The sequence below is a fragment of the Kribbella sp. NPDC056861 genome, from assembly GCF_040687575.1.
Lineage (GTDB): Bacteria > Actinomycetota > Actinomycetes > Propionibacteriales > Kribbellaceae > Kribbella.
In genome coordinates this window covers 522,864-577,438 of sequence record NZ_JBFBNQ010000005.1, presented here as the reverse complement: position 1 = coordinate 577,438, position 54,575 = coordinate 522,864, and the positions used below count along the sequence as shown (strand labels likewise).

Below are 54,575 nucleotides of genomic sequence, written 5' to 3'. Positions count from 1 at the left end.
GCTGAGATCCGCGAGTTCCTCGCCTCGAGGCGAGCGCGCATCACCCCGGAGCAGGCGGGGCTGCCGGCGTACGGCGGTACCCGCCGGGTCAAGGGACTGCGCCGCGAAGAGGTCTCCCTGCTCGCCGGTGTCAGCATCGACTACTACGTCCGGATGGAACGCGGGAACCTGGCCGGAGCCTCCGACGCAGTACTCGAAGGGTTGGCGCGTGCTTTGCAGCTGGACGACGCCGAGACGGCCCACCTGTTCGACCTTGCTCGCGCCTCGGAGCCGGTGCCTGCGCGGAAGCGCAAGCCGGCTCCCGCGACCGTGCCCGTGCCCGCCAGCGTCCAGCTCGTCCTCGACGCGATCGGCGACTCGCCGGCCTGGATCCGCAACGCCCGCCACGACATGCTCGCCGCCAACCGGATGGCTCGCGCGCTCTACGCTCCGTTGCTCGCCGACTCGCGCCGCCCGGCGAACACCGCCCGCTTCGTCTACCTGGACCCGGCGTCCCAGGACTTTTTCTCCAACTGGGAACGAGCCGCTGACGACATCGCCGCCATGCTCCGCTCCGAGGCCGGCCGCAATCCGCACGACAAGCTGCTGATCGAGCTGATCGGCGAACTGTCGACCCGCAGCGAGGTCTTCCGCACCCGGTGGGCGGCTCACAACGTGCGCTTCCACCGCACCGGCCTGAAGAAGCTCCATCACCCCGTCGTCGGCGACCTCGACCTCACCTTCGAGGCGATGGAGTTCCCCGCCCACCCGGGACTCACACTGCTCGTCTACGCCGCCCCTGAGGGCACGCCTACAGCTGACAGCCTCAAGCTCCTCGCCAGCTGGGCAGCCACCGCCGAAGGCGCCGGAGAACTCGCAACCCAGTAAGTGCTCAGATCCTCGGCTTCGTCTCGTACCTGGTCAGTACCACGCCGCCGGGAAACGTCCGCGTCTCCACCAGGTTGAGGTTCACCCAGCTGTCCAGCGCGGTGTAGAACGGTCTGCCGCCGCCCACCAGCACCGGATGGGTGACGATCTCGTACTCGTCGACCAGCCCGGCCCGCATGGCCGCCCCTGCGAGCGTCGCGCCACCGACCCTCATCGGCTCGCCGTCCTCGGCCTTCAGCCGGGTGATCTCCGTTACGGCGTCGCCGGTGAACAGACGGGTGTTCCAGTCGACCTTGTCGGTCGTCGACGAGAACACCACCTTCGGCGTATCCCGCCAGTTCCGCGCGAACTCGATCTGCGCCGGGGTGGCGTCCGGCTGCTGATCGCCGGTCGGCCAGTGGGAACTCATCGCCTCCCACAGCTTGCGCCCGTACATCAACAGCCCGATCGCCAGCTCCTGATCGAGCCAGTACTGAAACAGCTCGTCGCTCCCCGCACCCCAGCTGATGTCGTCCCCGGGCGCGGCGATGTAGCCGTCCAGGGTGAGGTTCATGCCGTAGACCAGTCTCCGCATGCCGCATTGCCTTTCTGTCGGTCCGTCACCCTTGCTACGAAGAGATCATTGCGGAACCGACAGGCTATTGGCAGAAACTTCGCGCGGGGGAGGCATGGTCAGTGGCGGAGGAGGTCGGCGAGGCCTGAGCGGAGGTCGTAGTCGGGCTTCCAGTGCAGGTCTTCGCGGAGGCGGGCGGATGACGCGGTGATGTGGCGGACGTCGCCCAAGCGGTAGGCGCCGGTGATGATCGGCGCGGGGCCGTCGTACGCGCGGGATAGTTCGGTGGCTAGGTCGCCGATGGTTCGGACGGTTCCGCTGCCTACGTTGTAGGCCGTGAACTGTGTGGGGTTGTTGGCAACAGCCGCGGCCACAGCACCAGCGATGTCTGCGACGTGGATGAAGTCGCGCCGCTGGCCGCCGTCCTCGAAGACCCTCGGCGCTTCGCCGCGCTCAAGCATCGAGCGGAAGATCGCAGCGACACCCGCGTACGGCGTATTGCGGGGCATCCCAGGTCCGTAGACGTTGTGGAAACGAAGCGCCGTCGCCTGACCGCCGGTTTCGCGCGCCCAGGTCGCGGCGAGGTGTTCGCCGTTGAGTTTTGTTGCGGCGTAAGTGTTGCGGGGGTCCGTCGGGGCGGACTCGGTGATCAGGCCGGGGCGCAGCGGCGCGGCGCAGATCGGGCAAGGCGGGTCGAAGACGCCCGACTCCAGGTCGGAGACTCGACGCGGGCCGGGGGCGACGACACCGTGGCGGTCGCATTCGTAGTGGCCTTCGCCGTAGACGACCATCGAGCTGGCGTAGACGAAGCGCTGGATCTGGTGGCGGCCGAGGGCGCGGAGCAGTACTGCGGTGCCGAGGCTGTTGGTGCTGACGTAGTCGTCCATGTCGTCGAGGTCGACGCCCAGGCCGACCTTCGCGGCCAGGTGGACGACGGTGTCCACTCCACGCAGCGCGTCGGAGACCGCCGTGGCGTCGCGGATGTCGGCGACGATCAGGCCGTCGATGGAGGGCGGGGTTTGGTGGACGTCTGGGCGGAGTGAGTCGAGTACGCGGATCTCGTGGCCGTCTGCGAGTAGCTGCCGGTGGACGTGTTGTCCGATGAAACCGGCGCCGCCGGTGAGGAGGATCTTCACCAGAGGTCCTCTCCGGCGGTGCCGTCGAGCGCGTGGCGGCAGGTGCAGTCCTCGTCGGTTTTCGGGAGTTGGGTGATGACCTCGGTGAGCAGGGTTTTCAGGCGCTCGATGCTGCGGCCGAAGACTGCGAAGACCTCGTCCTGGGTGACGCCTTCGCCGGTGGAGATGCCCGCGTCGTGGTCGGTGACGACGGCGACCGAGGTGTAACAGAGGGCTAGTTCGCGGGCGATGGAGGCCTCGGGGGCGCCGGTCATGCCGACCACCGACCAGCCTTGGGTGGCGTGCCAGCGGGACTCGGCGCGGGTGGAGAAGCGGGGGCCGTTGATCACCACCATGGTGCCGTCGGCCACGACCTCGCCGTTGCCTGCAGCAACGACAGCGGATCGGCCCGCAGGGCAGTACGGGTCGGCCACCGACACATGCACCACAGGCGCTTCGTCGTACACGGTGTGTTCGCGCCCCCAAGTGCGATCGACGAACTGGTCCGGCACGACAATCGTCCCCGGCGTCAGCTCAGCGCGCAGCGAGCCGACAGCACAAGGCCCGAGCACCTGCCGCACCCCGAGTGAGCGCAGCGCCCACAGGTTCGCGCGATAGTTGACCCGGTGCGGCGCGAACCGGTGGTCCGCGCCGTGCCGCGGGATGAACGCGACCTCGCGGCCGCCCACCGTCCCGACCAGCGGCGGCTCGCTCGGCGGCCCGAACGGCGTATCGACCTCGACAGGCCGCGCGCCGGACAGGAACGAGTAGAAGCCGGACCCACCGAGTACACCGATTTCTGCCATGGGATCGACCCTAGGAGCCCGCGACCCGCCGGCTACCCGATCCGCCCGGACCGTCAGCGCTCCGTAATGAGTGGTCGAATGGCCCCGTGACGGTCTCGGGCGTGCTGATCCTGGTGGGAGTCCTGCTGCTCCTGCTCGGCGCCTACTGCAGCTGGACGGCCGGTCGACTCGACCGCCTGCACCACCGCGTCGCGACCGCCCGCGCCTCCCTGGAGACCGAGCTGGCCCGCCGCTCCGCTCTGGTCGCCGAGTTGGCCGGCAGCGGCGTACTCGACCCCGCCTCGTCACTACTGTTGCTGGATGCAGCCCACCGAGCCAGTACTGCGACCAGCGACGAGCGCGAGCGAGCCGAGTCGGCGTTGACCCGCGCGATCGGGGCGACGGCGACCGACGTCGAGCCCTGGGGCACAGAGCTCAGTACTGCGATGCGCCGAGTCCAGCTGGCCAGGCGGTTCCACAACGACATCGTGGTCTCGACCAGGGAGCTGCGGCGGCGCCGGATGGTCAGGTGGTTCCGGCTGGCCGGGCACGCGCCGATCCCGGGCACCATCGAACTCGAGGACGGCCGCTGATGACCGTGACCGACGAGACCTTCGCCGAGCAGACCGAACGTTTCCGGCACGAGTTGCGGGTGCACTGCTACCGGATGCTCGGCTCGTACGACGACGCCGAGGACCTGGTCCAGGAGACCTTCCTGCGTGCTTGGCGCAAGCGCGACGACTTCGAGGGCCGGTCCTCCTTCCGCGCCTGGCTCTACAAGATCGCCACCAACGCCTGCATCGACGACGTACGCCGCCCGCAGCGTGTCCTGCCGCACCAACTGGAGCCCGCGTCCTGGCCGACCGGCGAAGCGATAGCTCGCGACGACCTGCCGTGGCTGCAGCCGTTTCCCGACGTGCTGCTCGATCGTGCCCAGGAGCCGGACGCGGAGGTCGTCCGGCGCGAGACGATCGAACTCGCCTTCCTGATCGCGATCCAGCATCTCCCGGCCCGGCAGCGCGCAGTACTGATCTTCCGGGACGTGCTCGGCTGGTCCGCGAAGGAGACGGCTGACCTGCTCGGCTCCAGCGTTGCCTCGGTCAACAGTGCGCTGCAGCGAGCCCGCCCGGTACTACGGGAGCACCTGCCGGCCCGGCGTACCGAGTGGGCGCCGACGGGTGACCCCACAGCCGAGGAGCAGGCGTTGCTGGCGAAGTACCTGGATGCCTTCGAGCGCGCCGATCCCGCCGGACTGGCCGCGCTGATGCACGAGGACATCCGGATCACGATGCCGCCGTACCCGTTCTGGTTCTCGGGTCGCGCCAACGCCGAGCGGATCATGGCCGCCAACCTCGCACCGGACGGCGACGCCAACCGGGGCGACTGGCGCTTCCTGGTCATCGGCGTGAACCGCCAGCCCGCCCTCGCCGCCTATCTCAAGGTCCCCGGCGACACCCGCTATCGCCCGTTCGGCTTCGACGTGTTCCGGATCGAGGACGGCCGGATCGCCGAGCTGACGGCGTTCGAGCTGACCGACTTCGAGCGCTACGGCCTGCCGGCTCACTTGGCGTCGGCGTAGCACTCCACGATCGCGGTGGTGAAGGGAAAACGGGTCGGGGTGTCGCCGAAGGTGATCCGGCCGGCCAGGTTGCCGGCCGCCTGAATCGCCTCGGCAACCTGCTCTGCCTCGTCGGCAGGGCAGTGCACGATCACCTCGTCGTGCTGGAAGAAGACCAGTTCGGCCTTGAGGTCGGTGATCGATTGTCTGAGCGCGGCCATCATCAGCAGCGCCCAGTCGGCAGCGCTGCCCTGGACGACGAAGTTCCGGGTGAAGCGGCCGCGGGCCCGGGCATGCCGGGCGTCGGGTTGTCGCTCCTCCGACGGACCTTCCAGCATGGCGTCGTCCATCGGTGTGCCCGATGGTGGACAGGTGCGGCCGAGCCAGGTGCGCACCAACTTCCCTTCCTCACCGGCCCGCGCCGCGTCGTCGACATACGCGATCGCCTTGGGGAACCGCTTGCGCAGATCGGCCAGGTTCTTCATGCCGTCACCAGACGTCTGCCCGTAGACAGCACCCAGTACTGCGAGCTTCGCCTTCGCGCGATCGCCCGAGAACGCCTTGTCCGAAACGGCTTTGTAGAGGTCGCCCGAGTCGCCCGCGACCTCCATCAACCCGCGGTCGCGAGAGATCGCGGCCAGTACCCGTGGCTCCAGTTGCGAGGCATCGGCGACCACCAGCCGCCAGCCCGGATCGGCGATCACCGCCCGGCGGATCACCTTCGGGATCTGCAGCCCGCCGCCACCGTTCGTGATCCAGCGCCCCGACACCGTGCCGCCCGGGATGAAGCCCGGCCGGAATCGCCCGTCGTGGACCCAGTCGGCCAGCCACGTCCAGCCGTTGGCCGTGTAGATCCGGTAGAGCGTCTTGTACTCCAGCAAAGGCGCGATGGCCGGATGGTCGATGTGTTCGAGCTCCCACTTGCGGGTGGAGGTGACCTGATAGCCGGCCTGTTTGAGCGCCTTCAGGACATCAGCGGGGAGATCCGGCCGGACCCGACGCCCGAACGCCTCCGAGATCTGGTCGGCCAGCTCGGTCAGCCGCCGCGGCTCGCCACCACCCGCGAACCGCTCACCCAGCATCTCGGTCAGCATCGCGCGATGCGTCGGCGCGCTCCAAGGCAGCCCGGCGCGATCCATCTCGGCCGCGACGAGCATCCCGGACGACTCCGACGCGGTCAGCAGCCGCATGCGCTCCGGATGCTCAGCCAGTTGGTGCCTGCGCAGTTGGTCGGCATACACGCGCAGCAGCGCGTCGAACGAGACCGGCTCGTCATGCACCTCGAACAGCGACGACTGCTCACCCGGAATTGTTGACCGCAGCGGCGGATCGGCAGGCACCGGCTTGCCACTCAGCCGTGCCCACGCGGCCGCCGCCGACCGAGGCTCGCCGAGTCGCCCTTCGTGCCCGAGCAGCAGGACCTCAGCAGCCTCGATGTCGTAACACCGCTCCACCCGCACGCCGGAGCTGAGCAGCCGGGCATAGATCTCGGGCGTCGACCGCCACACCCACCGAGTCACCTGCGGCCGCGACCCGACCGCGGCGGCCAGGTCGGGCTCACGCAGTACCGGACCGGCGGGTTGGCCGTCCGGATGCAGGGCGACGAGCAGCGCGCCGTCACCCTCCGCCGGCGCGATCGCCCACCGCTCATCCATGTCCAGATCCTCACACCTCGCACCGACAATTCCGGTCAGTGAGGCCAATGATGGGACACTGGACTTATGTGGCGGGGGAGCGACCTGGATCCGATGGACGGGACCAAGACCGAACAGGTCGAGGCCCTGGTCCTGCGCCGGATCGAGCGGGGCGACCTGTCGATCGGCTCCCGCCTCCCGTCGGAGCGCGTACTCGCCGAGCGCCTCGGGCTCAGCCGGGTGACAGTGGTCCGTGCACTCGACCAGCTGCGAGCGGACGGCGTACTGGAGACCAAGCGCGGCTCCGGGACTCACGTCAGGCCACTGGACCGGCTGCTCGACCCCATCGCCCCAGCGTCGACTGTGTCGGCGGGTGACCAACCCCTGCTGGACCTGCGGTTCGCCACTACCGCAGCACCGCACGACGTGGCCGAGGTTGCCGCGCAGATCATCTCCGACGGACTACCCCAGGCGATGGGCGGCGACGGCCCACCCTCCGGCGGCTCCCTCGACCTCCGTACTGCGCTCGCAGAGCGGCTGACCATCGAGGGTGTCCCGACCGAGCCAGGCCAATTGACCCTGACAGTGGGCGCGGCAGCCGGCCTCAACGCGGCACTGGCTGGCTTGGACCTTGGCCCTGGCATAGCGATCACCGAGTCGCCGACGTACCCGGCAGCCTTCGACCTGCTCCGCCGGCATCGCCTGGACGTGGTCGGCTGGCCTGCAGGCGTCTGGGACACGGATCAGCTCGCCCACCTCTGCAGGCGGCACAAGCCGAAGGTGATCTACCTGCAGGCGGACAACCACAATCCAACCGGCCTCAGCCTCCCGGCGGACCGGCGGACGGCCGTGGTGGAGATCGCCCGGCGCTATGACGCCGCACTGATCAGCGACGAGACCATGCGGCCGCTCTGGTTGGCCAGTGGTGAGCAGGCCGAGCCGCTGAGCCGGTACCCGCGCACTGTCAGCGTCGGGTCGCTCAGCAAGACCGTGTGGGGAGGCCTGCGGGTCGGCTGGGTCAGGACCGGTCGGCAGCTCCGGCGGCGGATCAACACCTCGGCACAGCTCAGTGTGGTGTCGCCCAGCGCCTTGGACGATCTGCTGGCCCAGGCGATCGTCGGGCGGCTCGATCGGGTGATCTCCCGGCGCAAGACGCGGCTCCGGTCCAACCTGGCTGCGCTGGAGACGGGGCTGAGGAGCCTGGACGGGGTGGCTTGGGCTACGCCGACGGGTGGAATGACGCTGTGGCTGGAGCTCACCGACGTACGGGCTAGGCGGGTGTTGGAGGCCTGTCGGGAGCAGGGGTTGCTGTTGGGAGCCGGGGATCTGTTCACGCCGGATGGGACTGATCGGCGGCATATCCGGATCCCGTTCACCGCTCCGCCCGCGACGCTGCGGTTGGTGGTCGCGCGGCTGGGAGAGGCCTTGGCTCAGTCCAGTTGATTTGATGTGGACTGATTGTTGGCAGGCCAATCGTCCTAGGCTGGAGTGGTGTCAGACCGCGACCAGGAGGATGTAGTGACCCAGACCGAGACTCAGCCCCAGAACAGCCCGCAGACCGGTACCGCTCGGGTGAAGCGCGGGATGGCCGAGATGCTCAAGGGCGGCGTGATCATGGACGTCGTCACCGCGGAGCAGGCGAAGATCGCCGAAGACGCCGGCGCCGTCGCGGTGATGGCGCTGGAGCGGGTCCCGGCCGACATCCGTGCCCAGGGCGGCGTCTCCCGGATGAGCGACCCGGACATGATCGAGTCGATCATCAGCACCGTGTCGATCCCGGTGATGGCGAAGGCGCGGATCGGTCACTTCGTCGAGGCGCAGATCCTGCAGAGCCTGGGCGTCGACTACGTCGACGAGTCCGAGGTGCTCACCCCGGCCGACTACGCCAACCACATCGACAAGTGGAACTTCACCGTTCCGTTCGTCTGCGGCGCGACCAACCTGGGCGAGGCGCTGCGCCGGATCACCGAGGGCGCGGCGATGATCCGCTCCAAGGGCGAGGCCGGCACCGGTGACGTCTCCAACGCGACCACCCACATGCGGCAGATCCGCCAGCAGCTCCGCCACCTGCAGAACCTGCCCGAGGACGAGCTGTACGTCGCGGCCAAGGAGCTGCAGGCGCCGTACGAGCTGGTCAAGGAGGTCGCGGAGGCCGGCAAGCTGCCCGTCGTACTGTTCACCGCCGGCGGCATCGCCACCCCGGCCGACGCCGCGATGATGATGCAGCTCGGCGCCGAGGGCGTGTTCGTCGGCTCCGGCATCTTCAAGTCCGGCAACCCGGCCCAGCGCGCCGAGGCGATCGTCAAGGCCACCACCTTCTACGACGACCCGGACGTGCTCGCCAAGGTCTCCCGCGGCCTGGGCGAGGCCATGGTCGGCATCAATGTAGACGAAGTGCCCGTCGCTCATCGACTCGCTGAGCGCGGCTGGTAACCGACCGTAATCCTGGTGCGTTTCGCCTCGGATTCCAGCGCTGAGGCCCGACGCCCTCGAAGGTCGGGGGAGTGTGCTGCGGATCCCGTTGGTGGCCGCGTGTGCACAGGGTCCCACGGCGGGGTGACCGACCGGTTCGGCTCGTGACGCGGGACGGTGTCCTCGAATGCCGGTGTCAACCGCTGGAGGCGGCTAGCGCCGGTAGGGCCACGTCGTCGACGAGGTGGGCGAGGTAGGCCTCGTCCAGCGGGGCGCCGTGCAGGAATCTGCTGAGCAACAGCGCGGTGGCGATCTCATCGGCGAGGTCGGTGGTCGATCCCAGGGGCAACTCTCCCCGCTCGATCGCGTCGTGCGCGACGGTCGGGGTCAGCCGCACCAGGCCCGGGAACTGCTGGTCGAGGGATTCCGCCAGTCCGGGGTCGACCGCCTTCGCCTCGGCGAGCCCGAGGACGAGGCGGCGGTCGAGCCGGGTCAGGTTGTCGGCCAGCCGCCTGCAGTGGACCAGTAGGTCGCCGCGCAATGATCCCGTCGCCGGCGCGGGGCCATCGTGCTCGACGTGCGCCTGCAACGCGGCGACGACCAACTGCTCCTTGCCGTCCCACCGGCGGTAGATGCTCGACTTCGCCGTACCCGAGCGGGCGGCGACGGCTTCGATCGACAACTGCGCATATCCCTTCTCGGAGAGGAGTTCGCGCGTCGCGCCCAGGATTGCCTCGTCGCGTCGAGGGTCCCGCGGTCGTCCGGTGGCCACGGCAGGAGGATAGTCCGGCCCCTAGAGGGCGATCACCGCGCGGTAGTGGGCCTGCCCGGTACGAACGAGGTCTACGGCGGCGTCGGCCTGCTCGGCGGGAAACTCCTGGACGACGGGACGTACACCGTGTCGGGCGGCGTAGTCCAGCATCGCCCGAGTGTCCTCGATGCTGCAGGGAACTCCTCCAGCGACGGTCTTGGCCTGCATCAGCAGGCTCACGGGCGAGAACCGCAGGTCCTCCGGCGGTACGCCAACGATGCTGAGGATCCCCATCGGGCGTAACGCGTTCAGGTAGTCGTCCCACGGCAGTGATGCGGACACGGTGGACAGGACGACGTCGAAGGAGTTCTGGACCGACTCCATGGCGCCGGCCTCTCCGGAGGCCACGAAGTGGGCGGCCCCCAGCCGCCGGGCGTCGGCCTCCTTCTCGCGGGTTCGCGAGATGGCCGTGACCTCGCATCCCCAGGAGGCAAGGAACTGCACGGCGAGGTGGCCCAGACCACCGATCCCGACCACGGCCACCCGGTCCGTCGGGCTCACGCGGTGGCGCAGCAGCGGGGCGAACACGGTCGATCCCGCGCAGAGCAGGGGTGCTGCCTCTGCTGAACTCAGCGCGTCGGGGATCTTGTAGACGTGCTGCCAGTGGCTGGCCCGCACGTGGCTGGCGAATCCACCCCGGTCGCCGCGCATAACGGTGTCGTCCCGGTTCGGGCAGACCTGCATCCGCCCGGTCCGGCACAGCTCGCAGCGCATGCAGGAGCCGGCGATCGGGCCGACCCCCACCCGGTCGCCCACCCGCAGGTGCGCGGGATCGACGTCGGAGCCGAGAGCTTCGACGATCCCGACCGACTCGTGTCCGGCCACGACCGGGAACCGGCTGATGCCGTATTCGTCGTCGATCATCCCCACGTCGGTGTGGCAGACCCCGGCGTGGGTGACCCGCACGTCCACCTCGTCGGCTCCTAGATCTCCAGCCTCGTAACGGTAGGTGGAGAACGGCGCACCGGGGTGCGTCACGGCCAGGGCATTGACTGTCATCGGGGTTCTCGTTTCGTCGGCGATTCGATACGACCCGTAGCGTATCTTATCGGCAACACGGGCTACCAGTTCATGGCTGTCGTGCGTAGTCCCTCGAAGCTCACCTTGAGGTGATGTTCGAGGGGGCGCCGCTGCGGATCGGCCAACCAGGCGGCGGTGGCGAGCCGGTACGCGCCAACCGCTGCTGCTGCCGTCAGGGCGGCCGAGATCCCAGCTCCTCCTCGCTCGCGGAGCGCGCCTGCCAACGCTTCTTCGAGTGCGGCCATCTTGGCCAGTTCCCGCTCCCGCAGTTCTGCGCGGGTGTCGAGGATCGTCCGGCGGCGGCGCGCGGCGTCGTGGCGTTGATCGAACCAGCTGGTGGTGAGCAGGAGGGCCGCGGCGATGCTGTCGAGCGGCGACTGGTCAGCCGGCGCGGCACGGACCGCTTCGGCCAGCTCGGCGACGAACCGCTTCTGGTCCGGGAACAACACCTCCCGCTTGTCGGCGAAATGGTTGTAAAAGGTGCGCTCGGTCAGCCCCGCGGCTTCGGTGATGTGGGCCACCGTCGTGTGCTCGTAACCACGCTCGGAGAACAACTCGATCGCTGCGTCCTGCAGCCGTTCCTGTGAGCCGGTCGGCCATCGTCCCATCCATCGAGCATAGGTGATTACAGAGACTGCAATCAATTGCTACACTCATTGCAGTCCCTGTCATCACTTCGCCCGAAGGAGCCGCTGATGGCGCCAGCTCACACCCGGATCGGCATCTTCCTGGGCGGAACGTTCGCTCACCAGTCCGGCCTGACGAACCTCGTCGATCACACCGTCGAACTGGCGCACGAGGCAGCCCACAACGGCGTGCACACGCTCTGGTTCGGGCAGGGCGTCGATTACGACGCGATCCAGCTGGCCGCACTCGTCGGCCGGGAGGTGCCCACCATCCAGGTCGGTACGTCGACCGTGCCGATGTACCCACGTCACCCACTGCTCGTCGCCGCCGCGGCGAAGACCGCACAAGCCGCCACCGACGGGCGCTTCCGGCTCGGGGTCGGACTCGGCGCTCGCAACCTGCTCGAGCCACAGTTCGGCCTGCCCTACCCGCCGCAGATCCAGCACCTGCGCGAATACCTGGTCGCGTTACGTCGGCTGCTCGACGGCGACGGCTCCAGATTCGAAGGCGAAACCCTCGTGTCCCGGCCGGTCACGCCGGTCACCGTGGCCGGAGCGACAGCACGGATCCCGATTCTCGTCGCCGCCATGGGAGCGAAAGCGCTCGCCGCCGCGGGCACGTTTGCCGACGGTACGGCGACCTACCTTGCGGGGCCGCGCGCGATCGCCGAAAGAATCCGCCCGGTCATCACCGAGGCCGCCGAGGCAGCCGGGCGGCCGGTGCCGCGGATCGTAGCCGGAGTGCCGGCGGTGGTCACCGACGACCCGGACGCGGCCCACGCCCGCGCGCGGGCCGTCCTCGGCTTCTACGACGCCATCCCGTCGTACCAGAAGGTGGTCTCGCACGAGGGCCTGTCCAGGGCGGCCGACCTGCTCCTGGCCGGAGACGAGGACACCGTCCGCGCCGGCCTGCACCGCTATCTCGACGCCGGAAGCACCGAACTCATGCTGAGCCACACCGAGCTGCTCGGCGACGAAGCGCGCGCCCGGACCTGGGCGCTCATCCGGAACCTCTGAATCGGAGTCCTGCCATGACAACACCCCTCTCGTCCCTCGCGGCACCGATCGAGGGCCTGCGCGCCACCGGAACGACGCGCCTGCCCTATCAGCAGAACGTGGTACTGCGGTCGTTCCTGCTCGAGCGGCCCTCCGGCAACGTCCTGGTCTACAACTCCCCGGGCCTGTCCGACGAGGCGGAGGCCATCAACGCCCTCGGCGGAGCGTCACGCCTGCTGATCAATCACGAACACGAGGCCATGTACGGCGATCCCGCTGTCGACGTACCGGTCTTCGTCCATGAGCGCGACCGCCCGGCGACCGCCCGGTCGATGGGCGTCACCGGCACCTTCGATCGCCGGCAACGGCTCGACGACGACCTGGAAGTGATCCCCACCCCCGGGCACACCGAAGGCACCACCTGCTACCTGTGGGACAGCGGCGCCCATCGCTTCCTGTTCACCGGCGACTTCCTCTGGATCGAGGACGCGCAATGGAAGGCGGTCCTGCTGGATCCACGCCTGCGCCAGGACTACCTGGACAGTCTGGCGCTGGTGCGCGACCTCGACTTCGACGTACTCGTGCCCTGGGGCGTCGGGGAACACGACGCCTGCTTCGCCAGGACGACCAAGGACGAGACGCGGGTGCGCATCAGTGCGATCATCGAACGTCTCGAAGCCGGGAAAGACCGCTGACCGGCGTACGCGGGCAGCGGATCACGTTCGTGCCGATCCATGAGGTCCGGATGCACCGCTCACTGCAGCGGCGTCATCGGGCGCTGGACTTTTCGCGTCCGCCTGGGTGTCGATGACGAAAGGCCCAGAAGACAAGGCCGGCGACGAGACCCCAGCCGATCAGCACCAGATACGGAAAGGCTTTTTGGTGGCCTGGGAAGTAGAGCGCGGTGTGATGGGCACTGATTGACGCGCCTGGCGGCAGCCACTGGCCCACGGTGCCGAGCGTTGCCGGGAGGAGCGCGGGCGATACCGTGCCGCCCGATGACGGATTGCCGAGCAGCACCATGATCGCCCAGGTCGGCAGCATGCCCCAGCGGCCGAAGAGCGTGCCGAACATGGTGCAGGCGACCTCGGCCGCGAACATGGTCAGTGACAGGATCGCCCACGACGACAGGAACGGCAGGTCGAGCGCACCGACGACCCGGTCGACCACAGTGGTGATTGCCAACCCGCCTGAGCCGGCAGTGAGGGCGAGGAACGCGAGGCGTTCGCCGGGGTGGAGGCGGCGCGCGTGGACGTCGTACAGCATGGCTCCGATGAAGCCGATGATCACGGCGGCCAGGGTCATGTAGAAGATCGCCAAGCCGCGGGGATCGCGTCTCTGCAGCGGGGTGAGATCGGAGACCTCGATCCGGATTCCGGTCTGTGCCGCGGCTCGGGGAGCCTGCTCGGACAGGAGTTGCGCGACGGAGGGCCCGGAGGCCCCGGACAGTTGCAATCGGGCTGCGTCGTCCCCCCGGTATTCGAGTACGCCGAAGACCCGCTGCTCGAGAACGGCTTCCCGGGCGGCTGCTCGGTCCGGCATGGGAATCCGTTGCAGCGCGCCGCCGAGCAGTGCGTCGAGCGCCTGGTCGAAGGGTCGACCGGTCTCGGCCGGTGCAACGATCGCCAATGGAATGGCATGGGGAACGGGGGCGGCCAGAAAAGTGGTGTAGGAGCCGACGAACAAGGCGGCGGTCGCGGTCAGGATGAGGGCGAGAACTGTCGCCGGAAAGAAGGGCGACGTGACGAACGCTGCCCTCCGGGTGCTGTCCCTGCTCATGGTTCTCCTCGTCAATAAGCCAACAGGGGTGTTGGAGTAGGGTGTCGTCATGGCCTGGGACGTCGAAGGAACCAAGCGCAGGATCCACGCGGCCGCGCTCGCCGAGTTCTCCCAGTTCGGGGCGGCGGGTACGTCGATCGACAAAATCGCCAAGCGCGCCGGGGTCAATCGCGAACGGGTCTACAACTACTACGGCGACAAGGCGGTGCTGTTCTCGAAGGTGATCCGGGACGAGCTCGACAAGCTCGCCGAGAACGTGCCGCTGCGGCAGGTCGACGGCCCCGACGACCTGGCACGGTTCGCCGGGGCCGCGTTCGACTATCAGCAAGACCACCCGGAGGTGGCTCGGTTGCTCCTGTGGGAAGGGCTGGCCGATACGGGCACTGTGCAGGACGAGGGCGAGCGAGCCGCCTTGTATCTGGACAAGGCACGCGCTGTGGCCGCGGCTCAGCGCGCGGGACTGGTGAACTCGTCGATCGAGTCGGCCCACCTCGTGTTTCTGCTGATCGCGCTGGCCAGTCAGTGGTGGGCAACCCCGCAGATGGCGCGCATGCTCGCTGCCGAGCTGGGCGACGACTCGCCAGCTCGGCGTCGAGCAGCTGTTGTTCAGGCGGCACGCCGGATCGCTGCCTGCGAGGGGTGACTCAGCCGAGCAGTTCGTCGACGGCAGCCCAGTGCGGCACCGGGCGCTGGCCGGAGGGAAGGCGCACGGTCTTGCTGTAGCCGAATTCCCGCAGCGTCTCAGCGGCGTGCTCGCGCCCGTAGCCGCTGTGTTTCGTCCCGCCGAACGGCGTGCCGATGACCGCGCGGTTGTAGTTGTTCACGAACACGATGCCCGCTTCGACAGCCCGGCTGACCCGCAGCGCACGGGAACTGTCGGCCGTGAACACGCCCGCGACGAGCCCGAAATCGGTGTTGTTGGCGATGGCAACGGCCTCCGCCTCCTCGTCGAACGGGATCACGCAGACAACCGGGCCGAAGATCTCCTCGCGTGCCACGCGCATGTCCGGGGTGACCGCCGTCAGCAGGGTCGGGGCGACGTAGAAACCGCCGGCCAGCTCGGGATCCACGGGGAGTGCTGCCTGGGCCGCGACGACGGCACCTTCCCCGCGGCCGATCTCGAGGTAGTCGAGAACTCGCCGCTGCTGGGCCGCCGTGACGAGCGGACCGAGATGCGTGGCCGGGTCCACGCCGCGTCCGACCCGCAGACCGGCTACGGCACGGCTCAATCGCTCGACGACCTCGTCGTGCACGGATCGATGGACCAGCAGGCGCGAGGCCGCCGTACAGGCTTCACCCTGATTGAAGTAGCCGCCCTCGAGTGCGGCGGCGACGGCGTCGTCGATGTCTGCGTCGTCGAAGACGATGAGGGGGTTCTTGCCGCCCAGCTCCATCAGAGTGGGGGTCAGGTTTTCCGCGGCGGTCTTCGCGACCGCGGTGCCGGTTGCCGGAGCGCCGGTGAACGAAATCTTGCGGACGAGCGGATGTCCCGCCAGTGCGGCGCCGACCGGCCCCTTGCCCGGGACGACATGTACGACGTCGTCGGGTAGCACCGACTGGATGATCTCGGCCAGCCGGAGCACGGTGAGCGGTGCTTGTTCCGGTGGTTTGAGGACGACCGCGTTGCCTGCCGCGAGGGCGGGAGCCGTCTTGCCTGCGGTGTGGATCGGCGGCCAGTTGAACGGGATGATGGCCCCGATCACTCCGAACGGCTGCAGTGTGGTGACGTCCAGCGCGTAGCCGGTGTCCCGGACGGCGCCGGGCAGCTCGTGGCAGAGACTGCCGAAGAGCTCGAAGATCGCGATACAGGATTCGAGGTCGAAGGCTCGGGCCTGACTTCGGGGTTTGCCATTTTCCCGGGACTCGAGCTCCGCGAGTTCGTCGGCGTGCGCGCGGATCTGCCGCGCGACCTCCGACAGGAGGCGCCCGCGCTCGGCCGGTGGCCGGTTGCTCCAGGCCACGAAGCCTTCCTGGGCGGCGCGCACCGCCGCGTCGACCTCCGAGGTACCGCCGCCCTGGACCGTGGCCAGCACGTGTCCGGTGGCGGGATCGTGGACGTCGAACCGGTCTTCCTCGTGATCGGAGGACCACCGGGTCCGGTGGACGGTCGTTTGCTTCATCATGCTTCCTCCAATTCCAACAACAGTGTTGGTTTTCGGTTCGAGCCTACGCCTGGTCCGGCCTATCTGCAACACTGCTGTTGGAGTTGAGGGGGTGGACGGGGGCCCCGGGGCTGATCGACGTACTGATCTGGCCCAGGCCCTCGACGCGTAGCGTGACCTGGTCACCGATCTCCAGCCAGGGGTACGCCTCGGCACCGTGGACCGCGCCGAGCTCGAGGATGCAGCCGGTTCCCACGGTGCCCGCACCGATGATGTCTCCGGTCCGCAGCGTCGTCCCCCGGGACGCGTAGGACAGCAGATCCGTGAAGGACCAGAACTGATCGGCCCAGTTCCCTTCGCTGTAGACGACGCCGTTGACGGCGGCGGTCATCCTCACGTCGAACCCGCGGCCGCCGCGCCGGCCCTCGAGTTCGTCAGGCGTCACCAGGAAGGGGCCGAGACTGGTAGCGGTGTCTTTGGCCTTCCCCGGACCGATCGACATGGTCATCTCGGCCGCTTGGAGGTCCCGCGCGCTCCAGTCGCACAGGATCGTGTAACCGGCGATATGGGCGGACGCCTCGGCCGGCGTCACGTTGGAGGCCGGCGGACCGACGATGGCCGCCACCTCGAGTTCGTAGTCGAACTGCCGGCTTCCGGGGGCGATCGGTACTGGTTCGGACGGACCCTGGATCGCGACAGGGTTCTGGAAGTAGAAGACGGGCTGCCGGTAGTAGACCGGGTTCGTCGGCAGGCCCAAGGCGTTCATCGAGGTGACGTAGTGGTTCTCGAAGGCCATGAAGTCCCGGACCGAGGGCGGGCGCGGTATCGGCGCCAGCAGGCGGGCAGTGTCGGCCGAGACGACCTCGAGCGGGTCCGCACCGACCTCGCGAGCGGCTTCGGTCAGCGCCTCGGGGGAGCCGATCAGATCGATCAGTTGCCGTTCGCCACGAAGTGCGTGCAGCAGTCCGTCGTCGTACAGGGCGGCGTGCTCCTGACCGTCGACCGCGGAACGATAGGTGGCCCATTTCATGTTTGCTCCTTCTCCTTGAGGTCGAGTAGTTCGGCTGCGGTGGAGCCGGCGATCCGCCGCAGCTCGGCCGGCGGCAGCCCGGTCTCCGCGAGCCGTGCAAGCGGGTCGGTCACCCCCATGTCGAACGGGTAGTCGGTGCCCAGCAGGACCCGATCGGTCCCCAGTTCGCGGGTCAAGGCGACGACTTCCGACGGCCGGTAGACGAGGCTGTCGACATAGAGCTGACGCAAATAGTCACTGGGACGTCTGGCCATCGACCGGCTTTCGGGGCGTACCTCGTACGCGTGGTCGGCCCGGCCGAGGTACACCGGCAGATAGCCGCCCCCGTGTGCGCCGCAGATCCGCAGCCGGGGAAACCGGTCGAGTACGCCAGCGAAAATGAGCCGAGACAGCGCAATCGTGGTTTCGAGCGGTTGCCCGATCACGTTGCCGAGGTAGTACGACGACAGCCGCTGCTCCAGGCTGCAACCCCACGGGTGAACGAAGACCAGGACGCCGAGTGCTTCCGCGGCGGCCCAGAAGACGTCGAGTGCCGGGTCGGAGAACTCCCGGTTTCCGGCCCGGGAAGGGATCTGCACCGATCGCATCCCGTAGTTGCGCACTGCGTCGCGTAGCTGGTCGGCTGCCCGGTCCGGATGCTGCAAAGCCACGTGAGCCATGGCGACTAACCGGCCGCCGGACTTCGCGGCCAGACCCGCCAGGTGCTCGTTGACCAGGTGCGCGAGTTCGTCGCCGAGTTTCTCGTTCGCCCAGGAGAAGTACTGCGTGGGAGCGACGCTGACTGCCTGTACGTCGACCCCTGCTCGGTCCATTGCTCGCAGGCGGGTCTGGAGGTCGGTCAGAGACCGGTGCCACTCGTCGCGGAACAAACGCTGGTTGACCGAGACCGATTCCGGACCGAAGACCGAGAGCTGGAAGGCCTGTTCCCGCGAGTGCTCTTCGCGATGAGCCACCAGTTCATCGACGGGCGCGTGCGCGTGGGCGTGGATGTCCACCACCAACCCGAAGGTGTCCGCTGTCAGCATGTAGCACCGCCAGGGCCGGTGATGCTGTCGTAGAGCGCTCCCGCGTTCTCCGCCTGGATGAAACCCATCAGGTGGTCCAGGCCGACGTCGGTCCGGCACACGTCGGCGAAGGTGACGCGCTGGATCGTCTCCTCCCTGGACCAGCCCTTGGCCACCGCATCGGCCACCGCGCTCTTCCAGCCCAGCAGGACGGCGCGCTGTTCGCGAACGGCCGCGAGGGTCGTGATCGCGCCGTGGCCTGGTACGACGTGGTCGACGTCGAGAGTGGCGATGAGGTCGAGCGAGCGCAGCCACTGGTCGACGTCCGAATTCATCAGCCAGGTCTGGCAGCCGGAGAAGATGGTGTCGCCGGTGAAAACAGTGCGCTCTTCAGGCACGTGGACGGCGATCTGGCCGGGCGTGTGGCCGGGGGTGTGGATCAACTCGAAGGTGTGTTCGCCCAGCCGCAGTGTCAGGTTGCCGGTGAACACGATGTCGCCCTTGTTGGGGTCGCGGTAGTACTCGGCGCGTTCGGGGATCAGGTGCACACCTTCGGGATCGTCGTGCTCGGCGGCCGTGACGGCGAACGCGAACGGATCCAGTTCGTAGACGGTCATGAAGTTGTCGAAGACGCCTTGGTGGTGAACCACCAGTCCGGCCCCGGCGAAGAAGTAGTTGCCGAAGATGTGGTCGACGTGATGCTCGGTGTTCACGATGTACCGGACCGGGCCGTGGCTCTCGGCCTGCTGCCGCATGGCCAGTGCGTGGGTCGGCAGCTGGGGGGTGTCGATGACGACGACACCGTCGGACGTCACGACGAAGCTGGGATCGCATCCACGGGTGCCGGTTTCGACGTACATGTTCGGGGTCAGTCTGCCGAGCGGCCGCGGCCGGCCGTCAGTGCTCTTCATGACGGGTGCACCTCTCTGTTGCTGAGTTTGTCTGCTTCGTGGGTGACCGCCAGCGCACCCAGGCCGATGAGCGCGCAGGCGGAACCCCACAGGCCCGGTGATCCCGCCCATCCCGTCGCGGTGACGAGCCAGGTGGCGATCGCGGGGCCGAATCCCGCGGTGGCGATGGTTCCGAGGTTCAGCCCGATGGAGACGCCGGTAAACCGGGTACGGGTCGGGAAGAGTTCGGCGAAACCGGCGAAGACGGCGCCCGAAACGAAGGGCTCGACGAGCAGGTAGATCAGCAGTGCCGGAGCCACGGCCAGGATGCTGTCTGCCGCGTCGACGGCCAGGAAGAGCGGAACCGGAAGGATCACGGAGGCGCTCAGGCCGATCCACGCGATCGGTCGACGGCCGATGGCGTCGGACTTCATCCCCATGACGGGGAAGATCCAGACCGTTGCCAGCAGCGTCAGGCCGAGCAGAAGGTAGACCTCCTGCGCCGGGAATCCTTTGATCTGCACCAGATGTACGGCGACGTACAGCTTGCCGAGGATCGACGGTCCGAGGACTCCGATCGTCAACGCCGCCACGCTCAGCACATCCCGCGGGTGGCTGCGGATGGTCTCTCGGACCGGTATGCGGCTGACGCCCTCCGCGGTGTGGGCGATGGCCTTGAACTCCGGCGAGTCTTCGAGCTTGTAGCGCAACGCCACGCAGAGCACGGTGAGTGGGATGCAGACCAGGAAGGGAATCCGCCAGCCCCAGGTGCTCATCTCGACGCCGGTCCCGGCGACGAGCGCGACCAGAAGTGCGGCGGACAGAAACCCGATGCCGACGCCCAGCGCGGGCACCGATCCGTACAGGCCACGTCGCCGCGGTGGTGCCATCTCGGTGATGTAGGTCAGCGCTCCTGACCATTCGCCGCCCGCGGAGAAGCCCTGGAGCAATCGCAGGATCAGCAGCAGGACCGGCGCAGCTGCGCCGATGGACGCGTAGGTCGGCAGGATTCCCATGAGCGAGGACGCGACTCCCATGATCAGCAGCGTTGCCATCAGCACCGGACGGCGTCCGTAACGGTCGCCCAAGGCGCCGAACACCACGCCGCCCAGGGGTCTGGCCAAGTAGCCTGCGCCGAACACCGTCAGTGCTGACAGCGTCGCGACGGTCGGCGAGCCGGCCGGGAAGAAGAGTGGGCCGAAGACCACGGCGAGGAAACCGTAGACGGTGAACTCGTAGTACTCGACGATCGTGCCCACCAGCGATGCCCGGACGGCGCGGCGGCGGGTCAGGCTGGGGTCGGGGGGAGGTGACATACGGGCCTCGCTTCGTAGAGCGGAGGATGGATTGGCCCACCATGTGTTGCGTGGGGCGGTCCAGGGAAGATCGATCTGCGAATAGTGCGCATAGATTCGATCTATAGGCGTTGCGTCTTGCCACCGCCGGTTCGGGTGTGCGCTCATGGCCCTCGTGGAGCTGAAGAATCTCAACCTGAACCTGCTCGTGCACCTGGATGCGTTGCTGGCTCAGCGCAGCGTGTCCGGCGCGGCCGAGCAGCTCAGGCTGAGCCAGCCGACGGTATCCTCCGCGCTCGCCAAGCTTCGACGACACTTCGACGACGAACTGCTGACCCGCCAAGGCAACCGATACGTCCTGACCCCGCTGGCCGTCGGCCTGGTACCGCTCGTCACCGGCGCGATCGCCAGTAACGAGCAGCTCTTTCTCGGTGGCTCAGGATTCGACCCGTCACGCACCCGCCGCCAGTTCGTTGTGCTGACCAGCGACTTCTGGCTGGAGGCCGTCGGCCCGGCCATCAGCCGGCTTCTCAGCGAATCGGCCCCGGCCGCGACGATGCGGTTCGACCAATTGCGGATTGCCGATCTCGACGATCCGATGGAGAGCCTGCGCACCCTCGACGGCATCCTGCTACCGCACGGCGCGATGCCGGACGGCCCGCACCTGGACCTGCTCAGCACTGAATGGCGGGCGCTGGTCGACGAGCGCAATCCGCGGGTCGGAGCGGTTCTCGACCGGGAGACAATCGCTGCCCTGCCATGGGTCCTCTACGCCGACCGGTCCACAGCCACCTCGGCCCTGGTGACGTCGACGATCATGCGACAGTTGGTGCTGGCCGGACTCAAGCCCCGGGTGGAGGTCACGGTCGGTACTTTCTCCGCCGTACCGTCCTTCGTCCGGGGCACCGATCGCGTCGCGGTCGTCCACCAGTCCCTGGCTCTGCGTGCGGAACAGACCCTGGGGCTCCGCTCCTTGCCCTTGCCGTTGGCCTTCGACGCGCTGACGGTGGCGTTCTGGTGGCATCCGCGCCACAGTCACGACCAAGCCCACCGATGGTTCCGTGCGCTGACCAGATCCGCGGCTGCACAGGTGGCCGACGACATCCCAGGGTTCGAGCTCGCGACCTGACGAGTGGGTTGCCTGGCCGTGATTGGGGTTCTGGCCTCTGGTCGCAACGGCCGCGGATGCGATCAGAGCGGTCATGAGCGTGGTCTTCATGTCCCGCGGGAAACACTTGCCTCATGCAACGGGCCCCGAAGGCGGCTGAGATGAGCTGGAGTGGCGACTGGGCCTTCGCGACGTCGACGTCGACATCCCCCGCGACGCGATGGTCGCCTTCACCTGGGTCTCCGGATCCGGTAAGTCGTCGCTCGCGTTCGGCACGTTGTACGCCGAGGAGCAGCGCCGGTACTTCGATTCGGTCGCGCCGTACGCCCGGGCGGATCAGCTGGCCGCGGTACCTCGCTCACACTCACTCTCTGGGTCGTCGGTGAGACGAGTTCCATCGTCGGCGCGATGCTTCGAGGTGTCGTGGTACTGGCAGTACCACGACAGCCGGGATTGCCTAAGGCAACAATTGGGGCTGTCCACGAACAAGGGGAGTGAGCATGACCCAGTACTACGTCGTCGAGTACACCTATCTCGCCGACACCACCCTGCAGGACATCCACCGGCCGGCCCACCTGGCCTATATCCAGCAGCGGGTGGAGCAAGGAGAGCTGGTGGTGTCCGGGCCGTTGGCCGCTGACGAGATCCCAGGTGGGATCCTCATCTACCGAGCGGCCGACCGCCGGGCGGTCGAGAAATTCGTCGACGAGGACCCGTTCGTGATCCACGGCGTGGTCCAGGAGCGCCGGATCCATGGCTGGCGACCGCTGACCGGAGACATCAGTTCGTTCCCGGCGGTCAACGGCTGACCAACGGCTGACCAACGGCTCGATCGGCTGGCTCGCTGACGGTACGCCGCTGAATACCGGGTGCCCGTCGAGTTGCAGGTCAGCTCGTGGGTTCGGTGGTCGGTGGGTGTTCCACGAAGTCTTTCGTGACGCTGGTCAGCCGGGCGATGGCGGATTCGACCAGGGCGAGTTCGGTCGCGGTGTAGCCGGCCAGCGCGTCGTTCTGTCGTTGTGCCAGTGGGGCGAAGAACGCTTCGGCAGCGGCATGGATGGCAGGCGTGGAGTGCAGCGTCACAACGCGGCGGTCGCTGTGCCCACGGGTTCGAACGATGTGGCCCGCTTCTTCGAGCCGGTTGAGCAGGATCGACGTGGCTCCGGTGGTCAGCACGATGCGTTCGGCGAGGCGGGCCGGTGTGAGCGGGGCGCCCTCGTCCTCGGCGCTGAGGATCGCCACCATCGCGGCCGCGTCCGTGACGTGCATCTGCTTCGTACGAGCGAACAGCCGTCCCAGCTCGTCTCCGACAGCGGCGAACTCTCGCAGGTGCGGCACGACCCGCTGGTCCGGTACCCGATCCGGGTGGCTCATCAGGTCCCCTTCCTGGTCGGGTTGCAACATATCATTCGGCAAAGTAGCTTTGCGGGAAAGATACTTTGCCGAAGAGGAGATCTGATGTCTGGACAGAGTCGTCCCCGTGTCCTGGTGACCGGTGGGAGCATTGCCGGTCCGGCCCTCGCCTGGGGTCTGCTGCGAGAAGGTTTCGAGCCGGTCGTGCTGGAACGGTCGCCGCGACAGCGCAGTGCCGGGCAGAACATCGACATCCGGGGACTCGGGCACGAGGTCGTACGCCGGATGGGCATCCGGGACGCCGTGCTCGACCGGCTCACCGGTGAGGCGGGCACTCGGTTCATCCGCGCGGACGGGCACGTGTACGCCGAGATTCCGCGCCAGGAGGGGCAGGACGGTCCCACCGCCGAACTGGAGATCCTGCGGGGGCAACTCGCCGAGATCCTGCTCGACCGGATCACCGATCAGGTCGAGGTTCGCTACGGGGATTTCGTCACCGGCGCCGATCAGGACGCCGACGGCATCGACGTACGGTTCGAGTCAGGGCTGCGGGAGCGGTTCGACCTGCTGCTGATCGCCGAGGGGCGCAGCTCCCGGAGTCGCAGACTGCTGATGCCCGAGCAGACCGACTATCGCGACAAGGGCCTCACGGTCGCCTTCGGCACGATCGACCGCCGCCCTGAGGACGACGACTGGTGGTACTTCATGACCACTACCCAGGGACGAGTGGTCAACGCTCGTCCGGACAACCTCGGGACCATCCGGGCCAGTGTGAGCTTCCCCAGCCGGTCGTCGGATTTCGCCACCTTGCCCGTGCCTGCCCAGCTCGCTCAGTTGCGTGACCGCTTTCGCGGAGCCGGCTGGCAGACCGATCGAATCCTCGACGGGTTCGCGTCCCGGCCCGAGGAGTTCTACACCGACCAGTGGGGTCAGGTCGTGATGTCGAGCTGGAGCCACGGCCGGATCGGAGTGGTCGGCGACGCCGCGTGGGGGTCGGGACCGACGGGAATGGGCACCACGCTGGCGCTGGTCGGCGTGCACGTGCTCGCCGGGGAACTCGGTCGCAGCCTGCGCGATCCGGACGACTCCCACCACGGTGCCTTCACCCGCTACGAGCAACTCCTGCGGCGGTACGTCGACAGCGCGCAAGGTCTCGCCCCCGGCATGCCCCGACTGATGCACCCGAAGACCTCGGCCGGGTTGGCCGTCACCCGCACACTCCACCGTGTCGTCACCTCCGGCCTGCTGCGCCCCATCGTCGAGAAGGCCGTGATCACCACCCAGAAACACGAGCCGCAGCTTTCCGAGTACCCGAGGCTGCGGGCAGACGCTTCAGTGCTCTGACCCGGCCGTATCACCGAGTCGACACCGTCCGGCCTACCAGGGCGAGGGTTCGTAGTCCTTCAGGAAGCAGCCGTACAGGTCGTTCCCGGCCTCGCCCTGGACGATCGGGTCGTAGACGCGGGCGGCGCCGTCGACCAGGTCGAGGGGCGCATGCCAGCCCTCGGCGGCGATCCGCAGCTTCTCCTGGTGCGGGCGCTCGTCCGTGATCCAGCCGGTGTCCACCGCGGACATCAGGATCCGGTCCTTCTCGAACATCTCGCCGGCCGACGTCCGGGTCAGCATGTTGAGGGCGGCCTTGGCCATGTTCGTGTGCGGGTGGCCCGGGCCCTTGTAGCGGCGGGAGAACTGCCCCTCCATCGCCGAGACGTTGACCACGTATCCGCGGCGCGCCTTGGTCGTCGCCGTCCGCATCGCGGGCCGCAGCCGGGAGATGAGCAGGAACGGCGCGATCGAGTTGCAGAGCTGGACCTCGAGGAGCTCCAGCGGGTCGACCTCGTCCACGACCTGGGTCCACGAGTTGGTGGTCTGCAGGTCGGGGAGAAGCCCACCGGCGTCGATGGCGGTGCCGGCCAGGTGGGCATCCAGGGAGGCCGAGCCGGCCCGCAGCGACAGTGCCGTCAGGGACGCCGCGGTGTGCATCGCGACGGCGTCGTCCTGCGACTGTCCCTCGTGGTGGGCGACCGACAAGGTGGTCAGCGCTCCCGCGATCGCAGCAGGGTGTGCCTGCGAGACGTGGTCGAACGTGACCATCTCCGGCGGTTCCAGCCCGGCAGGCGGCGGGGCGACCGGCGACGACTCGCCCGTCACGAGCTGCGAGTAGGCCCCCGGGGTCCGGCGGACCGTCTGGCAGGCGTTGTTGACCAAGATGTCGAGCGGACCGGCCGCGGCGACGTCGTCGGCCAGGGCGATCACCTGGGTGGGATCGCGCAGGTCGATCCCGACGATCTTGAGCCGGTGCAGCCAGTCGGCGGCGTCGGGCATCGCCGAGAAGCGGCGTACGGCGTCCCTCGGGAAGCGGGTGGTGATGGTGAGGTGAGCTCCGTCGCGGAGCAGCCGCAACGCGATGTACATGCCGATCTTCGCCCGGCCCCCGGTGAGCAGGGCGCGGCGGCCGGTCAGGTCCGTGCGCTGGTTGCGCCGTTCGTGGCTCTTCGCGGCACAGGTGGGACACAGCCAGTGGTAGAACGAGTCGACCAGCGTGTAGTCCGTCTTGCAGATGTAGCAGCCGCGGGCGGTGCGCAACTCCCCGGCGAACGCACCCGGCGCGCTCGAGACCAGCTGGATGCCGGCGGTCTCGTCGTCGATCCGCGCCGCCGAACCGGTCGCCGTCTGCTCGATGATGCTCCGGTCGTGCGCCTGACGCTCCTCGCGGATCGCGGTCCGGCGGGACTTCTTGACCAGCTTCCACATGTGACCGGTCGCCCGTTTGACCGTCTGGACGTCGGGATGGCTGGGGTCGAGGTCGTGGAGCCGGCCCAGCACCCGCAGGGTGATGGCGAGCTCGTCCGGGTCGATCCCCGCATTCGTCGGCACCGCCGTAGGGTAACCGCCGCCCGCTCCCGGCCGGGTGAGTGGGCTTCGGTTGCGACGGCCGAATCTCTGCAAGGCCTTTCCATGGACGCTGTAAAGCGTTGACAACGCGTGGCCGTCCCGGCACGCTTTGTCAGACCTGTTTGGTGGGGCAGGTGAATCCGGTCGGTCAGAGGTGATGGTGGTCCCTCGACTTGGCCGGTCCTGACGCCTGCCCGGGGGTGAGTTCTCCGTGCCGTGCGTCGCCGCCCCGTCGAACCCACGGAGATCTGATGCGCGTCGCCTTGCTGACCACGACCCAGCACGGTCATCTCAACCCGTACATACCGGTGGTGAAAGCGCTGCAGGCCGCCGGCGCCGAAGTCGAGCTGATGTTGTTGTCCGCGGACGGCGGCACGCTCGACGACCAACGCCGGCAAGCCCTCGGTACGACGAAAGTGCACGCGATCGGCGAGGTCGCGATGCCACCGTGGAGCGGCGATCCGGCGCAGATCGGCCCGATGCTCCGATCGTCACCCGTGGCGTCCCAGACCGCCGAGGCGCTCCGGGAGGTCGCGCCCGACTTCGCGCTGGTCGACTCGCTCCCGGTGACGGCGGCGGCGATGGTCGGCGCCCAGGTGTCCGGCACGCCGTACGGGATGATCTGGGCCAACCTCGGCGGGGTCTGTCCGCGCGAGCACCGGCGGGCCCGCTGGGCGTACGACGAGCAGGTCGGCGACTACCTGACCGAGAACGGCGTGCTGTGGTCGGCCAGGACCCATTCGGCCAGGTCCCCGATCCTGAACCTGATGCCCACGATCCCGTCGCTCGTCGGGGACGACGCGGTCACCGACGACGGCGTCCAGCTGATCGGACTGCCGGGAGCAGCGGGGGAGCGGGGCGACGAAGTCACCTGCCCGGATCTGCAGAAGCTCGACCCCGAAAGGCCGGTGGTGTTCGTCTCCTTCGGCACGATCTTCTACCGGCGGCCGGAGCTGTTGCGCACGGTCATCCTGGGTGCGCTGGCGACCGGTGCGCAGGTGATCGCCGCGGTCGGCGACCTCGCCGACGAACTGAAACTGCCTGACGAGGTGGTCACCGCGCCGTACCTGCCGCAGCGCGAGGTGCTCGAGCGCGCCGACGTGTTCGTCACCCACGGCGGCTACAACTCCGTGGCCGAGTCGATCCGGGCCGCGACGCCGATGCTGGTGGTCCCGCTGGCGGTCGACCAGCCGATCCAAGGGTTCTTCGTCGATCGGGCCGGCTTCGGTACGTCGCTGGACCCGGCCGCGGCCACCGAGCAGTCGGTCACCGACGCCGTTGCCGACCTGCTCGATCCCAGCAAGGACTACCGGGCCCGGCTGCAAGCGGTTCAGCCGGAGTGCGGCAACTCGGCCGCCCGGACCGCCGAGCTGGTCGTCAGCACGGTCGAATCGCTTCAGCGAGAGGGGCAGCAGTGACCATCGAACTGCAACGCACCAGCGACCCGATCGTGGTCGACGACCTCGAGCGCCTCTCGTTCCGGGTCGACCGCCGTGCCTACACCGACGACGAGATCGCCCAGCAGGAGCTGACCAAGATCTTCGACCGCTGCTGGCTGTACGTCGGCCACGAGTCCGAGGTCCCCGAGCCGGGCTCGTACGTCTCCCGCGATGTCGGCGGCCGTCCGGTGGTGATGGCGCGTGGCTCCGACGGAGCGATCCGGGTGTTCGCGAACAGCTGCACCCACCGCGGCGCGCTGATCTGCTCGCAGCCGTCCGGACAGGCCAAGTCGTTCCGCTGCCCGTACCACGACTGGACGTTCTCCAACCAGGGCGACCTGGTCGGCGTACCGATCCCGGACGGGTACGGCCCGGACTTCCGGAAGGCGGACTTCGCGCTGGGCCGGCACACCAGCGACACCTATCGCGGTTTCGTCTTCCTCACCTTCGATCCGGACCAGCCACGCACCCTGGTCGAGTACCTGGCCGGCGCGACCGACTACCTCGACCTGATCGACGACCAGTCCGAGGTCGGGATGGAGGTGATCCAGGGCGCGCAGCTGCACGGCGCCCGGGCGAACTGGAAGCTGATGATGGAGAACAGCGTCGACATCTACCACTTCCGCGCTCTGCACAAGCGGTACGTCGGGTACATGGAATCGCTCGGTTCGACGCCACCCCGGCGGCGCGGCGGTTTCGGCTGCGCGCTCGGGCTCGGGCATGGTGCCAACGAGTTGCCGCCGGCGGCGGCCCGGCCGCTCGCGTACTGGACGCCGATGTTCGGCGAAGAGGTCCGGCCGCGGATGGAGGCGACCGCCGCCCGGTTCGTCGACCGGTTCGGCGCCGAGCGGGCCGAACGGATCACCGGCACCAACCGCGCGGTGCTGATCTTTCCCAACCTGATGATCATCGACGCGATCGCGATCACCATCCGCAAGATCGACCCGGTCGGGGCCGGCCAGATGGCGATCACCTCGGTCGCGCTGGCGCCCAAGGACGAGGACCCGGACATCCGTGAGCTCCGCAAGAGCCACTACCTGACCTTCCTCGGCCCGGCCGGCTTCGCCACTCCGGACGACATCGAGATCGTCGAGTCCTGCCAGCGGGGCTATCTCAACCGCTCGGTCCGGTACTCCGACCTGTCCCGCGGCATGAACAAGGAAGTCCCGGAGACCACCGACGAGCTGCCCGCCCGCGAGTTCTGGCGGCAGTGGGACCGGCTGATGCAGGACGAGGAGGGACCCCGATGACCACCGAGCTGACGGTCGACGTGACAGCCCAGCTGCGGTTGTGGCACAGGGTCAACCAGTTCCTGTACCGGGAGGCGCGGCTGCTCGACGAGTGGCGGCTGACCGAGTGGTACGACGACCTGCTGACCGAGGACGTGCGCTACGCAGTACCGGCGACCGATGTACGAGGTGAGTCGGCCGACGCGCTCGGGCTGATCGAGGACGACGCGGCCCGGCTGCGGCAGCGGATCGAGCAGTTGCTCAACGGCGAGGTGTGGTGCGAGAACCCGCGGTCGCGGACGAACCGGATGATCAGCAACGTCGAGATCCTGACCGATCGCGGCACCCATCTCGACGTCGCGGCCAATGTGGTCGTCTACCGGTTCGGCCACGGGCGGTCCGACACGTATGTCGGCAAGTACCGCTTCGAGCTCGTCGTCGACGGGGAGTCGTTCCGGATCAGGCGGCGCCGGGTCGTGCTCGACCACGAGACGCTGTACGAGCACGGCAAACTCAGCATCATCCTGTGAGCACCCGATGACGGCGGCAGGCTCTGGCGGCGTCCCACCCGTTGCGACCGCGCCGCCGAGTCTTCCGCGTGAGGTGTACGTCCTCAGTGTGGTCGGTGGCTGCGTCATGCTCGGTCTCGGACTGATCCTGCCCGTGCTGCCGGTGTACGCCGCGACCTTCGGCGCCACACCCACCGATATCGGCGTACTCGTTGCCCTGTTCGCGTTTCTGCGGTTGGCGACCAGCCCGTTCTGTGGCCGGCTCGGCCGTCGCTTCGGCGAGCGGCGGGTACTGGTCGCCGGTCTGCTGCTGTGCGCGGTCTCGTCGGGCCTGACGGCGTTCGCCGGCTCTTTCGGCCAACTGCTCCTGTTCCGTGGCCTGGGCGGCGTCGGGTCGGTGCTGTTCTCGGTCTCCGCGCTGGCGATGCTGCTGACGATCGCGCCGGCCGAGCAGCGCGGTCGAGCGAGTGCGGTGTTCGAAGCCGGCTTCCTGCTCGGCGGGATCTCCGGCCCGGCACTAGGTGGGCTGCTCGCACTGGTCTCGCTGTCCACACCGTTCGCGGTGTACGCCGTGCTGTTGCTGGCGACCGCCGTGCTGGCTCTAGCGGTACTACGTACCGAACGCACCGCAGGAGCGGCACCGGGTCGTGAGGTAATCCGGCTGGCCGTTCTGCTGCAAGACCGGCGTTATCCGGTGGCCTGCCTGGCGGCGTTGTCGCAGGGGTGGGTGCTGTTCGGGCTGCGCAGCGCACTCGTCCCCACGGTCGTGGTGGCCTGGGGACACGACGTGGCCTGGGTCGGCTGGGCGTTCACCATCTCGGCCGTCGTCCAGGCCGTGTTGATCATGCCGGCCGGCCGGATCGTCGACCAGGTCGGCCGACGGCCCGCGATGATCGCGGGCACCGCTGTGTCCGCGGCGGCGATCACCGGCCTGGTGTTCGCCGACGGCTATGCATTGCTCGTCATCCTGCTCAGCCTGTACGCCGCGGGGTCGGCGCTGCTGAACGCCGCACCGGCCGCACTGGTCGGCGACGTCGTCGCCGGCCGCGCGGGCAGTGGCGTCGCCGTCTTCTCGATGTGCACCGATGTCGGCGCCGTGGTCGGCCCGGTGGTGGTCGGGCTGATCGCCGAGCGGGTGAGCATCGCCGCCGCGTTCGCCAGCGGCGCAGTACTGCTGGTCGTCGCCCTCGTGGCGTCGTTGACGTTGACAACTGTCCGGAACTCGAAGGAGCTCATCGATGAATGACTCAGCCGGCCGCCACGAGCGGGGCAAGGCGATGTTCGAGCAGGTCTTCGGCCGCGAACCGCGTCCGGGCAACTATCCGGAGTTCCTGGAGCTCACGGTCGACCACCTGTTCGGCGAGATCTGGAGCCGTCCGCACCTGAGCGTCGAGGAGCGCGAACTGGTCGCCCTGACCGCGGTCGCGCTGGCCCGCACCGACTGGGAGCTGCGCGGCCACATCGGCGCCTCGCTGAACCTCGGGATGTCGCGGGAGAAGATCGTCGAGGTGATCATCCAGCTCGCGTACTACGGCGGCTGGCCGGTCGCCAACAACGGTCTGCGGGTCGCCCAGGAAGTCTTCGCCGAACTCGACGCGACCGCTGCGAAGGAGTCCGGCCATGACGACTGAACCGCTGCCCCTCGAACCGGCCGAGAAGGTCGAGCTCTGGCGCCAGCGGTACTTCGAGGCGCAGGCCGCCGCCGAGGAGTTCGTCCTCGGTGAGCACGGTGAAGAAGGACTGGCGGCCTGGATCCAGGCGAACTCCCGGATCACCGCCAAACTCCTGCAGGCCCAGCGCCCCGACGGCCAGTCGAGCACCGAGCACTTCATGACCCGGCTGGAACGTCAGCTCCTGCTGTACGACTCGGACGTGACCACCGAGTCAGGACCCTCGGCCACAGTGCTGCGCAACGCCGAGTGCGGCATCCTGCGCTATCGCAAACGCGCCGCCCGGGCCGGCGTCGTACTGACCTTCGACTCGCCCTGCAACTACTGTCAGGAGCTCAACACCTCCATCGCCTCCCGGTACGTCGAACCAGAGGTGACCGTCTCCTGCCACCAGTCAGGGGACGGCTGCACCTGGCGCGCGGAGACTCAGGGCGCCGACGACACCGGGTCACCACATCGGGGCCGCGCCGCCGGCTGAATCATGGGCAACGACGGGCGGTCGCCGGTCAGCGTCATCCCGAGCTGCCGGCCGACCGCCGTACACAGATCGGGCGCCGCGGTCAGCATCAGATCCTGGTGCCCGTTCTGCGAGAAGCAGGCCGACGCCACGTTCTTGTTCTTCAGCCGCAGGTACCACGGGAACAGCGACGCGAGCGCGGGCTCGGTCAGCATCGTCCGCGAGTGCACGATGGTGCCGACCAGCAGCTCGCCGAACGGCCGCTGCTCGGCGTTCATGAAGCTCTTCAACCGCTCCTGGAAGATCTTCAGCACCGCGGGCACGTTGCCCGCGTACACCGGCATCGCCAGCAGCATGCCCTGCGCGCCGTCGGCGAGCTGGACCACCTTCTCGAAGTCGTCGTCCAACGTGCAACGCGCGACCTCCGGGTCGAGGCAGGTGTCCTCGCCCTCACACATCTCGATCCGATGGTCGATCAGCCGGATCCGTTGGATCTCCACCTCCCCGGCCTCCCGCTGGAGTCCCTCGATCGCCGCCTCCAGCAACGCATCCGTCAACGACGGCAGGCGTTTCTGCGTACACGACAAAGCAACAACCTTCATCCGATGCCCCTCCTAGGTTGGGCACCGATGAAACCACGGCAGCTTGCCGGTGTCAGGCGATGTCGAGCGGTCGGTGGGTGCCGACGCTGCCGCCGGCAATGGCCTCGACGGTCCGGGCGAGTTTGCCGACGGCGTCGAGTAGGCGGTCGGGTGGCAGGGTGAACGGCAGCCGGAGGTGGCGTTCGAAGGCGCCACCGATGCCGAAGCGTGGTCCGGCGGCCAGGGTGAGGCCGTGGTCCGGGGCGGTGGCTGCGAGGCGCGAGCTGATGGCGGCCGGGAAGGCTGCCCAGATCGAGACGCCCCCGGTCGGGGTGGACACCTCGAGCTGGGGGAGCGCGTCGTGGAGTGCCTGCTGAAGGGTGTCGCGCTGCAACCTGAGTTGGTCGATGGCGTCGGTGCGGTGGGTCAGCTTGTTGTCGAGCAGGTTTGCGGTCGCGAGCTGCTCGACAACCGCAGTACCGAGGTCGATGGCCGGCCGTTGCTGGTTCACCCGTTCCAGCAGTGCGGGCGTAGCGCGGATCCACCCGATTCGCAGGCCGCCCCAGATGCTCTTCGACACCGAGCCGATGCTGATCGCCGCGGGATGGTGGACGGCGTACGGCGGCGGGGGTGGGGAGTCCAGCCACAGGTCGGTCAGCGTTTCGTCGACGATCGTCGGGCAGGCGAGTTTGAGGCGCTCCCGTCCGTCGACGGACAGCAACAGGCCGGTCGGGTTCTGGAAGTCGGGGATGAGGAACGCCAGTTTCGCCGTCCTGGCTGCCGCTCGGAGCTGGGCGACGTCCCAGCCATCAGAAGTCATCCCGACCGGGACGAGTACCGCCTTCCGGTCGAGCAGGGTCGTGATCGCATGCGGGTACGTCGGATGCTCGATGACGACCCGGTCCCGCGGCGCGAGCAAGGTGCGGGCCAGCAGCGCCAAGGCGTGCTGGGCGCCGTTCGTGACGAGGATTTGGTCGCGCGAGGTCGCGAGCCCGCGCCGTTGGTACCAGCTCGCGATCGCGTCCCGCAGCTCGGCGATCCCGTAGCGGTCGTAGCCGTGTCGCTCGAAGTGCCGGGGCAGTTGCTCGAGCGCGGCGGCGAAAGAGCTGTGCAGGATCTCGCCAGGTGCCTGCGGCGCGGCGAACGACAGGTCGGCCGTTGTCGTCGCCCGCTCGGCCGGGTCGGCGACGCGCTGCCCGGCCGGCAGCCGGACGGTCGCCCGTGACCGCTCTTGGGTCGACAAGTAGTTGTTCCGCACCAACGTCCCGTACGCCGCTCCGACGGTGGTCCGGCTGATTCCCAGCGTGGCCGCCAGTTCGCGCTCGCTGGGAACGGTCGCACCGAGCGCCAGCCGCCCGTCGAGAACGAGCAGCGTCAGCCGGTCGGACAGCCGGCGATGCGCCGGCCCCGGCCCGTCGTCCCAGTTGCTGAGCATCTTCGCGACGCCGTACGCGCTGATCTTCACCGAGCCAGCGTAGTCAATCTGGCTATTGAATCAAAGACCAGATCTGAACCAGGGTGGTCGTATGCCAATCACCTCACCGCCCGGATCCCTGCGACTGCCGTCCCGGTTGGGTCCGCGTGAGCAACTGCGGGCGGGCCGGCTGGGCCATCGGCTCCCGCAGTTGCTGATCGGTCTGATCGGCTACGGCGCCTCGGTGATGATGCTGGTGCAGTCCGGGCTCGGCGCGGCCAGCTGGACCGTGCTGAGCGAGGGCGTGTCCGCGGTCGCGGGCATCTCGTTGGGATGGGCAACGAATCTGATCGCTCTGACCGTGATGTTCGCCTGGATCCCGATCCGCGAGCTGCCGGGGCTCGGCACCTTGCTCAATGTCTGCCTGGTCGGCTTCGCCGCGGACGCCACTGCTCTCGTGCTGCCGCCCGCGGACTCTCTCCCCGTGCAGTTGGCCTATCTCTTCGGTGGGGTGCTGGCGCTCAGCTTCTTCGACGCCCTCTACCTCGGCAGCCAGTTCGGCTCGGGACCGCGGGACGGGATCATGACCGGTCTGGTGCGCGTCACCGGCCGGCCGATCGCCGTCGTGCGGACGGTGATCGAGGTACTGGTCGCGACCTCCGGTTGGCTCCTGGGCGGCACGCTTGGCCTGGGCACGGTGGTGATCGCGTTGTCGATGGGCCCACTCGTCGGGTTCTTCCTCCCGCGGGTCACAGTCCGGCTCGCTGCCAGATGATGGTCTCGAAGATCTCGCGGTGGCGGGCTGAACTACCCTTGCCTGCATGGATCTACTGCGGGTCGAGCGCGAACTTCGCGGTCTCGCTCGCGTCCTGGTCCGTTCCGGGTACGCCGACCGCGCCGCCGTGACGGCTGCGTTGACCGAGGCCGTGCAGGAGGATGCCCCCACGGCTGACCCGGCAGTGCTCGTGCCGGAGCTGATCCACGAGGCAGTGGCGGCGTTGGAGGCAGATGCGGCCGGCTGGCCCGACGAGACCGGGCCGGACCGGCTGGACGCAGTACTGGCTGAGCTGGAGTCGCTGGGGGTGGTGGTGGTCCGCTACACGTCGGATCACCACGCTGCGCGCGCAGTACTGGAGTCCGCGGCGGAGCCGAAGGGGCTGGTGTTCTTCACCGACACCGACGTCTGGCACGCCGTCGACTTCGGCATGCTCGAGCTGAAGGTCTGGCACCCCGACACCGCCAACGTGGCGCCGGGGGAGTCGCTGCTGGACGACATCCTCGCGCTGCTGCGGGAGCGGGACCTGCCGGCCGCGTTCGACGAGGGCCGGATCGAAGTGACCATCGACTGGCAACGGAGGGTTCGACTGTGACCGTCATCGGCGTGTTCGCGCTGCAGGGCAACGTGCGGGAGCACCTGGCGATGCTGACCGCCGTCGGCGTCGAGGCCCGCCCGGTACGCCGCCCGGCGGAGCTGGCCGAGGTGGACGGGCTGGTGCTGCCCGGTGGCGAGTCGACCACGATGGACAAGCTGGCCCGGACCTTCGAGCTGTTCGAGCCGCTGCAGAAGCGGATCGCGGACGGGCTGCCGGTGTTCGGCACCTGCGCCGGGATGATCATGCTGGCCGACGAGATCACCGGCGGGATCACCGGCCAGGAGACGCTCGGCGGGCTGGACGTGACGGTCCGCCGGAACGCGTTCGGGCGGCAGGTCGACTCGTTCGAGGCCGACCTCGACTTCGCCGCCTTCGAGGCGCCGTACCACGCGGTGTTCATCCGGGCACCGTGGGTCGAACGGGTCGGTCACGACGTCGAAGTGCTGTCGACGGTCGCGTCCGGCCCGGCCGCAGGTAGGATCGTCGCGGTTCGCCACGATCGGCTGCTGGCCACGTCGTTCCACCCGGAGATGACGGGTGACGCTCGGCTGCACGGCTACTTCGCCGATCTGGTGCGCGACCTCTAGGTCAGTTGCAGGCGGTAGAAGGGTTGGGTTCGCGATGTCAGGCCACTCCAAATGGGCCACCACCAAGCACAAGAAAGCGGTCATCGACTCGAGGCGCGCCAAGCTCTTCGCGAAGCTGATCAAGAACATCGAGGTGGCCGCGCGCACGGGCGGCGGTGACCTCGCCGGCAACCCGACCCTGTACGACGCGGTCCAGAAGGCGAAGAAGTCGTCGGTCCCGAACGACAACATCGACCGCGCGGTCAAGCGCGGCTCCGGCGCCGAGGCGGGTGGCGCGGACTGGCAGTCGATCACCTACGAGGGCTACGGGCCGAACGGCGTCGCCATGCTGATCGAGTGCCTGACCGACAACCGGAACCGGGCCGCGGCCGACGTGCGGACCGCGATGACCCGTAACGGCGGCTCGCTGGCCGACCCGAACAGCGTCGCCTACCTGTTCCACCGCAAGGGCGTCATCGTGGTGAACAAGGTGCAGGACGGCAAGACCTACACCGAGGACGACGTGATGGAGGCCGTGCTCGAGGCCGGCGCCGACGAGGTGAACGACCTCGACGAGTCCTTCGAGGTGATCAGCGAGGCGGGCGACCTGGTGAAGGTCCGCACCGCGCTGCAGGAGGCCGGGATCGACTACGAGTCGGCCGACGCGTCGTTCGTGCCGTCGATGACGGTCGACCTGGACGCCGAGGGCGCCGGCAAGATCTTCCGCCTGATCGACGCGCTGGAGGAGAGCGACGACGTGCAGAACGTCTTCGCCAACTTCGACGTCTCCGACGAGGTCATGGCCCAGGTCGACTGACTGGCTACTCGCGGGTAATATGCGGTGTATGGCGAACCAGGTGCTGGGCATGTGGGAGAAGTTCCGTGGCCTCCCGGGCGGTACGAAGCTGTTCTCGCTCGCCTTCACCTGGAAGGCGCCGTACTTCCGCTCGATCCGGCCGCGGTTCGTCCAGGTGAGCCCGAACTACGCCTCGCTGGTGCTGCCGAAGCGGCGAGCCGTCCAGAACCACATCGGCACCGTGCACGCGATCGCCGTCTGCAACGGGCTGGAGGCGGCGATGGGCGCGCTGGCCGAGGCGACCATCCCGGCGGGCAAGCGCTGGCTGCCGAAGGGGATGGAGGTCGCCTACCTGGCCAAGTCGACCTCGGACCTCACCTGCTCGGCCGAGACCGACCCTGCCGCGTGGACGGCCGGCCCCGACGTACCGGTCCGGGTGAAGGCGACCAGGGATGACGGGACTGTCGTAGTACAGGGGACCATCAGTCTTTGGGTCACCGACAAGAAGTAGACCCTGTCGGCTGCCAGACTTCTCCGGATGCGGCGATGGGTGTTGGCGGTTGGGTTCGCGGTACTGATCGGCGCTGCGCTGGTGTTGGTGGTGACCGGCAACACCGACGTGCGGTACACGGCCGACAACGACAGCACGCAGCCGATGTGGGTGCGGTGGATACCTGTTGCCGTCGGCATCCTTCTGGTGCGGTTGCTGCCGGGGCGGCTGGAACGGGCTCCTGGTGGGCCGACTGATCGGCGGCAGGCGTGGATCCTGCTGGGGTGTGCGGGGTTGTTCGCAGTACTGCTCAATGTGTTGGGGCTTGGGCTGTTCGAAGTACTGAAGGCGCTGTTGTTGCTTGCTGTGCCGCTGGCTGTGTTCCGCTGGTGGGGAGGGAAGCCGACAGCTAACTGGCCTACCGAGGTTCGCTGGGCGCCGGTGCTGCCGGTGGCGGCGTACCTGCTCCTGAGCTACGTCGGGCCGCTTGCCGCTCCGGTGCCGGACAAGCCGGACCTGGCGCCGCTTGAGCTGGTACTGACTGTCATAGGCGTGTTCCTGATCAACAGCGTGCTCGAGGAGTACTTCTACCGGCGCTGGTTGCAGACCCGCTGGGAGCAGTTGCTCGGGCCGTGGCCGGCGATCGTGTTGTCGTCCATCGCGTGGGCGGTCTGGCATGTGGCCCTGCAGGGACGTGGCGACCTCGGAATCGATCTGGCGTCGGTACTGGTGAACCAGGGCGTGCTGGGGTTGTTCCTGGGCTACCTGTGGAGCCGGTACCGGCGGATGTGGCCGCTGATCACCGTGCACGGTGCCATCAACGCGGTGGGACTAATGCTGTCGCTGGTGTGAAGCGCGGCGTCGTAAGGTCTGGGCGTGGCTGATGACTTGCGGTTGGTAGATGTTGAGAGCAAGCACGTTGACGACGTGTACCGGGTGCGGTCGCGGTCCTTCGGTTTGCTGGGAGCCGGCGACCGCGAGGAGTGGCTCTCGAACATGCAGGGTTTCATCGACGACCGGCGGATCGTCGGTGTCGTCGATGGTGACGAGCTGATCGCCTCGGCCCGGATCTGGGACTTCGAGCAGTGGTGGGGCGGTCGCAAGGTGCGGATGGCCGGCATCGCGGGTGTCGTGGTCGCACCGGAGTACCGGGGGCGTGGGGTTGGTAGCAAGCTGATGCGGGGTGTGCTCGCTCGCAGCGTCGAGCAGGGTTATCCGCTGTCGGGGCTCTATCCGGCGACCACTGTCATCTACCGGCACCTGGGGTACGAGTTCGCTGGTGGGCGCTTCCGGTACACCTTCCCGGCGGCAGAGCTGCGCTCGCTGGGCGGCAAGGAGGTCAGTGTCCGCCGCGCCGGTCCCGATGACGCCAAGCGGTTCCTGGAGATCGTCGGGCAACTGCATGCCGAGGCGCGGATCAGTGGGCCGCTGGTCTGGCCCGAGGCGAAGGTGGCCGAGTGGCTGGGGGAGGAGAACAGCTTCTGCTACCTGGCTGATGACGGGTTCGTCGTCTACGGCTGGGAGGGCGGCAAGCTGCGCGTGGAAGAGCTGGTGGCTGGCTCCGAGGCGACTGCGCGTGCTCTGTGGTCAGTAGTGGGCTCAGGGTCCTCTATCTCGACCGATGTCGAGGCCTACATGTCTCCTGACGACCCTGCTCATCTCCTGGTCGACAAGGAAGCCGACAAGCAGCCGACGATCGAGCACTGGATGCTGCGCGTGCTCGACGCCCCGGCAGCGATCGCTGCTCGCGGCTTCGCGCCCGGTGCCTCGCTGGAGGTCGATCTGGAGTTGGACGACTCCGAACTCGCCGGCAACAGCGGGCGCTGGCACCTGTCCGTCTCCGACGGCGTCGGTTCGCTCACGCCGTCGAACGGCACCGGCGAAACCCTCCGGCTCGGCTCCCGTGGCCTGACCGCCCTGTACGCCGGTACGCCGCTCGCCACGGTGCGTCGGGCGGGTTTGGCGTGGGGTGGCGCGGCTGCTGACGACGGGGCGATCGAGACCGCGTTCGCTGGCGCCACGTCGTACATGCTCGACTACTTCTAGGTCGTCCACAGGCTGCGGAGTGTCGATTTCGTGGCCTCCGACCGGGCGTCTAGGGTTGTCGAACAAACGTTCGGAGGTGATCCAGTGCGCGTACTCGGTGTCGACCCGGGCCTGACCCGGTGTGGTCTCGGCGTCGTCGAGGGCACGCCTGGCCGGCCGCCGACGATGGTCGCGGTCGGCGTGATCCGGACGCCGGCCGAGCTGGACGTGGCCAAGCGGCTGGTCCAGATCGAGGCCCATCTGGAGGAGTGGATCATCGAGCACCGGCCCGACGCGGTCGCGATCGAGCGGGTCTTCGCCCAGGCGAACGTGCGGACGGTGATGGGCACGGCCCAGGCCTCCGGGGTGGCGATGGTGGTCGCTGCCCGGCGCGGGTTGCCGGTGGCGCTGCACACCCCCAGCGAGGTGAAGGCGGCGGTGACCGGCTCCGGCCGGGCCGACAAGGAGCAGGTGACCACGATGGTCACCCGGATCCTGAAGCTGCCCGAGCGGCCGACCCCCGCGGATGCCGCGGACGCTTTGGCGTTGGCGATCTGCCACATTTGGCGGGGTGGAGTGACGAGCCGGCTGCAAGAGGCGGCGGCCAGTCGGCCGAATCTGGAAGCGCTGGCGCAGGCGCAATCGCGGCTGCAGGTGGCGAGGCTGAAGGCCGCTGTGGAGGCGCAGGCCGGGGCTGCTCAGAAGGGCCGACGATGAGTGGGCTGGCGACTTGGCTGACGACGACTGGGTCGGCGATGAGTAGGAGAGAGAAGCGATGATCGCGTTCGTGCGTGGCCCGGTGGCCGCGATCGGGCTGGACAGCTGCGTGATCGAGGTCGGTGGCGTCGGGCTGCAGGTCTACTGCCACCCCGGCACGCTGGCCACGCTGCGGCCCGGGCAGGAGTTCAAGCTGGCCACCTCGATGGTGGTGCGGGAGGACTCGCTCACGCTGTACGGCTTCGCGGAGGCCGACGAGAAGGAGCTCTTCGAGCTGCTGCAGACCGCGTCGGGCGTCGGCCCGAAGCTGGCGCAGGCGGCGCTCGCAGTACTCAGCCCGGATCAGCTCCGGCAAGCCGTCGCCGCCGAAGACCTGGCGATGCTGGTGAAGATCCCCGGCGTCGGCAAGAAGGTCGCCCAACGACTCGTGCTGGAGCTCAAGGACAAGATCGGCGCGCCCTCGCGGACCGTTGCCGGCCGTCCGCTCGCCACGACCGACGCCTGGCGCGGGCAGGTCCACTCCGCCCTGGTCGGCCTCGGCTGGTCGGCCCGCGACGCCGACGACGCCGTCATCGCCGTCTCGCCGCTGGCCGCCGACAGCGCCAACCCGTCGGTGCCCGACCTGCTCAGAGCCGCGCTCCGCGCGCTCTCGAAGGCTTAAGAAACTATGGACGACAACGTCAGGCCGCTGGTCTCCGCGGACGCGCTCGACATCGACGAGCGCAAGATCGAGTCCGCGCTGCGGCCGCGTACGCTCGCCGAGTTCGGCGGCCAGCGCCGGGTAAGCGAGCAACTCGAGCTCGTCCTGCATGCCGCCCGCGGGCGCAACCGCGCACCGGACCACGTCCTGCTGTCCGGCCCACCCGGCCTGGGCAAGACCACGCTGGCGATGATCATCGCCAGCGAGCTGGCGGCGCCGCTGCGGATCACCAGCGGCCCGGCGATCCAGCACGCCGGTGACCTGGCCGCGATCTTGTCGGGTCTGAACGAGGGCGAGGTGCTGTTCCTCGACGAGATCCACCGGATGTCGCGCCCGGCCGAAGAGCTGCTGTACATGGCGATGGAGGACTTCCGCGTCGACGTGATCGTCGGCAAGGGGCCCGGCGCGACCGCGATCCCGCTGGAGATCCCGCCGTTCACCCTGGTCGGCGCGACCACCCGGGCCGGGCTGCTGCCCGGTCCGTTGCGGGACAGGTTCGGATTCACCGGTCATCTGGAGTTCTACGAGTCCGCCGAGCTGGAGAAGATCGTCGACCGGTCGGCGGCGCTGCTCGAGGTCGACATCACCAAGGAGGCGGCGGCCGAGATCGCCTCCCGGTCGCGCGGCACACCCCGGATCGCGAACCGGCTGCTCCGCCGGGTCCGCGACTTCGCCGAGGTCCGGGCGGACGGGATCATCACCATCGCGCTGTCGAAGTCCGCCCTGGAGCTGTACGAGGTGGACAAGATGGGCCTGGACCGGCTCGACCGCGGCGTACTGGACGCGCTCTGCCGCCGGTTCGGCGGGGGACCGGTCGGTCTGTCCACGTTGGCTGTCGCGGTCGGCGAGGAACGTGAGACCGTGGAAGAGGTGGCCGAACCGTTCCTGGTCCGGTCGGGCTACCTGGCCCGGACACCGCGTGGCCGCGTCGCGACTCCGGCGGCCTGGCGGCACCTGGGCCTGGCCGTCCCGAAGGGCGCCACGTTCGCGGACACGCTCTTCGACACCGACGACGAATAAATCGGACGACTGCGAACGACACGGGCACGAACGCCGTGGCGGCGACGTTGAAGCGATGACGAGTAATTCAAACGTGACCCCCTGTTATGCGGTACTTGTTGCCGCCCAGGGTTAGACTCCCCGGTGGCCCGTACCAGGGCCACCCCGCTGCGACCTGCGCGTTTGTGCAGAGCGTGCCGGGCACCCGTACATCTTCGACGAAGGATTCTGAGTCCCGATGGTTTTGATCGCCGCACCGATGGCCTCCTCCGGCGGCGGGGGCATCACGCTCCTCCTCCCGCTGATCCTGATCGTCGGGATGATCTGGTTCATGAGCCGTACCCAGCGCAAGCAGCGCCAGAAGCAGGCCGACACGGTCGCCGCGCTGGCGCCGGGCACGAAGGTGATCACCACCAGCGGAGTGGTCGGCATCGTCGAGGAGGTCGACGACGAGTACGTGACGCTGGAGATCTCCGACGGCGTCCTGGTGCAGTTCGTGAAGGCCGCCATCGGCCGGGTGATCCCGGAGGAGACCGAGGACGAGGCCGTGGAGGAGCCGGTGGACGAGGCCACCGACGAGACCGCGGTCGAGCCGGCCGTCGCCAAGGACACCGTCGACGTGCCGGTGACCGGCGCCGACAAGGTGCAGGACAAGGCCAAGCTGCCCCCCACGCACACCGAGAACTGATCCACCCCGTCCTATCGGCGTGCGGCGCGCGAGCATCCCAGTGATGCTCGGGCGCGCCCAGTAGCGCAAGGAAGAATCTGACGTGGCAACGACGACGACATCCCGCCCCGGGAGAAGCCTGATCGTCCTCGGCGTCGTCCTGGTCCTGTTGTTCGGGATCATGGCGCTCGCCAAGACCTGGGCCCCCAAGCTCGGTCTGGACCTTCGTGGTGGCACCACCATCACACTGACGGCCAAATCGCTGGCCGGCGGCGGCAAGGTGACGGCCGAGCAGCTGGCCGAGGCGAAGAACATCATCTCCCAGCGCGTGAACGGCGCCGGTATCGGTGAGGCGGAGATCGCCACCTCCGGTAGCGAGCACATCACGGTCGCCGTACCGGGTGCCAACCAGAAGAGTCTGGTCGACCAGGTCGGCCAGACCGCCCTGCTCTACTTCCGGGTCGTGTACGACGCGCAGGCCGGCGTACCTGCGCCGACCCCGGTGCCGTCGGCCACGCCGACCGGCAAGCCTTCCACCACGCCGAAGCCGAGTACGACGCCGAAGCCGAGCACCACGCTGAAGCCGTCGACCAGCGCGACCCCGAACGGCCGCGGCTGGAGCAGCGTGCTGGGCGCGGCCACGCCGACGCCGACCCCGAAGGCGAGCACCCCGGCGCCGTCGACACCGGCGCCGTCGACCCCTGCCGCGACGCCGTCCGCCCCGGTCAACAACGGTGACCCGCTGAACTACGCGCCGGACGCCGCGACCCAGGCCGCGTTCACCGCCTTCACCTGTGACAAGCCCGCTGCCAAGGACGAGCCGGACAAGCCGCTCATCTCCTGCAGCAAGGACAAGTCCACGAAGTACCTGCTCGGCCCGGCGATCCTGAAGGGGACCGACCTGTCCGACTCGACCGCCGGCATCCCGCAGGGCGGGTTCCAGTGGCAGGTCGACCTGAAGTTCACCGGTGAGGGCGGCGAGAAGTTCCTCAAGGCCACCACCGCGATCTCCAAGAAGCCGGCCGGCGCGAACCTGTTCGCGATCGTGCTGGACGGGGTCGCCATCTCCACCCCGAGCGTGAGCCAGCCGATCCCCGGCGGCCAGGCCCAGATCACCGGCTCGTTCACCGAGTCCGAGGCCCGCGACCTGGCCAACGTGCTGAAGTACGGCGCGCTGCCGGTGTCGTTCGACATCTCCGAGGTCGCGACGATCTCCCCGCAGCTCGGCGGCGACCAGCTCTCGGCCGGTATCACCGCGGGCCTGATCGGGCTCGGCCTGGTGATCATCTTCTCGTTCCTGTACTACCGGGGCCTCGGCCTGGTCGTGGTGGCCTCGCTGGTCGCGGCCGCGGCGCTCACCTACGCCTCGGTGGTGCTGCTCGGCAAGTCGATGGGCTTCACCCTGACGCTGTCCGGTATCGCCGGTCTGATCGTCGCCATCGGTATCACCGCGGACTCGTTCGTCATCTACTTCGAGCGACTGCGGGACGAGGTCCGCGAGGGCCGCAGCCTGCGCTCGTCGGTGGAGACCGGCTGGGCCCGCGCCAAGCACACCATCATCGCGGCCGACTCGATCTCGCTGCTGGCCGCGCTGGTGCTCTACATCCTGGCGGTGGGCAGTGTGAAGGGCTTCGCGTTCACGCTCGGCCTGACCACCGTGATCGACCTGCTGATCGTCTTCGTCTTCACCAAGCCGCTGGTGACGCTGCTGGCCCGGACCGACTTCTTCGGTCACGGCCACAAGCTGTCCGGCCTCGACCCCGAGCATCTCGGCGTCGAACGGCTGCCCGGCCAGATGCGGCCGGCTGACCGGCCGGCGGCGAAGTCGACGCGCAAGCCCGTGGGAGGCGAGGTCTGATGTCGAAGCTCGGAACCATCGGTGCCCGGTTGCACCGTGGTGAGGTCTCCTACGACTTCATCGGCAAGCGCAAGATCTGGTTCGCCGTCTCGATCGCCCTGGTGGTGATCTCGCTGGGCGCGCTGTTCGCCCGCGGGCTCGCGCTCGGGATCGAGTTCAAGGGCGGCGTCGAGTACCAGACCAACGTCAAGATCAACGACAACACGATCGACGACGTCACCGCCGCGGTGAAGGCGACCAACGCCCAGGACCTCGGCGACCCGGTCGTCACCACGATCGGCGGCGAGAAGGTCCGGGTGCAGACCAAGCCGCTGTCCCAGGCCGACATCGCCAAGGTCACCGACGCGATCGCCAAGGAAGTGAACGTGCCGGCCAGTCAGGTCAGCACCTCCCAGATCGGCGCCTCCTGGGGCTCCCAGATCGCCAACAAGGCGATCCTGGCGCTGATCGTCTTCCTGGTCCTGGTCTTCGGCGTGATCTGGATCTACTTCCGAGAGCCCAAGGCCTCGATGGCGGCCATCATCGCGCTGGTCCACGACGTGTTCATCACGGTCGGCCTGTACGCGCTGATCGGGTTCGACGTCACGCCGGCCACCGTGATCGGTGTGCTGACCATCCTCGGGTACTCGCTGTACGACACCGTGGTGGTGTTCGACAAGATCCGCGAGAACACCCGCGGCATCACCGGGTCGAACCGCTACACCTACAGCGACGCGACCAACCTGGCCGTCAACCAGACCATCGTCCGGTCGATCAACACCACGCTGATCGCCCTGATGCCGGTCGGCTCGATCCTGGTGGTCGGCACCGTGGTGCTGGGCACCGGCCCGCTGAAGGACCTCTCGCTGGCGCTGTTCGTCGGTATCGCCGTCGGCGCGTACTCGTCGATCTTCATCGCTCCGGCGCTGCTGGCCCAGTTCAAGGAGCGTGAGCCGGGGATGCAGGCGCTGCGCCGCCGGGTGCTGGCCAAGCGTGCGACGACCGGCGCCAAGGTCGGCGACCCGGTTGCTGCGGGTGCTGTCGTCGGCGGCGGAAGCGCCACCGACATCTCGCGGCCGCAGGATCGGGCTGCGAAGACCCCGAGCGCGACCGCCGGTACTCCGACGCCGTCGAGCCGCCCGGTACGGCCGACGAGTGGCGCAGGACGGCCGCAGCCGGCTCGCAAACCGCGTTCCAAGCGCGGCAAGTGACGGTTCTGGCGGAATACTGCTGATGCGTTCGCTGGACGAAGTACTGAAGGACGGCATCCGCGACATTTCGGACTACCCGCAGGCGGGGGTGGTGTTCAAGGACATCACCCCGCTGCTGGCGGACCACGGCGGCTTCAGCCAGGTGGTGGAGGCGCTGGCCGCCTTCGGCCGGGATGCCGACGGGACCGTCGTCGTCGACAAGGTGGTCGGGATCGAAGCCCGTGGCTTCATCCTGGCCGCCCCGGTCGCGCTCGCTCTGGGGGCCGGGTTCGTCCCGGTCCGCAAGAAGGGCAAGCTGCCGGCCGCGACGTACGAGGAGTCCTACGAGCTCGAGTACGGCGAGGCGACCATCGAGGTCCATCAGGACGCCTTCGAGCCGGGGGACCGGGTGCTGGTGATCGACGACGTGCTCGCCACCGGCGGCACGGTCGAGGCCTGTCTGCGCCTGGTACGCCGCTGCGGCGCCGAGGTAGCCGGTACGGCCGTGTTGATCGAGCTGTCGTTCCTACCGGGCCGCGACCGGCTCGCCGCGGAGCGGGTCGAGGCGCTCGTCACCGTCTGAGGTCAAGCGGTTACATGATTTCGGCGTGTTGTCCACAGGCCGGGTCAACCGGGTTGGCTTGTTCCCCCTAGACTGGTGGTCTGTCGGCGGAGGGATACAACGTGGGTGAAGACCCGGCGATGACTTCAGCGGTACCGGACGTGGTGCCGCACGAGCCTCCGCGCGCTCCGGCGAGCCGCCCGGTGGCCAGTTCTTCGCCGTCTCCAGCCGCCGCTCCGCCGCCTTCGGCGCAGCCACCCAGGATCGCGCCGGCCCGGGTTCGCGCCCGGCTGGCCCGGCTCGGCGGCACCCGGCACCCGAACCGGGCGCCGATGCTGGAGCCGCTCTTCCGGGTCGTTCGCGCGACCCACCCCAAGGCCGACCTGGCGATGATCGAGCGGGCCTATCGCACCGCCGAGAAGCACCACACCGGCCAGCTCCGCAAGAGCGGCGACGCGTACATCACGCACCCGCTCGCGGTCGCCACCATCCTGGCCGAGCTGGGCATGACGGCGCCGACGCTGTGCGCCGCGCTGCTGCACGACACGGTCGAGGACACCGACTACACGATCGCCGAGCTGACCAAGGACTTCAGCGAAGAGATCGCGATGCTGGTCGACGGCGTCACCAAGCTGGACAAGGTCAAGTACGGCGAGTCCGCGCAGGCCGAGACGATCCGCAAGATGGTCGTCGCGATGGCCAAGGACATCCGGGTGCTGGTGATCAAGCTCGCCGACCGGCTGCACAACATGCGCACGCTGGGCTTCCTGCGGCAGGAGAAGCAGGAGCGGATCGCCCGCGAGACGCTCGAGATCTACGCCCCGCTGGCGCACCGGCTGGGTATGAACACGATCAAGTGGGAGCTCGAGGACCTGTCGTTCTCGACCCTGCACCCGAAGGTGTACGACGAGATCGTCCGGCTGGTCGCCGAGCGCGCCCCGTCCCGCGACGAGTACCTCGCCTCGGTGATCGACCAGGTGCACGAGGACCTACGCGCCGCCAAGGTGAAGGCGACCGTCACCGGCCGGCCCAAGCACTACTACTCGATCTACCAGAAGATGATCGTCCGCGGCCGCGAGTTCGGCGACATCTACGACCTGGTCGGCATCCGCGTGCTGGTCGAGTCGGTCCGGGACTGCTACGCCGGGCTGGGTGTGCTGCACGCCCGCTGGAACCCGGTGCCCGGCCGGTTCAAGGACTACATCGCGATGCCGAAGTTCAACATGTACCAGTCGCTGCACACCACCGTGATCGGCCCGCAGGGCAAGCCGGTGGAGCTGCAGATCCGGTCCTTCTCGATGCACCGGCGCGCGGAGTACGGCATCGCCGCGCACTGGAAGTACAAGGAGGACCCGAACGCGCCGTCGCCGGAGGTGGGCGCCCCGCCGACCACCGAGATCGGCGCGCCGAACGAGATGCCCTGGGTCCGGCAGTTGGTCGACTGGCAGCGGGAGACCTCCGACCCGTCGGAGTTCCTCGACTCGCTGCGGTTCGAGATCAACAACTCCGAGGTCTACGTCTTCACTCCGCGCGGTGACGTGATGTCGCTGCCGACCGGCTCGTCGCCGGTCGACTTCGCCTACGCGATCCACACCGAGGTCGGGCACCGCTGTATCGGCGCCCGGGTGAACGGGCGGCTGGTGCCGCTGGAGAGCACCCTGGAGAACGGCGACGTCGTCGAGGTGTTCACCTCGAAGGCGCAGGGCGCCGGGCCGTCGCGCGACTGGCTGATGTTCGTCAAGAGCCCGCGGGCCCGCAACAAGATCAAGCACTGGTTCTCCAAGGAGCGCCGCGACGAGGCGATCGAGCACGGCAAGGACGCGATCGCCAAGCAGCTCCGCAAGGAAGGCCTGCCGCTGCAGCGGCTGCTCTCGCACGAGACGCTGACCGCGGTCGCCAACTCGCTGCGCTACCCCGACGTGACCGGTCTGTACGCCGCGGTCGGCGAGAGCCACGTGAGCGCGCAGGCCGTCGTACGGCGACTGATCGAGACGTACGGCGGCGAAGAGGGCGCGGCGGAGGATCTCGCCGAGGGCCTGCGGTTGCCGGCCACTCGCGAGCGCCGCAAGCGGACCGCGCGTGGCGACGCCGGTGTCATCGTCAAGGGTGCGACCGACATCCTCTCGAAGCTCGCCCGCTGCTGTACGCCGGTGCCGGGTGACGAGATCATCGGCTGGGTCACCCGCGGCGCGGGCGTCTCGGTGCACCGCGCCGACTGCGCCAACGTGGAGAACCTGCAGACCCAACCCGAGCGCATCGTCGAGGTCGAGTGGGCCCCGACCGCGCAGTCGGTCTTCTTGGTCGCGATCCAGGTCGAGGCGCTCGACCGGGCGCGGTTGCTGTCGGACATCACGCGGGTGCTGTCGGACTATCACGTGAACATCCTGTCGGCGGCGCTGACCACCACGCGCGACCGGATCGCCAAGTCCCGCTTCACCTTCGAGATGGGCGACCCGACGCACCTGGGTCACGTCCTGAAGGCCGTCCGCTCAGTAGAGGGCGTCTTCGACGTCTACCGAGTCACCCAGTAACGGGTCCCAGCTCAGCAGGCCGCAGCTCACCCGCCGCGGCCTGCTGGTGCTAGGTGCCGGGGTGGTGGTGGGGTGCAGTCCGGAGGAGAAGGTGGGGAGCAGTACGCCGGGGAGTGCGCCTGCTACCGCTTCGTCCGCTCCGCCTGGTTCGTCTGTGCCGCCTGCTTCGTCTCCTGTGCCTGTGCCGCCGACGTCCACTCCTGCCTCTCCTCCTGGGACCTCCCCGTCAGCGCCCGTGCTACCGAAGGTCTCACTCTGGCGACCTGGCCGCGGTGAGATCGAACCAGCAGCCAAACTCGCAGCCGTCCAGGCCGTCGAGAAGCTCCTGCAACGCCCGAACTCGGTGGTCGAGGTGATCGACGCCCAGTACGGCGGACTGCTCGCCGACACCGCGAGCGTGCTGGTCCCGTGCCGCGTCCATTCCGTTGCCAACGGCAAGCTAATCACCGGCGGCACCACGGTCGACGTACGACTGTCCAGATCAGGCCGAGCGTGGCGAGTGACAGCCACGCATCCCGCTCAGCCCGGCGCGGCGACCACCCGCCTGTCCGCCACCGCGAAGCAGGTGCTCGCCACCGACCGCATCATCCTCCCACCGGCCTCAGCCGCAGACATCCGCTCCGGGACCATCCACGACACCGTCCTGACCGCGATGCTCACCCTCTCCAAGACCTACCGAATCGGCGTCAGCGTCATCCGCTCCGGCCACCCGCTCAACGTCTTCGGCACCACCCGCCCCAGCGACCACCCGCGCGGCCGAGCCTTCGACACCTGGCAGATCAACGGCCGAGCCGTCGTCGACCCCGCCACCCCACGCACGCTCATCACCAACTACATGCGCGCCTCAGCCGCCACCGGCTCCTACAACGTCGGCGGCCCGTACCAACTCTCCGGCGCCACCTACTTCTCCGACCAAACCCACCACGACCACGTCCACGCCGGCTTCCGCACGTGATCACCACCGTGGTCCTGGACGCCATGGGTGTGCTGTACCGCCACGGCAACGTGGTGACCAACCTGCTGTCGCCCTACCTCCAGCGCAAAGGCTGCAGCGAATCCCCAGCCACAGTCCTCACGACGTACCACGCCTGCACTCGCGGCGAGCTGACAACCGCGGAGCTGTGGAGCAAGCTCGGCGTACAGGACACTGCGAACGACACCGAGTACTGCGCGGCGCACGAGCTGACGCCTGGCCTCATCCCGCTGCTGAAGCAACTTTCTGCCGCTGGACTGAGGCTGGCCTGCCTCACCAACGATGCTTCGGAGTGGTCTGCCGTTCTCCGGAACCGCTTCGGGCTCGATCGCTACGTCAAGCACTGGTACGTCAGCGCCGAGCTCGGAGTCCGCAAGCCGGATCCCGCCGCCTACACCGCCCTGATCGACGGGCTGGGAGCCGACCCGTCGACGGTTCTGCTCGTGGACGACCGCGGCACCAATCTCCTCCCGGCTCAGGCGCTGGGCCTGCAGACGGCCTTGTTCACCAGCGATGACACGGATAAGCATCTGATCCCCGTCGGCATCCCGCGTCTCCACACCATGCCGGAGCTGGCTCGCCTGGTGGCAGCGAAATAACCGGTGGCGGGGGAGTGGTCGGGTTGGTACCTTGCCCTGGTCCGTGACATCACGCCTGGAGGTGAGAACCCATGAACGCTGTAGAGCAGTGGGTGCTCCCTGGCTCGTGGTCACGGGCGGGCGATTGACGTAGGTGTCGGCGGGAGCGCCTGGAGCAGTTTCGGCACTCCCGAAGGGAAACACCTATGAACTCTTTGCCTTTCAGTCCCGGCCTCGGCGCCCACGCGGTGACGATCTCGCGCGTCGCGGACAACCAGTGGCACGCGGTGGAGAACGACCTGGTCGTCGGCCGCGGTCACGCCTCCCGCCGGCTCGACGGCCGGACCTTCGTCAGCGTCGACACCTGGCGCGGCGCGGTCTTCGACCAGCTCGCTGCCACGATGGTGGCTGATCAGTCGGAGCCGCTGTACACGGTGGTCGACGAGGCTGATCGCGACCTTGCCGCCAGTTGGGAACGCGTCGGGTTCACGATCTCGCGACGCGAGTTCGAGTACGTCGTACCGACCGAACCACCGACGAACCTGATTGATTTGCCTTCTGGGGTAGCCATCTCCGCTGCCGGCGAGAATCCGTTGCGGGAATTGGAGGATGCGGTCCGGACCGAGGTTGAGGCGTCCGTCGGCTGGCAGACGATGCCCGCGGAGGTGCTGCCGTGGCAGGGCGGTACCAGGCCGATGGACCCGTCGAAGTACACGGTCGCAGTACGCGATGACCGGTACGTCGGGTTGGTCCGGGTCGCGACGATGACGCGACGTCCACGGATCGGGCTGCTCGCAGTACTGGCTGCTGAGCAACGCCAAGGCATCGGCCGAGCCTTGCTGAGTGACGCGCTGACTCGGCTGCACCGCTCCGGCTTCGAAGCGGCCACCGCCGAGATCGATGAAACCAACCTGCCTGCACTGACGCTGTTCGCGAGCCTCGGTGCCCGCCGTACCGGCAGCACCCTGGAACTGGGAAAGGCCTGACATGCCCGGAAAAGTAGGTGCTCTCGAACTCGAAGGCACAGTCATCGAGTGCCTCCGCAACGCCAACTTCACCGTCGAACTCACCAACGGCCACCAGGTCCTCGCACACATCAGCGGCAAGATCCGGAAGAACTACATCAAGATCCTCCCGGAAGACCGCGTCCTGGTAGAGCTCAGCCCCTACGACCTGACCCGAGGCAGAATCATCTTCCGCTACCGCAACTGACAAGGCGCTCGGCAGCGCGCCCGCAGCCGTGCGGGGCGCTGCCGAGCCAGCTCAGTAAGGCGTACTGCGTCGCGAGCTTGCTGGTGCCGGCTCCATGGCCTCCGGGTGGGCGGAGGGGGTCGCTGGTCAGGGGCTTGGCGATCGCCATGCTGGACGAGGCGGCGAGCACGCAGCCGCTAGCGGGTGAATGCTGGCTGGTGTGGATGAAGGCTCCAGTTGGGCAGGACCGACAGCGGTTGGTTATCGCCTGGGGAGAATGCGCTGGCCGGTGCCAGCACAGCACGCCGTACTGCGCAGTTCAGTACGGCGTACTGCGTCGCGAGCTTGCTGGTGCCTGCGAAAGGGTCGGGTGTTACCAGCGGCGGGGGAGCTTCGGCCAGACGCAGAGGAAGGCTCCTACGGCTAGTTCCAGGGACGGGTAGCTGCCCCAGAGGTCGGTTCTGCGGACCGAGATGATGTGCCAGCCGAGAGCTTCCAGTTCCGTACGCCGTACTTCGTCGCGGGCTTGCTCGCGTTGGTGGGAGTGCCAGCGGTCGGAGTCGTACTCGAGGCCCAGGCGGCGGTTGTCGACGGGGTCGGGGTAGGCGACGTCGATGCGGTACTCGCGCGTGTGGCCTTTGATGCGAGTCTGCAGGTCAGGGCGGCCGAAGCCGGCGTCGATCATGCGTAGGCGGAGCCAGGACTCGCCTGGTGAGGCGGCGCGGCGGTCGGCGTAGTGGAGGATCTGGCGGGCTTGGTGGATCCCGCGCTTTCCCTCGTACTCCGCTGAGGCCGCTCGGATCGCCCAGCGGTCGGCTTTGCCGGAGCGGAGTAGCGCGTCGACGGCAGACAGGGCGAAGGGGCGGGGGAGTTCCATCGCGAGCTCGACGCCGGTGGCGATCGGGCTGATCACCGGGACGCCGAAGACCTGGACGATGTCGGCGGCTTCGCGGGTCCACTGGGCGCGGGGCGGCTTCGGGCCCAGCGCGGTTGTGTCGATGCCGTGGATCCACGCTGCGAGTTGGCCGCAGGCGATGGTTCCCTCCGGCAGCACTAGTGCGGCTGCTGCCGACCGTAGTTCAGGGCTGTCGATGGTGTCGGTGGCGACGTAGACATCGGCGAGCAGCTGGCGGATCTCGCCAACGGAGAGCAGCCACTTCAGCTTCTTGCCGGCCTGTCTGCCGGTAAAAGGCAGGCCGCTGAAGAACGGTGGGAAAGACATCGGCACAGGATGTCTGAGAACAGACATCCTGTGCTTTCAGTTGTCCACAGGCTTGGTCAGCTGAAGTCGGCCAACGCGTTCTGCGCTTGGGTGAGCCATTCGCGGCGGGCCGCGATGGCTTCGTGCGCCTCGGTGGCCTTGCGGGTGTTGCCTTGGGCCTCGTGCTTGGCGGCTTGCTTCTCCAGGTCCGTGATCAGGGCCTGGAGTTGCTTGACCGTGGCTTCGGCGCGGGCTCGGGCCTCGGGGTTGCTGTTGTTCCAGACCTCGTCCTCGGCGGACTTGACGGCCTGTTCGACGGCGCGCAGGCGGCCGTCGATGGAGCGCATCGAGTCGCGAGGGATCTTGCCGATCGCGTCCCAGCGGTCGAGGAGGTCGCGGAGTTGGTCGCGGGCCGTTTTGGCGTTGGTGACCGGGAGGATCGCTTCGATCTCGACCAGGAGGGCTTCCTTGGCTGCCTGGTTGGCGACCTGCTCCTCGTTCTCCTGGGCCTGCTCGGCGTCGCGGGCGCCGAAGAAGGCGTCCTGGGCGCTGCGGAAGCGGGCCCACAGTTTGTCGTCGACCTCGCGCGGTGCCGGGCCGGCCGCCTTCCACTGCCGCATCAGGTCGCGGAAGCGGCCGGAGGTCGGGCCCCAGTCGGTGTTCGAGGAGAGCGACTCGGCCTCGGCGGCCAAACGCTCCTTCACGACGGCTGCCTCGTCGCGCTTGGAGGACAGCTCGGAGAAGTGCTGCTTGCGATGCCGCGTGTACGTCGTACGCGCCGACGAGAAGCGGTGCCACAGCTCGTCGTCGCTCGACTTGTCGAGCCGGGGGAGTGCCTTCCACTCGTCCAGCAGTTCGCGCAGCCGGGTGACGCCGTGCCGCCAGTCGGTGCCGGCGGCGATCGTCTCGGCCTCGGTCGCGATCTTCGTCTTCGCGTCGCGGGCCTCCTCGACCTTCGCGGCGCGTTCGGCCTTCTTCTTCTCCCGCTGCTGGGCCACCAGCGGGGTGAGCGCCTCCAGCCGGGCGCGCAGCCCGTCCAGGTCGCCGACGGCCTGTGCCTCGTCGATCGCGCCGGTCACCTTCTTCACCGCGGCCCGGGCGTCGTCCGGCGAGACGGTGCCCGCCTGGACCCGCTTCTCCAGCAGGTCCACCTCGAACGCCAGGGCGTCGTAGCGGCGGGTGTAGAAGGCGAGTGCCTCCTCGGGGTTCGCGTCCGGCCACTGGCCGACCGCCCTCTCCCCGTCCTTGGTCCGGACGAAGACCGTTCCGTCGTCGCCTACCCGGCCCCAGCTTTCCTCGGCCACAACTCGCCCCTTCCGGCGGTATGTACTGCGCTCGTCCCCATTCTGGCCAGTCGCCGGTTCATCCGGCGAGCAGGGTCCAGTCGGGCGCGTCGGGAACTGTCCCCACGCGTATCACTGAACAATCACAAACTCCCGGCCGCTACGCAACGGGGTTGCGATCACAATCGGGCACAAAACAAGCAGTGGGTGATCGCGCGCAGCAATCCGGTTCGTACTCCGTACGCCGTCACCGGTAGCCTTGACAGGTCCCGCTGTCCGCTCCAGGAAGGTCTGTCGTGCTCATCGCCGGGTTCCCCGCGGGTTCGTGGGGTACGAACTGCTACGTCGTCGCCACCGGCCAGGGCGCGGAGTGCATCGTCATCGATCCAGGACAGGACGCCACCAGCGGAGTCGAGCAGGTGGTCCGGGAGAACAAGCTGAAGCCCGTCGCCGTGCTCCTCACGCACGGCCACATCGACCACATGTTCTCGGTCCTGCCGGTCTGCGGCACCTATGACAGCACCGCCTGGATCCACGCGGACGACCGGCACCTGCTGGCCGACCCAATGGCCGGCATCAGCCAGGAGAGCGCCCGGATGCTGCTCGGCGGCGACCACAAGTTCGCCGAGCCCGATGACGTCCAGGAGCTCAAGGACGGTCAGGCGCTCGAGCTGGCGGGGCTGCAGTTCACCGTGGACCACACCCCGGGTCACACCCGCGGCTCGGTCACCTTCACCACGCCGTACCTCGGGCCGGAGGACGTGCCCGCGGTGATGTTCTCCGGCGACGTGCTGTTCGCCGGGTCGATCGGCCGGACGGATCTGCCCGGCGGCGACCATCCGGCGATGCTGCATACGTTGGCCACCAAGATCCTGCCGATGCGCGACGAGATCGTCGTGCTCCCGGGTCATGGCGGCCAGACCACGATCGGCCGGGAAAAGGCGACCAACCCTTACTTGCAGGACCTGGAGACATAAGACAATGAGCAAGGTAACCCCGATCAGTGGGTTCCCCGAGTTCCTCCCGTCGGACCGGATCGTCGAGCAGCACTTCCTCGACGTGATCCGGGAGACGTTCGAGCTGCACGGCTTCGCCTCGATCGAGACCCGCGCGGTCGAGCCGGTCGAGCGCCTCTCGAACCAGGGTGAGGACGCGGACAAGGAGATCTACGCCGTACGCCGCCTCGGCGCCGCCGCCGAGGAGAAGGCGGAGCTCGGGCTGCACTTCGACCTGACCGTGCCGTTCGCGCGGTACGTGCTGGAGAACGCCGGCAAGCTCGCGTTCCCGTTCCGGCGCTACCAGATCCAGAAGGTGTGGCGCGGCGAACGCCCGCAGGAGGGCCGGTACCGCGAGTTCGCGCAGGCCGACATCGACATCGTCGGCGACGGCACGCTGCCGTTCCACTACGAGGTCGAGCTGCCGCTCGTGATCGCCGACGCGTTCAGCAAGCTGCCGATCCCGCCGTTCCGGATCCAGGTCAACAACCGGCAGATCCCGGAGGGTTTCTACCGCGGTCTCGGCATCGAGGACGTCGCCGCCGTACTGCGGATCGTCGACAAGCTCGACAAGATCGGTCCGGACAAGGTCACCCAGCTGCTGACCGCCGGGACCGGGCCGCAGCTGTCGGCCGAGACCGCCAAGCAGGTGCTCCGGCTCGCCGAGATCTCCAGCACCGACGCGTCGTTCGTCGAGCAGGTCCGGGCGCTCGGGGTGCAGCACGAGATCCTCGACGAGGGCCTCGAGCGGCTGGCCACCATCATGACC

57 protein-coding genes and 1 pseudogene (2 of these 58 cut by a window edge) are annotated in these 54,575 nt (G+C 68.4%); 39 read left to right on the top strand and 19 right to left on the bottom strand.

Features of this window, described 5'->3' with window-relative positions; translation table 11 throughout:
* Positions 1 to 867: the 3' portion of a helix-turn-helix transcriptional regulator gene (locus AB0P21_RS26960; protein ID WP_363699987.1), read on the top strand. 12 nt of this gene lie to the left of the window's left edge; the window shows 867 of its 879 coding nt (coding positions 13–879); its start codon lies off the left edge, out of view; the stop codon is at positions 865 to 867.
* 4 nt (positions 868 to 871) lie between these two features.
* Here the strand turns inward: AB0P21_RS26960 and AB0P21_RS26955 are convergent, their stop codons facing one another.
* From AB0P21_RS26955 to AB0P21_RS26945, 3 genes are all read right to left on the bottom strand, one after another.
* Positions 872 to 1,441 (bottom strand): dihydrofolate reductase family protein, encoded by a 570-nt coding sequence (locus AB0P21_RS26955; protein ID WP_363699986.1) that lies wholly within the window; start codon positions 1,439 to 1,441, stop codon positions 872 to 874.
* Positions 1,442 to 1,539: 98 nt separating this feature from the next.
* Positions 1,540 to 2,556: an NAD-dependent epimerase/dehydratase family protein gene (locus tag AB0P21_RS26950; RefSeq protein WP_363699985.1), complete on the bottom strand. Its 1,017-nt coding sequence runs from the start codon at positions 2,554 to 2,556 to the stop codon at positions 1,540 to 1,542.
* Positions 2,553 to 3,341: an S-methyl-5'-thioadenosine phosphorylase gene (locus AB0P21_RS26945; RefSeq protein WP_363699984.1), complete on the bottom strand. Its 789-nt coding sequence runs from the start codon at positions 3,339 to 3,341 to the stop codon at positions 2,553 to 2,555. Before AB0P21_RS26945 ends, AB0P21_RS26950 begins: the two co-directional genes overlap by 4 nt.
* Positions 3,342 to 3,427: 86 nt before the next feature.
* Here AB0P21_RS26945 and AB0P21_RS26940 point away from each other — a divergent pair, with 86 nt between their 5' ends.
* Together AB0P21_RS26940 and AB0P21_RS26935 are read left to right on the top strand one after the other, a co-directional pair.
* Positions 3,428 to 3,913 (top strand): hypothetical protein, encoded by a 486-nt coding sequence (locus tag AB0P21_RS26940; RefSeq protein ID WP_363699983.1) that lies wholly within the window; start codon positions 3,428 to 3,430, stop codon positions 3,911 to 3,913.
* Positions 3,913 to 4,899, top strand: coding sequence for a sigma-70 family RNA polymerase sigma factor (locus tag AB0P21_RS26935; protein ID WP_363699982.1), 987 nt, complete (start codon positions 3,913 to 3,915; stop codon positions 4,897 to 4,899). Before AB0P21_RS26940 ends, AB0P21_RS26935 begins: the two co-directional genes overlap by 1 nt.
* On the opposite strand, the gene AB0P21_RS26930 is transcribed toward AB0P21_RS26935, so the two are convergent.
* A complete protein-coding gene (locus AB0P21_RS26930) occupies positions 4,881 to 6,533 on the bottom strand; it encodes a bifunctional 3'-5' exonuclease/DNA polymerase (RefSeq protein ID WP_363699981.1) in 1,653 nt (550 codons plus the stop codon). The two genes, AB0P21_RS26935 and AB0P21_RS26930, sit on opposite strands and share 19 nt — an antisense overlap.
* Positions 6,534 to 6,599: 66 nt before the next feature.
* On the opposite strand from AB0P21_RS26930, the gene AB0P21_RS26925 reads away from it, so the two are divergent.
* Positions 6,600 to 7,955 carry a PLP-dependent aminotransferase family protein gene (locus tag AB0P21_RS26925; protein WP_363699980.1) on the top strand — a complete coding sequence of 452 codons (1,356 nt, stop codon included), beginning with the start codon at positions 6,600 to 6,602 and terminating at the stop codon, positions 7,953 to 7,955.
* 75 nt (positions 7,956 to 8,030) lie between these two features.
* Positions 8,031 to 8,945: a pyridoxal 5'-phosphate synthase lyase subunit PdxS gene (pdxS, locus tag AB0P21_RS26920; RefSeq protein ID WP_363699978.1), complete on the top strand. Its 915-nt coding sequence runs from the start codon at positions 8,031 to 8,033 to the stop codon at positions 8,943 to 8,945.
* 175 nt (positions 8,946 to 9,120) lie between these two features.
* Here the strand turns inward: pdxS and AB0P21_RS26915 are convergent, their stop codons facing one another.
* The 3 genes from AB0P21_RS26915 to AB0P21_RS26905 all read right to left on the bottom strand — a co-directional run bounded on the left by AB0P21_RS26915 (position 9,121) and on the right by AB0P21_RS26905 (position 11,363).
* Positions 9,121 to 9,696, bottom strand: coding sequence for a TetR/AcrR family transcriptional regulator (locus AB0P21_RS26915; RefSeq protein ID WP_363699976.1), 576 nt, complete (start codon positions 9,694 to 9,696; stop codon positions 9,121 to 9,123).
* Positions 9,697 to 9,717: 21 nt separating this feature from the next.
* Positions 9,718 to 10,734 carry an NAD(P)-dependent alcohol dehydrogenase gene (locus AB0P21_RS26910; protein WP_363699975.1) on the bottom strand — a complete coding sequence of 339 codons (1,017 nt, stop codon included), beginning with the start codon at positions 10,732 to 10,734 and terminating at the stop codon, positions 9,718 to 9,720.
* A 62-nt stretch (positions 10,735 to 10,796) separates the two neighbouring features.
* On the bottom strand, positions 10,797 to 11,363 hold the full coding sequence (locus tag AB0P21_RS26905) for a helix-turn-helix domain-containing protein (RefSeq protein WP_363699974.1): 567 nt from the start codon (positions 11,361 to 11,363) through the stop codon (positions 10,797 to 10,799).
* An 87-nt stretch (positions 11,364 to 11,450) separates the two neighbouring features.
* Between AB0P21_RS26905 and AB0P21_RS26900 the strand changes: the two genes are divergently transcribed.
* On the top strand, positions 11,451 to 12,398 hold the full coding sequence (locus AB0P21_RS26900) for a TIGR03564 family F420-dependent LLM class oxidoreductase (RefSeq protein ID WP_363699973.1): 948 nt from the start codon (positions 11,451 to 11,453) through the stop codon (positions 12,396 to 12,398).
* Between the two features lie 14 nt (positions 12,399 to 12,412).
* Positions 12,413 to 13,072, top strand: coding sequence for an MBL fold metallo-hydrolase (locus AB0P21_RS26895; protein ID WP_363699971.1), 660 nt, complete (start codon positions 12,413 to 12,415; stop codon positions 13,070 to 13,072).
* A gap of 73 nt (positions 13,073 to 13,145) precedes the next feature.
* Here the strand turns inward: AB0P21_RS26895 and AB0P21_RS26890 are convergent, their stop codons facing one another.
* Entirely contained in the window at positions 13,146 to 14,156 is a 1,011-nt protein-coding gene (locus AB0P21_RS26890; protein ID WP_363699970.1) for a hypothetical protein, read from the bottom strand.
* A 49-nt stretch (positions 14,157 to 14,205) separates the two neighbouring features.
* On the opposite strand from AB0P21_RS26890, the gene AB0P21_RS26885 reads away from it, so the two are divergent.
* Positions 14,206 to 14,799, top strand: a complete 594-nt coding sequence (locus tag AB0P21_RS26885) for a TetR family transcriptional regulator (RefSeq protein WP_363699969.1) — start codon at positions 14,206 to 14,208, stop codon at positions 14,797 to 14,799.
* A gap of 1 nt (position 14,800) precedes the next feature.
* On the opposite strand, the gene AB0P21_RS26880 is transcribed toward AB0P21_RS26885, so the two are convergent.
* Genes AB0P21_RS26880 through AB0P21_RS26860 form a run of 5 tightly spaced genes read right to left on the bottom strand, consistent with a single transcriptional unit; the run spans position 14,801 to position 20,498 of the window.
* The gene (locus tag AB0P21_RS26880; RefSeq protein ID WP_363699968.1) at positions 14,801 to 16,279 is read right to left on the bottom strand and encodes an aldehyde dehydrogenase family protein; all 1,479 of its coding nucleotides are present in this window, start codon (positions 16,277 to 16,279) and stop codon (positions 14,801 to 14,803) included.
* Between the two features lie 43 nt (positions 16,280 to 16,322).
* Positions 16,323 to 17,288 carry a fumarylacetoacetate hydrolase family protein gene (locus tag AB0P21_RS26875; protein WP_363699967.1) on the bottom strand — a complete coding sequence of 322 codons (966 nt, stop codon included), beginning with the start codon at positions 17,286 to 17,288 and terminating at the stop codon, positions 16,323 to 16,325.
* Positions 17,285 to 18,313: an amidohydrolase family protein gene (locus tag AB0P21_RS26870; RefSeq protein ID WP_363699966.1), complete on the bottom strand. Its 1,029-nt coding sequence runs from the start codon at positions 18,311 to 18,313 to the stop codon at positions 17,285 to 17,287. Before AB0P21_RS26870 ends, AB0P21_RS26875 begins: the two co-directional genes overlap by 4 nt.
* Entirely contained in the window at positions 18,307 to 19,203 is an 897-nt protein-coding gene (locus tag AB0P21_RS26865) for an MBL fold metallo-hydrolase (protein ID WP_363699965.1), read from the bottom strand. The genes AB0P21_RS26870 and AB0P21_RS26865 overlap by 7 nt, the downstream gene beginning before the upstream one ends.
* Positions 19,200 to 20,498: an MFS transporter gene (locus AB0P21_RS26860; RefSeq protein ID WP_363699964.1), complete on the bottom strand. Its 1,299-nt coding sequence runs from the start codon at positions 20,496 to 20,498 to the stop codon at positions 19,200 to 19,202. Before AB0P21_RS26860 ends, AB0P21_RS26865 begins: the two co-directional genes overlap by 4 nt.
* A 145-nt stretch (positions 20,499 to 20,643) precedes the next feature.
* On the opposite strand from AB0P21_RS26860, the gene AB0P21_RS26855 reads away from it, so the two are divergent.
* From AB0P21_RS26855 to AB0P21_RS26845, 3 genes and pseudogenes are all read left to right on the top strand, one after another.
* Positions 20,644 to 21,606 (top strand): LysR family transcriptional regulator, encoded by a 963-nt coding sequence (locus tag AB0P21_RS26855; protein WP_363699963.1) that lies wholly within the window; start codon positions 20,644 to 20,646, stop codon positions 21,604 to 21,606.
* 145 nt (positions 21,607 to 21,751) lie between these two features.
* Positions 21,752 to 21,940, top strand: a pseudogene (locus AB0P21_RS26850) (hypothetical protein); the annotation flags it as partial.
* A gap of 145 nt (positions 21,941 to 22,085) precedes the next feature.
* Positions 22,086 to 22,394 (top strand): YciI family protein, encoded by a 309-nt coding sequence (locus tag AB0P21_RS26845; protein WP_363699962.1) that lies wholly within the window; start codon positions 22,086 to 22,088, stop codon positions 22,392 to 22,394.
* A gap of 79 nt (positions 22,395 to 22,473) precedes the next feature.
* Here AB0P21_RS26845 and AB0P21_RS26840 read toward each other — a convergent pair whose 3' ends face one another.
* Positions 22,474 to 22,959 (bottom strand): MarR family transcriptional regulator, encoded by a 486-nt coding sequence (locus AB0P21_RS26840; protein ID WP_363699961.1) that lies wholly within the window; start codon positions 22,957 to 22,959, stop codon positions 22,474 to 22,476.
* Positions 22,960 to 23,043: 84 nt separating this feature from the next.
* Here AB0P21_RS26840 and AB0P21_RS26835 point away from each other — a divergent pair, with 84 nt between their 5' ends.
* On the top strand, positions 23,044 to 24,282 hold the full coding sequence (locus tag AB0P21_RS26835; RefSeq protein ID WP_363699960.1) for an FAD-dependent monooxygenase: 1,239 nt from the start codon (positions 23,044 to 23,046) through the stop codon (positions 24,280 to 24,282).
* A 33-nt stretch (positions 24,283 to 24,315) separates the two neighbouring features.
* Here AB0P21_RS26835 and AB0P21_RS26830 read toward each other — a convergent pair whose 3' ends face one another.
* Positions 24,316 to 25,815 (bottom strand): SDR family NAD(P)-dependent oxidoreductase, encoded by a 1,500-nt coding sequence (locus AB0P21_RS26830; RefSeq protein WP_363699959.1) that lies wholly within the window; start codon positions 25,813 to 25,815, stop codon positions 24,316 to 24,318.
* A gap of 269 nt (positions 25,816 to 26,084) precedes the next feature.
* Between AB0P21_RS26830 and AB0P21_RS26825 the strand changes: the two genes are divergently transcribed.
* Genes AB0P21_RS26825 through AB0P21_RS26800 form a run of 6 tightly spaced genes read left to right on the top strand, consistent with a single transcriptional unit; the run spans position 26,085 to position 31,158 of the window.
* Positions 26,085 to 27,251, top strand: coding sequence for a glycosyltransferase (locus tag AB0P21_RS26825; protein ID WP_363699958.1), 1,167 nt, complete (start codon positions 26,085 to 26,087; stop codon positions 27,249 to 27,251).
* Complete coding sequence (locus AB0P21_RS26820; RefSeq protein ID WP_363699957.1) at positions 27,248 to 28,522, top strand: aromatic ring-hydroxylating dioxygenase subunit alpha; 1,275 nt, start codon at positions 27,248 to 27,250, stop codon at positions 28,520 to 28,522. The genes AB0P21_RS26825 and AB0P21_RS26820 overlap by 4 nt, the downstream gene beginning before the upstream one ends.
* Complete coding sequence (locus AB0P21_RS26815) at positions 28,519 to 29,031, top strand: aromatic-ring-hydroxylating dioxygenase subunit beta (protein ID WP_363699956.1); 513 nt, start codon at positions 28,519 to 28,521, stop codon at positions 29,029 to 29,031. Before AB0P21_RS26820 ends, AB0P21_RS26815 begins: the two co-directional genes overlap by 4 nt.
* Before the next feature lie 7 nt (positions 29,032 to 29,038).
* Entirely contained in the window at positions 29,039 to 30,256 is a 1,218-nt protein-coding gene (locus AB0P21_RS26810) for an MFS transporter (RefSeq protein WP_363699955.1), read from the top strand.
* The gene (locus AB0P21_RS26805; protein ID WP_363699954.1) at positions 30,249 to 30,641 is read left to right on the top strand and encodes a carboxymuconolactone decarboxylase family protein; all 393 of its coding nucleotides are present in this window, start codon (positions 30,249 to 30,251) and stop codon (positions 30,639 to 30,641) included. Before AB0P21_RS26810 ends, AB0P21_RS26805 begins: the two co-directional genes overlap by 8 nt.
* Entirely contained in the window at positions 30,631 to 31,158 is a 528-nt protein-coding gene (locus AB0P21_RS26800; protein ID WP_363699953.1) for a hypothetical protein, read from the top strand. Before AB0P21_RS26805 ends, AB0P21_RS26800 begins: the two co-directional genes overlap by 11 nt.
* Here the strand turns inward: AB0P21_RS26800 and AB0P21_RS26795 are convergent.
* Positions 31,107 to 31,739, bottom strand: coding sequence for an NAD(P)H-dependent oxidoreductase (locus AB0P21_RS26795; protein WP_363699952.1), 633 nt, complete (start codon positions 31,737 to 31,739; stop codon positions 31,107 to 31,109). The two genes, AB0P21_RS26800 and AB0P21_RS26795, sit on opposite strands and share 52 nt — an antisense overlap.
* Positions 31,740 to 31,791: 52 nt before the next feature.
* Positions 31,792 to 33,183, bottom strand: coding sequence for a PLP-dependent aminotransferase family protein (locus tag AB0P21_RS26790; RefSeq protein ID WP_363699951.1), 1,392 nt, complete (start codon positions 33,181 to 33,183; stop codon positions 31,792 to 31,794).
* A 61-nt stretch (positions 33,184 to 33,244) separates the two neighbouring features.
* On the opposite strand from AB0P21_RS26790, the gene AB0P21_RS26785 reads away from it, so the two are divergent.
* The 19 genes from AB0P21_RS26785 (at position 33,245) to infA (ending at position 50,348) form a co-directional block, all read left to right on the top strand.
* On the top strand, positions 33,245 to 33,907 hold the full coding sequence (locus AB0P21_RS26785; protein ID WP_363699950.1) for a hypothetical protein: 663 nt from the start codon (positions 33,245 to 33,247) through the stop codon (positions 33,905 to 33,907).
* A 46-nt stretch (positions 33,908 to 33,953) separates the two neighbouring features.
* Entirely contained in the window at positions 33,954 to 34,502 is a 549-nt protein-coding gene (locus AB0P21_RS26780; RefSeq protein ID WP_363699949.1) for a hypothetical protein, read from the top strand.
* On the top strand, positions 34,499 to 35,092 hold the full coding sequence (gene pdxT / locus AB0P21_RS26775; RefSeq protein ID WP_363699948.1) for a pyridoxal 5'-phosphate synthase glutaminase subunit PdxT: 594 nt from the start codon (positions 34,499 to 34,501) through the stop codon (positions 35,090 to 35,092). Before AB0P21_RS26780 ends, pdxT begins: the two co-directional genes overlap by 4 nt.
* Positions 35,093 to 35,126: 34 nt before the next feature.
* Positions 35,127 to 35,888, top strand: a complete 762-nt coding sequence (locus AB0P21_RS26770; RefSeq protein WP_363699947.1) for a YebC/PmpR family DNA-binding transcriptional regulator — start codon at positions 35,127 to 35,129, stop codon at positions 35,886 to 35,888.
* A 28-nt stretch (positions 35,889 to 35,916) separates the two neighbouring features.
* Positions 35,917 to 36,378, top strand: coding sequence for a hotdog fold domain-containing protein (locus AB0P21_RS26765; RefSeq protein ID WP_363699946.1), 462 nt, complete (start codon positions 35,917 to 35,919; stop codon positions 36,376 to 36,378).
* Between the two features lie 27 nt (positions 36,379 to 36,405).
* Positions 36,406 to 37,209 (top strand): CPBP family intramembrane glutamic endopeptidase, encoded by an 804-nt coding sequence (locus AB0P21_RS26760; RefSeq protein WP_363699945.1) that lies wholly within the window; start codon positions 36,406 to 36,408, stop codon positions 37,207 to 37,209.
* 24 nt (positions 37,210 to 37,233) lie between these two features.
* On the top strand, positions 37,234 to 38,403 hold the full coding sequence (locus AB0P21_RS26755) for a GNAT family N-acetyltransferase (RefSeq protein ID WP_363699944.1): 1,170 nt from the start codon (positions 37,234 to 37,236) through the stop codon (positions 38,401 to 38,403).
* Between the two features lie 84 nt (positions 38,404 to 38,487).
* Positions 38,488 to 39,099, top strand: a complete 612-nt coding sequence (gene ruvC, locus AB0P21_RS26750) for a crossover junction endodeoxyribonuclease RuvC (RefSeq protein WP_363699943.1) — start codon at positions 38,488 to 38,490, stop codon at positions 39,097 to 39,099.
* 58 nt (positions 39,100 to 39,157) lie between these two features.
* The gene (ruvA, locus tag AB0P21_RS26745) at positions 39,158 to 39,760 is read left to right on the top strand and encodes a Holliday junction branch migration protein RuvA (protein ID WP_363699942.1); all 603 of its coding nucleotides are present in this window, start codon (positions 39,158 to 39,160) and stop codon (positions 39,758 to 39,760) included.
* A gap of 6 nt (positions 39,761 to 39,766) precedes the next feature.
* A complete protein-coding gene (gene ruvB, locus AB0P21_RS26740) occupies positions 39,767 to 40,819 on the top strand; it encodes a Holliday junction branch migration DNA helicase RuvB (RefSeq protein WP_363699941.1) in 1,053 nt (350 codons plus the stop codon).
* A 217-nt stretch (positions 40,820 to 41,036) separates the two neighbouring features.
* Positions 41,037 to 41,486: a preprotein translocase subunit YajC gene (gene yajC / locus AB0P21_RS26735; RefSeq protein WP_363699940.1), complete on the top strand. Its 450-nt coding sequence runs from the start codon at positions 41,037 to 41,039 to the stop codon at positions 41,484 to 41,486.
* A gap of 82 nt (positions 41,487 to 41,568) precedes the next feature.
* Positions 41,569 to 43,323 carry a protein translocase subunit SecD gene (gene secD, locus AB0P21_RS26730; protein WP_363699939.1) on the top strand — a complete coding sequence of 585 codons (1,755 nt, stop codon included), beginning with the start codon at positions 41,569 to 41,571 and terminating at the stop codon, positions 43,321 to 43,323.
* Positions 43,323 to 44,513: a protein translocase subunit SecF gene (gene secF, locus AB0P21_RS26725; RefSeq protein WP_363699938.1), complete on the top strand. Its 1,191-nt coding sequence runs from the start codon at positions 43,323 to 43,325 to the stop codon at positions 44,511 to 44,513. Before secD ends, secF begins: the two co-directional genes overlap by 1 nt.
* 22 nt (positions 44,514 to 44,535) lie before the next feature.
* On the top strand, positions 44,536 to 45,075 hold the full coding sequence (locus AB0P21_RS26720; protein ID WP_363699937.1) for an adenine phosphoribosyltransferase: 540 nt from the start codon (positions 44,536 to 44,538) through the stop codon (positions 45,073 to 45,075).
* 311 nt (positions 45,076 to 45,386) lie between these two features.
* Positions 45,387 to 47,585 carry a bifunctional (p)ppGpp synthetase/guanosine-3',5'-bis(diphosphate) 3'-pyrophosphohydrolase gene (locus AB0P21_RS26715; protein ID WP_363700229.1) on the top strand — a complete coding sequence of 733 codons (2,199 nt, stop codon included), beginning with the start codon at positions 45,387 to 45,389 and terminating at the stop codon, positions 47,583 to 47,585.
* Between the two features lie 235 nt (positions 47,586 to 47,820).
* Positions 47,821 to 48,540, top strand: a complete 720-nt coding sequence (locus tag AB0P21_RS26710) for a hypothetical protein (RefSeq protein WP_363699935.1) — start codon at positions 47,821 to 47,823, stop codon at positions 48,538 to 48,540.
* A complete protein-coding gene (locus AB0P21_RS26705; protein WP_363699934.1) occupies positions 48,537 to 49,157 on the top strand; it encodes an HAD-IA family hydrolase in 621 nt (206 codons plus the stop codon). The genes AB0P21_RS26710 and AB0P21_RS26705 overlap by 4 nt, the downstream gene beginning before the upstream one ends.
* A 185-nt stretch (positions 49,158 to 49,342) precedes the next feature.
* On the top strand, positions 49,343 to 50,122 hold the full coding sequence (locus tag AB0P21_RS26700) for a GNAT family N-acetyltransferase (protein ID WP_363699933.1): 780 nt from the start codon (positions 49,343 to 49,345) through the stop codon (positions 50,120 to 50,122).
* A 1-nt stretch (position 50,123) separates the two neighbouring features.
* Positions 50,124 to 50,348, top strand: a complete 225-nt coding sequence (infA, locus tag AB0P21_RS26695) for a translation initiation factor IF-1 (RefSeq protein ID WP_363699932.1) — start codon at positions 50,124 to 50,126, stop codon at positions 50,346 to 50,348.
* 352 nt (positions 50,349 to 50,700) lie between these two features.
* Here infA and AB0P21_RS26690 read toward each other — a convergent pair whose 3' ends face one another.
* Positions 50,701 to 51,549 carry a hypothetical protein gene (locus tag AB0P21_RS26690; RefSeq protein WP_363699930.1) on the bottom strand — a complete coding sequence of 283 codons (849 nt, stop codon included), beginning with the start codon at positions 51,547 to 51,549 and terminating at the stop codon, positions 50,701 to 50,703.
* A 56-nt stretch (positions 51,550 to 51,605) separates the two neighbouring features.
* Positions 51,606 to 52,832 (bottom strand): DUF349 domain-containing protein, encoded by a 1,227-nt coding sequence (locus AB0P21_RS26685; protein WP_363699928.1) that lies wholly within the window; start codon positions 52,830 to 52,832, stop codon positions 51,606 to 51,608.
* A 275-nt stretch (positions 52,833 to 53,107) separates the two neighbouring features.
* Between AB0P21_RS26685 and AB0P21_RS26680 the strand changes: the two genes are divergently transcribed.
* Positions 53,108 to 53,788, top strand: coding sequence for an MBL fold metallo-hydrolase (locus AB0P21_RS26680; RefSeq protein WP_363699927.1), 681 nt, complete (start codon positions 53,108 to 53,110; stop codon positions 53,786 to 53,788).
* 4 nt (positions 53,789 to 53,792) lie between these two features.
* Positions 53,793 to 54,575, top strand: the 5' portion of a protein-coding gene (gene hisS / locus AB0P21_RS26675; protein ID WP_363699926.1) for a histidine--tRNA ligase. Its footprint extends 573 nt past the window's final position; the window shows 783 of its 1,356 coding nt (coding positions 1–783); the start codon lies at positions 53,793 to 53,795; its stop codon lies beyond the right edge, outside the window.

What these genes read in the sequence shown, in the direction of transcription:
- AB0P21_RS26955 (WP_363699986.1), bottom strand. Translation starts at nt 1,441, where the DNA reads ATGCGGAGACTGGTCTACGGCATGAACCTCACCCTGGACGGCTACATC.
- AB0P21_RS26945 (WP_363699984.1), bottom strand. Translation starts at nt 3,341, where the DNA reads ATGGCAGAAATCGGTGTACTCGGTGGGTCCGGCTTCTACTCGTTCCTG.
- AB0P21_RS26935 (WP_363699982.1), top strand. Translation starts at nt 3,913, where the DNA reads ATGACCGTGACCGACGAGACCTTCGCCGAGCAGACCGAACGTTTCCGG.
- AB0P21_RS26930 (WP_363699981.1), bottom strand. Translation starts at nt 6,533, where the DNA reads ATGGATGAGCGGTGGGCGATCGCGCCGGCGGAGGGTGACGGCGCGCTG.
- AB0P21_RS26925 (WP_363699980.1), top strand. Translation starts at nt 6,600, where the DNA reads ATGTGGCGGGGGAGCGACCTGGATCCGATGGACGGGACCAAGACCGAA.
- AB0P21_RS26910 (WP_363699975.1), bottom strand. Translation starts at nt 10,734, where the DNA reads ATGACAGTCAATGCCCTGGCCGTGACGCACCCCGGTGCGCCGTTCTCC.
- AB0P21_RS26905 (WP_363699974.1), bottom strand. Translation starts at nt 11,363, where the DNA reads ATGGGACGATGGCCGACCGGCTCACAGGAACGGCTGCAGGACGCAGCG.
- AB0P21_RS26900 (WP_363699973.1), top strand. Translation starts at nt 11,451, where the DNA reads ATGGCGCCAGCTCACACCCGGATCGGCATCTTCCTGGGCGGAACGTTC.
- AB0P21_RS26895 (WP_363699971.1), top strand. Translation starts at nt 12,413, where the DNA reads ATGACAACACCCCTCTCGTCCCTCGCGGCACCGATCGAGGGCCTGCGC.
- AB0P21_RS26890 (WP_363699970.1), bottom strand. Translation starts at nt 14,156, where the DNA reads ATGAGCAGGGACAGCACCCGGAGGGCAGCGTTCGTCACGTCGCCCTTC.
- AB0P21_RS26885 (WP_363699969.1), top strand. Translation starts at nt 14,206, where the DNA reads ATGGCCTGGGACGTCGAAGGAACCAAGCGCAGGATCCACGCGGCCGCG.
- AB0P21_RS26880 (WP_363699968.1), bottom strand. Translation starts at nt 16,279, where the DNA reads ATGATGAAGCAAACGACCGTCCACCGGACCCGGTGGTCCTCCGATCAC.
- AB0P21_RS26875 (WP_363699967.1), bottom strand. Translation starts at nt 17,288, where the DNA reads ATGAAATGGGCCACCTATCGTTCCGCGGTCGACGGTCAGGAGCACGCC.
- AB0P21_RS26870 (WP_363699966.1), bottom strand. Translation starts at nt 18,313, where the DNA reads ATGCTGACAGCGGACACCTTCGGGTTGGTGGTGGACATCCACGCCCAC.
- AB0P21_RS26865 (WP_363699965.1), bottom strand. Translation starts at nt 19,203, where the DNA reads ATGAAGAGCACTGACGGCCGGCCGCGGCCGCTCGGCAGACTGACCCCG.
- AB0P21_RS26860 (WP_363699964.1), bottom strand. Translation starts at nt 20,498, where the DNA reads ATGTCACCTCCCCCCGACCCCAGCCTGACCCGCCGCCGCGCCGTCCGG.
- AB0P21_RS26855 (WP_363699963.1), top strand. Translation starts at nt 20,644, where the DNA reads ATGGCCCTCGTGGAGCTGAAGAATCTCAACCTGAACCTGCTCGTGCAC.
- AB0P21_RS26845 (WP_363699962.1), top strand. Translation starts at nt 22,086, where the DNA reads ATGACCCAGTACTACGTCGTCGAGTACACCTATCTCGCCGACACCACC.
- AB0P21_RS26840 (WP_363699961.1), bottom strand. Translation starts at nt 22,959, where the DNA reads ATGAGCCACCCGGATCGGGTACCGGACCAGCGGGTCGTGCCGCACCTG.
- AB0P21_RS26835 (WP_363699960.1), top strand. Translation starts at nt 23,044, where the DNA reads ATGTCTGGACAGAGTCGTCCCCGTGTCCTGGTGACCGGTGGGAGCATT.
- AB0P21_RS26825 (WP_363699958.1), top strand. Translation starts at nt 26,085, where the DNA reads ATGCGCGTCGCCTTGCTGACCACGACCCAGCACGGTCATCTCAACCCG.
- AB0P21_RS26815 (WP_363699956.1), top strand. Translation starts at nt 28,519, where the DNA reads ATGACCACCGAGCTGACGGTCGACGTGACAGCCCAGCTGCGGTTGTGG.
- AB0P21_RS26810 (WP_363699955.1), top strand. Translation starts at nt 29,039, where the DNA reads ATGACGGCGGCAGGCTCTGGCGGCGTCCCACCCGTTGCGACCGCGCCG.
- AB0P21_RS26805 (WP_363699954.1), top strand. Translation starts at nt 30,249, where the DNA reads ATGAATGACTCAGCCGGCCGCCACGAGCGGGGCAAGGCGATGTTCGAG.
- AB0P21_RS26800 (WP_363699953.1), top strand. Translation starts at nt 30,631, where the DNA reads ATGACGACTGAACCGCTGCCCCTCGAACCGGCCGAGAAGGTCGAGCTC.
- AB0P21_RS26795 (WP_363699952.1), bottom strand. Translation starts at nt 31,739, where the DNA reads ATGAAGGTTGTTGCTTTGTCGTGTACGCAGAAACGCCTGCCGTCGTTG.
- AB0P21_RS26785 (WP_363699950.1), top strand. Translation starts at nt 33,245, where the DNA reads ATGCCAATCACCTCACCGCCCGGATCCCTGCGACTGCCGTCCCGGTTG.
- AB0P21_RS26780 (WP_363699949.1), top strand. Translation starts at nt 33,954, where the DNA reads ATGGATCTACTGCGGGTCGAGCGCGAACTTCGCGGTCTCGCTCGCGTC.
- AB0P21_RS26770 (WP_363699947.1), top strand. Translation starts at nt 35,127, where the DNA reads ATGTCAGGCCACTCCAAATGGGCCACCACCAAGCACAAGAAAGCGGTC.
- AB0P21_RS26765 (WP_363699946.1), top strand. Translation starts at nt 35,917, where the DNA reads ATGGCGAACCAGGTGCTGGGCATGTGGGAGAAGTTCCGTGGCCTCCCG.
- AB0P21_RS26760 (WP_363699945.1), top strand. Translation starts at nt 36,406, where the DNA reads ATGCGGCGATGGGTGTTGGCGGTTGGGTTCGCGGTACTGATCGGCGCT.
- ruvA (WP_363699942.1), top strand. Translation starts at nt 39,158, where the DNA reads ATGATCGCGTTCGTGCGTGGCCCGGTGGCCGCGATCGGGCTGGACAGC.
- ruvB (WP_363699941.1), top strand. Translation starts at nt 39,767, where the DNA reads ATGGACGACAACGTCAGGCCGCTGGTCTCCGCGGACGCGCTCGACATC.
- yajC (WP_363699940.1), top strand. Translation starts at nt 41,037, where the DNA reads ATGGTTTTGATCGCCGCACCGATGGCCTCCTCCGGCGGCGGGGGCATC.
- secF (WP_363699938.1), top strand. Translation starts at nt 43,323, where the DNA reads ATGTCGAAGCTCGGAACCATCGGTGCCCGGTTGCACCGTGGTGAGGTC.
- AB0P21_RS26720 (WP_363699937.1), top strand. Translation starts at nt 44,536, where the DNA reads ATGCGTTCGCTGGACGAAGTACTGAAGGACGGCATCCGCGACATTTCG.
- AB0P21_RS26715 (WP_363700229.1), top strand. Translation starts at nt 45,387, where the DNA reads ATGCTGGAGCCGCTCTTCCGGGTCGTTCGCGCGACCCACCCCAAGGCC.
- AB0P21_RS26700 (WP_363699933.1), top strand. Translation starts at nt 49,343, where the DNA reads ATGAACTCTTTGCCTTTCAGTCCCGGCCTCGGCGCCCACGCGGTGACG.
- infA (WP_363699932.1), top strand. Translation starts at nt 50,124, where the DNA reads ATGCCCGGAAAAGTAGGTGCTCTCGAACTCGAAGGCACAGTCATCGAG.
- AB0P21_RS26690 (WP_363699930.1), bottom strand. Translation starts at nt 51,549, where the DNA reads ATGTCTTTCCCACCGTTCTTCAGCGGCCTGCCTTTTACCGGCAGACAG.